The sequence below is a fragment of the Flagellimonas sp. 2504JD4-2 genome (assembly GCF_053642935.1).
On sequence record NZ_JBSIOV010000002.1, the window covers coordinates 1 to 57671 of the forward strand.

The following is a 57671-nucleotide window of genomic DNA, read 5'->3' on the forward strand; positions in this document are numbered from 1 at the left end:
AAAAATAAAACGTTTTACAACATTGGCTATAATCCAGCCCTTCCCTGCCACTAAAAAGAATAATCCCTAACTTTAATAAAATCAAGAACAATCCTTAAATGATTCCTGCACGTGGCTTGCTCCGCAGGCCAGAGGTAAAGGCCAACGCTTTTCGCTCCACTGCGCCACCAGTCGTGCCGAGATCATAGCCGAGACCGTTGGGCACAATTATGAAAATAGCAATTTACATTCTCAGTTTCTTATTGATAGTTATCACTTTAGAAAGTCCGTTCTGCAGTTGCAACCAGAATGAATCCTTGGAGTCCGAGATTCAAAAATCTGAGTTGGTTGCAATTGGAGAGGTCACAGAAAAAAAAATTATATCAAAGAATTTAGACAACAAGGAGGGAAACCTATTGTTCATGGGGTATAAAGTGCGTGTGATAAAATCATTTAAGGGAATAAAAAAAGATCGAACAATTTATGTGTACACCACATCCAATACTGCTTCGTGCGGGATACAACTGGAAACCAATAAAAAGTACATCCTATTCGGAGATAAAGGCACTTTTCTTCCCGAAAGATTCCATTCTGCATTAAGTGATATGGAAAGACTTTCTTACTGGATCAATCATTGCTCGAAAACCCAAATCTATAATCACAATCTGGAAAAGGAGATAGACAGTGTTATGACCTATTAAAAAACTGTGCACAACAATAGCTATAATTCATGGCATTCAGCTTGGCAATTTTTTCGTAGCTTCAAATCAACTAAAAATTGGCTGACACTTGCCAAGAAATCATAGTCCGGACCGTTATCGGCAATCAGGAAATAATAGCAAATTTAAATAAATGGCTAAAACTGATCAAGTTCAAAATGTTAAAGGCCCTATGCTAGCCTTTAAATTATTTATGCTTATTCCTCAGTTCCCAAGAATTATTAGAAATATTAAAAAAGCCAAAGGGATCAACGAGAATAGCAATGAATCGATAGGAAAGATAATTGAATCAAAGGCCATTAAACATGGAAATGTAGTTGCTCTCAGATATGAAGACCAGAGTTATACCTATCGAGAGTTTAACCAAGTCATAAACAGATATGCCAACTACCTCCTCTCAGAAGGCGTGAACAATGGTGAAACAGTCATCGCTTATATAGAAAATAGACCAGAGCTTTTATTTTTAATAGCGGCTTGCGCAAAAATTGGAGCCATTGTTTCATTGGTCAATCCAAATCAAAGAGAAAAAACCTTAATTCACTCTTTAGAACTTACTAAATCGAAGTTTTTTTTCATAGGAGAAGAGCTTCTTCCTTTTTTCGAAAATGTGCGCAACTCAATAACCAAAACCAAGGATGATAATTATTACTGGATTTCTGATAGGGGAATAGGTAATTGTCCAACCCATTTCAAAAACGTAAAGAAGGTTCTTGGAAAAGTGAGTTCAAATAACCCAACCACAACCCAAGGAATAATGGGGAAGCAAGTTTATGCTAACGTATTTACCTCAGGTACAACAGGCTTACCCAAAGCATCACGACAAACTAATAGAAAGTGGTTAGCAACCTATTTTTGGTTTGGAAAAGTCAATATGAATCTGAATAGTAATGATGTGATGTATGTTCCACTTCCGTTTTATCATACTAATGCACTGATTGTTGGCTGGCCCACTGCCCTAGCTGGTTCGTGTACCATGGTAATGAGAAGAAAGTTTTCGGTCTCAGAATTTTGGCAGGATGTTAATAAATATAACGTCTCTGCCTTTATATACATTGGTGAGTTGTGTCGCTACCTACTGAATGCACCACCTTCAGGTTTGGATAAAAAGCACCGAATTAAAAAGATAATGGGGAATGGTCTTAGACCAGATATTTGGCCTGAATTTAAAGAGCGATTCCAAATTAAGAACATTTTTGAATTTTATGGTGCTGCCGATGGCAATGTTGGTTTTACCAATACCTTTAATTTTGATTGTACGATTGGATGGTCGCCCCAAAACTTCAAAATTGTTAAGTACGATATTGAAAATGACACACCAGTTAAAGACTCAAATGGTTTTCTTGTTCCAGTGAGCAAAGGTGAGACAGGCCTATTGATTTCAGAGATCAGTAATGAATCTATTTTTGATGGTTATGTCGATAAGGCTCAAAATGAAAATAAAATTGTTCGCAATGCTTTTAAAACTGGGGATACTTGGTTCAATAGCGGTGATTTATTACAGGACATTGGATTCAAACATGCGCGTTTTATAGACCGTATTGGGGATACATTTCGGTGGAAAGGGGAAAATGTTGCCACCGCAGAAATAGAAGGAATTTTGAGTCAACTCGATTCTGTTGAAATGTGTGCAGTTTATGGCGTACAAATCCCAAATAATGATGGCAGAGCTGGAATGGCAACCATTGTAAAGCATAAAAAAGTAGATTTTGAAATTGATGAAATTGCCAGCCATCTTTTAGAACAACTTCCTAAATATGCGATTCCTGTTTTTATAAGATTGAAGGACAAGATTGATTTTACGCATACACATAAAATCAAAAAATTCAATTTGAAAAAGGAAGGCTTCAATTGTAATGATGAAGTTTTTGTAAAGCTTCCAAAAAGCAAAACTTATATCCAAATAAATAAAGACCTATTGAAAGAAATCAACGCAGGAGACCATATATTTTAAATAAAATGACGATAACAATTGCTGTAATTCATGACTAGATCTTTCAAAAAAGAAAATCCCTACCTTCTAAAACTCGAAAACAAAAAAGAATGATTCCATTCTGCACCATGGCTTGGTGTAAAACCATAACCAGACCATAGCCAGAACCGATTGCAGCAAACTTGCAACAGCTGAAATGAAATATGAATGCAGGATTAGAAATATCCAAAGTCCAAATTTTACAATTCAAATCCTTCTAACGATGTTTCAACTCAAAGTACTTTCATAAATTGGCTACGGGATTAATTTTTACGCCTGAGAGTAGTAATTGAGACGAATGACCACAAACAAAGAAGAGCGCATAAAATACCTGGGGTTCGATGACAAATGGTTCGTTATCGCAGGTATTCTACTATTGGGCCTATCGGCGATGTATGTCTTTAATGTCGAAGTGGAACATCTTACCACTGTTGAACTCATCATCACCTTTGTAGCTTCTTTCTTTTTTTCCACCTGTGATTGGTTGATCAATAGGTCCATCTTAATACGTTTAAGAAAAATATATCCCAGCTTGAAGGATAGTGTTAAGCGGATAACCCTTCTTTTTATCTGCACTTTAATTACGGTAATCTTAGTCGATTTTCTAGGGGTTAGCCTTGTTACACTGATCTCGGAGAATGTTAGCTATGATTTTCAAGAAAGAACCAGGTCATTGCTCGTCATTGTATTTCTCACTATCATGACAATGGCCATTTACGAAGCCATTTATTTCTTTGTGCGTCTCAAAAAATCGATCAGAGAGGAAGAACAAGCAAAGCAAGCGACCATGCAAGCAGAACTTGACACCCTTCGCAATCAGGCCCAACCCCATTTTTTCTTTAACACCTTGAATACATTGCGGGATATAATAGATCAAAGCCCCAAAGAGGATGCGAAGCAATTTGTTGATAAACTATCGGACATCTATCGCTTTTTGCTCGAATCAGGCGATACCAATCTGATTTCATTGAAGGCGGAGCTAAAGTTTGCGAAAGCCTATATTCATGTACAATCAGAACGCTTTGGTGAGAATCTAAAATTGAATTGGAACATTCCCAAAACGATGGAAGATAAGGCGATTGCACCGATGAGCCTCCAACTGCTCTTGGAAAATGCCATTAAACACAATATTATCTCCAGGACCAAACCACTGGAGATAAACGTTGACATTGCGGGTGATTTTGTGGTGGTAACCAATAAAATTCAAAAAAAGTCCACACAACTACCTTCCACAAAAATGGGGTTAAAAAATATTGAAAAACGGTATGCACTCATCTCGGACAAACCAGTTGATATAGTGAACGATGGCAATCAATTTTCCGTTGCCCTACCCTTGTTGAATTATAGTATGCTTAAAGAATGACTATGAAAATCTTAATCATCGAAGACGAAATTCGAGCCGTCAGCCAGTTGCAATTAATGTTGAAAGCTTGTGACTTTAAGTTCGAATTGCTGGAAATTATAGATACCGTAGAAGATGCCGTGTTGTGGTTTCAACAAAACGAGGCCCCAGATCTTGTATTCATGGACATTCAACTTGCCGATGGGCTGAGCTTTGAAATTTTTCAGAAAACAACGGTAAAGGCTCCAATTATCTTTACAACGGCCTTTGACCAATATGCCATTCAGGCCTTCAAGGTGAACAGTGTCGACTACTTACTAAAGCCCATACAAAAAGATGATCTAAACAGGGCACTTGATAAATTCCTGCAATCAAATAGGTCTTCCTCATTGGATACCGCCACTTTAAAGCAATTGCTCAGTGACTTGCAAGTACCTGCTGAAAGAGATGGCATATTGGTAAAATCAGGGGACGGATTTGTACAGCTTAAAATATCCGATTTACTCTTTTGTTATTCCGAAGACAGCATCACTTTTGGCGTTACACTTAACAAACGCTTTATTATTGAAGAGACCATGGATGAGCTGTTCGACACCTTGGATCATACAAAATTCTTCAAAATCAATCGAGGACAAATAGTGGCTAAATCTTCCATTTTGAAAATAGAGCCATATTTCAACCACAGGGTGAAACTTTCCGTGACCAATCCGAGAAATCAGGAATTCATCGTAAGCCGACCAAAAACCAGCGATTTCAAGAATTGGATGAACTGGTAACATGTCCCTATCACAATTCAACAGGCCATAACGATAGTCCAGCGTAAGCAGCTTTCTATGTGGGTAGATTAAATGGATATTGCCCCTATATCAATTTAAAAAATAGAAAGATGAACAAATTAACCGTAAAACAAATCGTACTTCCATTAGCCACCCTAGCCATAATCTGTTTCATGTATTTTGGCCCTCTAACCCGAACCATTTTTGAAAATATAATTATCCCTTTAGTGATTATAGCGGCCAATTATTTCGAATACAAGGGAAAGCCATTTTCAGCACTTGGGTTTTATCGTGAAAAATTCACTACTAAAAACTTATTGATCTTTGCTCCATTAACGGCATTTGGTCTTTTTGTTTTTTATGTTTTCGCCCTAGTACCAGGAATCGAGATGATAACGGGAGTTCCTATAGATTATTCAAGTATGTCCCGGTTGCAAGGAAATTTATCTACCACCATTATCTGGTTGTTCATCGTGTGGGTAACCGCAGCTTTTGGAGAAGAAATTATTTTTCGTGGTTATCTTATGAGGCAGTTTGTGAAATTCTTTGGAGAAAGCAAAATCAGCCTAGTGATCAATATTCTAATATTCTCCAGTTTCTTTGGCTACATGCATATGCAGCAAGGAATCACCGGACAGATTGTTGCTGGCTCAACCGGAGCGCTCTTATGCGTAATATTCTACTTGCGCAAATACGATTTGTGGTTTAATATCATGGTCCATGGTTTTTTTAACACCCTTGGTATACTCAGCTTTTACTTTGGATTGGCATAGCCCCTTTTCAAATATTTTCGCTATTGCTGTAACCTAATTTTTGAATTCGAGGTCTTAGAAGAAAATTATCGCGGAAACCGCATCCTTCGATAAGAAAATCAGTAAAATGATCATAGTTCAAGTATTTTTTGCAGCCCTAATGGTAGTGCCAATACTTTGGGGAGTGTTTAACTGGACCAAGTACAAAGGAATTTCAACTCCTAAAGGCATAACGACCATTAAGACCCTTATCAATTCTGCCGTGCTTTATGCTTTAGCATACAATTTGGTTTTTTTTCTGCAAGAAGTGTTTCTTGTTCTTGGGAAAAAGGCACTTGGCCTAAAGGCTTATTTATATCATAATAATCATACCTGGGAAGGAGAACATCCCATGATGAATTTGATGCAAGGTTCTGGAGCTTTGGCAATTTTCTTAATTGGATCAGTGTGTTTGGTAATTTATAGATTCATTAAAAACTCGCAAAGTATGTGGAAATTATTGGTCTTGTGGATAGCTTTTCATGGCCTTGTACAATCATTGCCGCAAGTAACTGTGTCATATCTTGATCCAGGGACCGACGTTGGTGAGGCGCTAGTGGGGTATTTAAATTTGAATCCGTCTCTCCTTATAATTCTAGCGCTAGTCTGCGTTTTCGCCACGGCCCTGGCTACTATTTTTTTTAGTCAACTTCTTTTAGAGTTCGCCCCGATGCATGTTGATTTAAATCACCCTAAAGTTAAATTTAGATACATTCGGTTTATAGCAGTGGGAGCAGCTCTTGTTGGCAGCTTGATGGTTGTTCCGTTCCGGGTTCCACCAATGCATCAGGCCATTACTCCATTTATTGTTTTCGTTTATTCAATTCCATGGATTTGGTCTTCAGCCAATATAAACAAGCATATTAAACAGACTCCAAATAGAATCAATGAAAAAATATATTGGTTTCCCATAGTACTCCTAGTTCTTCTATTAATTTTCTTTCAATTGGTTTTGGCACCTGGAGTGGAGTTTTAACATGAACCGAGAGCAACAAGGCCTATATAATTTATAGTTTAATCTACTTGAAACGGAATCTTTCATCCATAAGTTTGGGTCTTGGGACATAAATTATAACTGGTTCACTGATACTTTGTAAAAATCAATCATCAAAACAAATAGTTTATCTACAAGAGTCACAACGCATGACTACTAACCCAGCCTAAGGCTAAATTTCCTGAAATTTAAAACATTAACTGACCAAAGACCAGTTGCACGATGTGGTACTATGGACACTTGGCAATGGTTAAATCGAAATAAAATTATAATGAAAAAGTTTAAACATTTACGTTTTTGGTTGGCAATACCTTTCCTGATTACATTTTTCGGTTTTTATTTCCCATATAGGTCAGTCTTTTTAACTGTTCATTACTTTCTTCGCTCTAAGGGATTTCCGAAACGTCATATATTTTAATGGATTTATTAAACCCCTTGATTTTGGTTCGGATACTACCAATGGGCTTGATACGGTCCGATACCTTCTCGTAAAGCGCTTCCGAAATCAATATTTGATGGGGTATGGTCAATGCCTCTATTCTTGAGGCAATGTTTATGTTCTCCCCCACTACCCCGTATTTCATCCTTCTCTTAGAGCCAATATTACCCACAATGAGGTTGCCGCTATTGATTCCGATACCCATCTGCAAAGCAGGGAGTCCCCGTATGCGAAGTTTGGCATTCACATTTTTCATGCCTTTTTGCATTGCCCGTGCGCACTGAATTGCATTGAACGCCGAGTTGTTTATTTTGTTGGGTGCACCAAAAATTACAAGAATCCCGTCACCGAGAATTTCATTGATATATCCCTCATACCCGTGAATAATAGCTATCATTTCTTCAAAATAGATGTTCAGCACCTCGATTACCGTCTTTGCGTCATACTGCTCAGAAATCGGTGAAAATCCCCTAATATCGCTCACCAGGACAGTGACATCCCTTTCCTCACCTCCCAATTGGGTTTCCTTCTTATTTTTAACGACCTTATCCAAAAGGGATTCACTCATGTATTGTCCAAAAAGGTGTTTGTAAAACTGATTGGACTCCATTAACTCGCTATTCAATGCCTCCAAATGACGTTTGGACTCTTGTATTTGTTTTTGAAGATCAACTAGTTTGTTCATCCGAATTCTTTCGTTCAATAGCTTTCCCATCATTTTGAAAATTGACAAGTCGGAATCCGTCATTTTTCTAGGAACCCTATCTGCGATGCAAAGGGAGCCGATATTGTTGCCGGTGACACTGGACAAGGGATGTCCGGCATAAAAACGAATGTTTGGTTTGTTGACGACCATAGGGTTATCATGGAAACGTTCGTCTTTAAGGGTGTCCTCCACGATCAAAAGATCATCTTGTAAAATGGTATGTCCGCAAAAAGATGTTGCTCTTTCGGAAGTATCAAAGTTTAATCCGCATGACGAATGGATGTTCTGCTTTTCGCTCTCGATGGAAGAAATATAGGCAATCGGAACATCCAAGCACTTGGACAGAATCATTATTACCCCATTAAATTGCGCTTTTCTGTCCGTAGCACTCAAATTAAGAGATATCAAGTCTGCAAGTCGTTCCTCTTCATTTTCAGGAATTTGTGGAGTTATCATAAAGTATGCATTCTATTCAAAATATTGGTTTGTTGTCTTATCTTATTTGCTTTTCTACGGCTCCCCTATCACTTTCGTGCTCTAAATCTTTCTTACGGCTCGTTTTGCTCCTAATCGTTATAAACGCTCCCAACAGCACCGAATGTTGTGAAAGCTCACTTATGAGGTAGTCGTATTCAAGGAATACCATAAGATTTCCAACTTGGCGATGTATCCCTGTGCCAAGATTTATCCCCATTTCCGATTTCTTGTGCGTTTCTCCTGTGAGATCAATTTTTTCTTTTTCAAAACTTACATTGACACCTGTCAAAGGGTAAAAACCCCAACCTTCGGAAATCTCCATAATGTAATGCAGGTTGAGGTTGATTTCACTTAGCGCTTTTGTAGTAACCACACCATTATTGGATGCTGTCTTTTCGAAAAAGTTCGAATATTCCGGGCCAAAACAAACTTTATTGTTGGGCAGATTGTAGTATCCCCTAAAATGTATCCCGATGTTCTCTATAGCATCTCCATAAACCGCACCTCCTCCAATGCTCCAAGATTGGGCAACTATATCCTTTGTGGAAATGCAGCATAACAAAATCAATAGATGTTTTATTCCCATAGGCACAAGTGGTTTGTCTTTTGGATATCAGTATGCATCCAAAATTCAATTCTAAGCTACCCATAACCCCTTGGGAAAGCAACATCAAAAAAATCCATATATACTTCATACGACATTTTAAAGGAATCTAATTGAAATTGGGAAAATGCGCTTAGCAGGATTAAGTCAATAACTTCATCCCAAAATGTCGGATTGAGTAAGTTCTAAAAAAGTTTATGTGCCTCAAATGGTGAGGTATTGCCTATATTAGATTTTATAACCATCTGATCTATAGCTTGAGAACACTCACAAAATATTGGTTCCTCGAAGGTTTTAGTCTTTTTAGAAAACTTGGGATGCCCGCCATGATGAAGCTGTGTGAACTTTTGGAAATGGAACATGTTGACAAGGGCAGGGTCATAAATATTGGAAACCGCGATAAAAAGAGCATCTTTTTTCTAAAAAAAGGAGCGGTCAAAATTCTTAATTCGAGCAGCGATACCGCCAAATACATTGTAAAAAAAGGGAATATTTTCGGGGAACTTTCCCTCTATGACCAAGAAGCGGCCAATGAGGAGCAGGCAATGGCCCTCGAGGACTCTATCATTTGTTATATTGAATCCGACATGATGGAAAGCCTAATGGAAAAACACAAGTCCCTTAAAAATGGGATCTTTAAAATTTATGGACTTCGAATCAAGAAATTGGAACGCAGGTTGGAAGATCTTTTATATAAGGACAGTAAAACCAGGATCACAGATTTTGTTTATGCATATGTCGAAGAATTTGGAGAAGATAAATTAGACCGCGTAGAGGCCAAAAACCTGCTCTCACATAAAGACATTGCCAACCTTACCAATACCTCAAGACAAACGGTAAACAATGTCCTAAGTAACTTGCGAAAAGAAAATCGTATCGATTACAACACTCGCAAAATATCAATCCCTAAATAACCGCCTTGGCGTATTGCCGGGAACCAGCTCCTTTACAACCTAAAAGGTCAATATAGCCAAATCGTTTTCAGACCTCATCTGCCTGGAAAAGGGAATCCATAAAAAAAGCAGGGCTAAGCCCTGCTTTTTCATCCAACCAGCCGGAAGGTTTGTTGCGTTACCTTCCTTACCTTAATGTTATTCGGCATCAAGAACAAAGTCCAAGACAGATTTATTCGCTACTTCTATCTGCACATCTGTAGAATCTGAAGCGATAAATCCTTCTGCTTCTGCCAATATTTTATAGCTGCCCGCTGTTAACCCCATAATGGTATAGTTTCCACTACCATCGGTAAATGCAGTAGTATTTAGGGTATCCGCGGCAATCACAGAAATCTGTGCGCCTTCAATTGCTACGTCCATGTCATTTTCAAGAGTACTTACATTACCCATCAGTGTACCAGCGGTGGATAAATTGCTGGCCTTTATAACCGGCTTAAAGTTAAATCCTCTGATACCTGCGGGACTATTTATGTTTCCTTTGGCAATAAAGGAACGGCTTATGTCAAAATCAAGCAGTAGATCCGCCGAGATTCCACCTGCAACCGCGATCGCAGGGTCTATAAAAACCTTGATCCCTGTCTGTGCCCCACTGGGTACTTTCAGGTGATGGACACTACCATCGGTAAGTACTACATTTACTCCTTTAACGTAGACTCGGATCAAATCATAAGATCCAGCTGGAACTTCCAAATCTGCCAATTGTTGGGTAACACCATTGGTCAAGTCCAATAGGTTTACATCTATTTCCTCCTCCATTAAAGTGATAAAAGGGCTTCCCCCATTTTCATCTTCACTATTTTCATCTTCGTCATTTTCGTCCTCGTTTTCATCGCGGACCTCTCGAATTTCCACTTTAAACACAGTAACATTGGCCTCGGCCACAAGGTCATAGGGAAATGGTGCATCCGTAAGACTGACCTTCAATCTGCCCATGCCATCTTGACCAACGCTCTCTACATTATCCGAGCAACCGGTCAATGCTATAACCAGAGCCAAAAGAAGCATGTAAATCAATTTTGTTTTCATATTTTTTATACTTGAGTTTAACAGTAAGGGAATACCAAACCCCGTTTTTTTTTGATCTTATATACATGTAACAACCGAGGAAGAAAATTTCCTGATGGCAAACCGTATTTTTTTACTTTTTGATGAAACGCACTACCTCTGAAAAAGTTGGGTCACTGTAATTGTTGCGACACTAAAATTAAAATCATCTAAGCATCTGTTAGGCGCGTTGCAACAAAATATTGCACATACTTGTAAAACCTTTCTTTTTGAATTTTGAGGGCAATAGTTCATTTCCAATTGAAATGGTTACCAATACCATGAAGGTCATAACTTTTGGGTCAAAGAATGTTTCCATAATTAACTTGCTGTTCTTAGTCTTTCCGTATATACAGGGACAGCGTTTAATTTTTCTGTCCTCTGTTTTGCACTTCGATTTTTTAAAACTCGTTCTACCGTCCTTTCAAAGCGATCCTTTTTCATAGGTTTGGTTACAAAATCCTTCACGCGATCATATAGAAAAGCGTTGAAGGCGAATTGCGAGCGCGTTGAATTCAAGATCACCTGACAATCACATTTAAGGGATGCAAGAACTTCAAAACCATTCAATCCAGGCATTTCTACATCAAGAAACACTACATCAGGTTTAAATAGATTTACAGCTTGCAGTCCAATTTTAGGATTGTTAAAGGCTCCTCGTAATTTAAGATTTGGGTTATCTTTTATCAATTTACTGGTGGCGAGTCGTTGCATCAATGAGTCGTCGATTACAATAGCGGTTAAGGTCATGTCAGATTAATTTGGTTTGCACAAGTAAAACAAGCTTGCTTAAAGACTTCCTGAACGAAACCGACGAACGGGGATTATTTTCGATAAACGAAAAACCCCCTACCTAAAAGTTGAAAGTATCTTTTAGATAAGGGGCCACTGATTTAACCCAGTATGTTTAGAGTGGTTTATTGGTATTCAAGCAACGATTGGTTATTCTAGTTGCATTCATCTTTAAAACGCAACACATTTCCATCTCCCTGTATAAGTGTTATCATGGTTACTCCAGGGGTGTCCAAAATTCTATTGACGTTCCATTCCAAATTGAAATCGTTCAAATCTGTAATATCAAGCACCAAGAAAATATCATTTTCAGATCCGGAAGCTGACCAAGTTCCTGAAAAATTCTCAGTGTCTGAACTGGCCGATACGGTGCCGTCCGCCTGAAAGTTGAACGAAAGATGATCATATTGACTCTTGAGATTTTGTGCGTCAAGGCTGAATTTATTCACAACAAAGTCAGGACAGTCGGCAAAGGCTGCTTGCAACTGTTCCACTGTACAGTCGTTACAATTATCATCCATGAAATCATTGTCGTCATCTTCATCGCACGAGTCAATAGCCTCTTCCAGGGCACTTTCCAAGCCATCCAAATCAGAAACCTCCAATTCGGTATCATCAGACAGTACCAAAACAATTGGAAATTCTATGTTCACTATGTCGTCTGCATCCAATCCATCAATAAAATCATGGAGTTTCTTATCATTTTGCAGGGTAATGGTGTCAAACAGTTCCGTAGTGGGGTTAAAAATGGAAACATTTATAGGATAAACGATGTCCACACACTCGATATCTTCGTCATCTTCGTTTTCACCTGGACATGCTTCCGCTAAATCATCCAATTCCTCGGCACTGGTAACCTCAGCTTCCGTATAATCGGAATATACTATGGTAACAGGGAAAATAATCTCCAAAGTGTCGGTATCCTCATCACTTTCTTCAAAAATAACCTCGATTTCATCAAGATCTTCTTCGTTTTCTATCGTCAGTTCCGTCCCATTCGCGATTACGTTCACCGGAAACGCAATGGAAAAACAGCTGGCTTGGTCCAAAATATTGTCCGTGGAACCGTCTTTCATAGCTGTCCTGACCAAAAGGTTGGCCACTGTGGTGTTTGCTTGGATACTTTGTTCTGGAACATCGCCAATAGATTCGAACTCCTCGCTCCGACAGGAGATGTTCAACATGCCCAATCCTAGGAGCACAAGACCTAATACTTTAATACTATTTTTCATGTTCGTGAGGTTTCTTGTATATTAACTGTTTGCTTATTGAACAACCAAACGGTAAAAACTCCTGAAAAATTTTCATAAAAAAAGTTTTTTTACATTTAAGTGACCAAAAAGCCAACTAACTTGAAGATGAATCTGCACGAGGACATCTGTGATGAAACCTTATTTTCCACCATTTATAACAAACATGCCCAAAACCTACACGATTTCCTGTATTACAAATACGGAGATAGGCTAAATCCTTCGGACAAAGCACAGGATGCTTTTGCTAAGCTTTGGGAAAACTGTAAAAAAGTCACTTTGGACAAGGCCAAATCTTTTTTGTATACAGTGGCCAACAATTTGATGCTCAACGAGGCCAAACACCAAAAGGTGGTTCTAAAGTACCAAAATGAATCTCCCAAAGAATATACCAACGAAAATCCAGAGTTTTTGCTGGAAAAGGAACAGTATTACAAAAAATACCAGCAAGCACTTTCCAAATTATCCGAAGAACAGCGTATCGCCTTCATGCTCAACAAGGTCGAGGGCAAAAAACATGAGGAAATCGCTCAAATATTGGGCGTAACCAGAAAGGTCGTGGAATACCGTATTTACTCGGCTTTTGACCGATTGAAAAAAGAACTGGAAAATTTTAAGGTAAAATAATCAGGAAAAAAGAGGACAAGGTTGTTATATATGCAAAGAGCCTAAAAAATGGATAAGGACAACTTGATACAAAAATGGTTGATGGGCACACTTTCTGAAGAGGAAAGCAAAGCCTTTAATGCTTTGGAGGATGCACCATTCTATAAGGACATAATTGATGATGCAGCGCTTTTCAAGGCATCGAAGTTTTCCAATATGGATGACTTTGAAACCTTTAAAGCACATGTCATTTCACGTGATACCAAGGTAAGGAAACTCCATTGGACGAAGCCCCTACTCCGTATTGCAAGTATCGTGGTTGTAGCTTTTGGGCTTTACTACTTCTTTATTTTCAATAATCTGACCGAGGTCGAGACTTTGGTCGCTGAAAAGACCACAATAGCGTTGCCAGATGCATCGACTGTAGTTCTAAATGCACTTTCGGAGGTGAGCTATAGCGAAAGCGACTGGGATAGCAAGAGGGAAATCAAGCTCGAAGGAGAAGCTTTTTTTGATGTGGCCAAAGGCGCCAAGTTTGATGTGGTCACTACCAATGGTACCGTGAGTGTTCTAGGAACCGAGTTCAACGTAAAACAACGGGGTGGTTATTTTGAAGTTGCCTGTTTTGAAGGTACTGTGCGCGTTGTCACCGATGCACACACAGAAATACTTCAAGCTGGGGACAACTTTAAGGTATTTGATGGCGAAATGGCCACTGGAAAGAACAACTACGATGAGCCACAATGGACCAAGAATAGAAGTTACTTTCAACGCATTCCGCTTGCTGAAGTGTTTTCTGAATTGGAGAGACAATACAATATCACCCTTGTTTTAGATGATATTGATGTTGACGAACTCTTTACAGGAGGTTTTATCCATACCAATTTAGATGCAGCTCTAATGGCTGTCAGCGAGCCTCTTAACCTGAATTATCAAATACTAAATGCTGATACCGTGCGTTTAAGTAAACGTGAATAAGAGACTACTTGTTCTAGTTTATTTAGTCCTATCACTTCATAGCATAAATAGTATTGCCCAAGGGCAGACCAATCAACCTCTAACCACTATTTTGGAGACGTTGCAACAACGTTTTGAGGTACAGTTCAATTATGCCTCGAAGTTGGTGGATGGCATATACATAGCCCCTCCAGATGCTTCGTTGAATCTTAAAGAAGCCGTAGAGAATATTAGCCGACAAAGTAATCTCAGCTTTGTTTTTGTCTCTGACGGCATCATTTCCATCAAAGAAAAAAAATTACGTCTTTGTGCTTATCTCAAGGATAAGGACACAGGTGAAGCTCTCCCCTACGTTTCGGTACAGCAAGGTTCCAAAGGTGCCATTGCCGATGACGAAGGTTATTTTGAGCTGGATGGACTTAACCAGACGGATATTATCCAAATCAGTCATATAGGCTACAAACCCTTAAAAAGGGAAGTACGCTATTTTAATACTTCCACCTGTAGTCCGGTGTACTTGATACCCTTTCAAGAAAAACTTTCAGAAGTTACCGTTTATGATTTTTTGGTGCGGGGTATTGACAAACTTGACAATGGTTCTGTTGAATTGGACTTTGACAGGTTCAGCATACTTCCAGGGCTTGTAGAAGACGATGTTTTGTTATCCGTACAAGCGCTACCCGGTATTCAGAGTATCGACGAAACAGTCTCCAACATCAACATAAGAGGAGGAAGTCATGACCAAAATCTAATAACCTGGGACGGCATAAAAATGTATCAATCCGGTCACTTTTTTGGTTTGATATCGATGTACAATCCCCAAATAACCCAAAAGGTAGAACTTCGAAAAAATGGAAGTAGTGCTTCGGAAACTGACGGTGTTTCGGGTACCATTGCCATGAAGACCAATGAATATCTGAATTCCGGTTTCAAGGGTAGTATCGGGGTCAATCTGATAGACATCAATGGTTCCATTGATACTCCCATTGGAGAAAAAGCTTCCTTACAAGTAGCAGCACGTAAATCGCTGAGTGATTTTGTAGAAACCCCAACATATTCCCAATACTTTGACCGCATTGCCCAAGACACCGAAATTGAGCAAAATACGGCATTGGTAACGAACTCAGATATTGCTTTCGATTTTTACGATGCTTCATTTCGCTTACTCTTTCACCCTTCGGAAAATGACCGTTTACGCTTCAATTTTATCCATACGGCCAACGACGTAGCCTTTAATGAGGTTGCACAATTGCAGAATGGGGAGCAAGTAAGGGAAAGTAATTTAGATCAAACAACCATTGCAGGTGGGTTTCAATATCAACGGAACTGGAGTGAAGAATTCAAAACGGAAATTGATATTTATAATACCGATTACATGCTTAGGGCTGTCAATGCCAATATCCTTCAAGACCAACGTTTTCTTCAGGAAAACAAAGTATCGGAAACCGGAATTAGGATAAAGGCAATGAACATGTTGACTCCAAGAATAAAATGGATCAATGGATATCATATCGTGGAGACCAAGGTCACTAACCTTGATGATATTGATGACCCCGTCTTTGTTCGTTTGGAAGGAGAAGTACTGCGCACCCATGCACTTTTCACCGAAATGGGTTTTTCTTCCAAGAATTCGGCAACCCAACTTAATTTAGGTGTACGATTCAACTATCTGGACGATTTCAACAAGCAAATTTGGGAACCTCGACTCAGTTTCAACCATGGTTTTTGGGAAAATTTCACCCTAGAGCTACTGGGGGAATTCAAACATCAAAGTACTTCTCAAGTAATTAGTTTTCAAAACGACTTTTTAGGTGTTGAAAAACGACGGTGGCAACTTTCCAACAATGCATCCATTCCGGTCATTACCAGCAAGCAATATTCGATTGGTCTTAATTTCAACAATAATGGTTGGTTGCTCAATGCGGTTTCTTTTTACAAAAATGTTGAAGGAATAACCACCCAAAGCCAAGGATTTCAAGATCAGTATGAATTTGTACGGACATCAGGGTCTTATAAAGCCCATGGTCTAGATCTATTGCTTCGGAAACAATTTGACAAGAACAGCATATGGCTCAGCTATTCTTATCTTGACAATCAATATGCTTTTGAGCAACTGCCCGAGAATAGATTTCCCAGCAATTTTGATATCACGCACGCGATGACATTAGGTCTCAACTATACCATTGGCGAAATTCTTTTGGCTTCTGGGTTGAACTGGCGTACCGGAAAACCAATTACAAGACCAATTTCCAACAACCCCATTGTTGATGGAGAAATCAATTATGATGTCGCCAACGGTGACCGTCTGGATGACTATCTGCGATTGGATATTTCAGGGAAATATGAGTTCGATTGGGGAGAGAAAAAAAGTGTTCAGCTAGGTCTGGCCATATGGAATCTACTTGATCGCGACAATACCATAAACAGCTTTTATCGACCAAGTGTCTTAGGTGTGGCGCAACAATTTCAACAAAGTTCGCTTGGAATTACTCCAAATGCTTCGGTAAGGGTTATTTTTTGATGTTTCCTATTCAAATGATAGCACACCAAAGAATGAATTGAACTACGATAAAAACCACAATAGCGCCGATTTCCTTATCGTATACATCGAACATTGCTTGGATTCTTTTATTTTCTTCGAGTCTTGAACTTTCTGTAGATAGGTACTTTTTCATCACTTATCCAGTTAGGTTACATCTATATAACAACTGATTCGTGAAAATTCCTGAAAAGTAACACTCTTTTAAGATGATTAACAACCTCGAAGGACGGGCTGAGCTTATCTTAAAAAGTGCTTTAACATCAATTAGAAAAAAGAAACCCTGTAACCGAAGATTACAGGGTTTCTTTTTTGTCTTATGGATTTATCAGTCTATCCAAAAATACACTCCTAAGGTAACCATGTCCCAAGAACCACCATCCACTGAAACGCTCCTGTAAGCGAGTATGGCATCAATGGCATCTGAAAAACTAAAACCTGCTTGTGGACTCCAATAAAATCCCCCATCATTGCCATCACTGATTCCAACAGCATAACCCAATTCGGCTCTTGCCAAAAATTGGTCTGTAATGTCAAATTGAGCACGTCCACCTATGGGAAGGAACTGGACATCCTCAACTGAAACATTAAATCCGCCTATTGAGACATCATCTCCAAAGGAATGCGAATATCCTATCCTAGGACCTGCGCTGATGTTATCGTCAATTTCCAAAATGTATGCAAGATCCAAAGCAATTGCAAAGGTGGCAAGGTCACCGGCATCCCCAACGGGAATTCCGATATTGCCTCCGGCTTGAAAACGCCCTTGGGCGTGTGTTGTAAAAATTCCAAAAGAGAGTGCTAATGTAAATAAAATAAGTTTTCTCATGAGGTTGTATTTTTTGATTATATCATAAAATTAACGCAAAAAATTATTGAATCATCAAAATAAGGTGACATTTTTCTTAATAAATTATACATTTTGTATTCATGGTGTTTTTCCAACCAGATAAGATTTGAATTGTTATCCAAAAACATAATCCATAACTTGAGACTTCAAAATATAACCGCGGATATATGGAGAAGCTAGTAGAACAGTGGTTCGCCAAATGGCGAGAAGGTGATTTTCTCAACTTACCCATTACAAACAACTTCAAACATACCAGCCCTTTTGGTACCATTAACGGAAAAGAGGCCTACATCAACTTGGTTCAAGAAAACAAGGATAAGTTCTTGGGTTATGTTTTCGAAATCCATGACGCACTTTACGAATCTGATAAGGCATGCGTACGATATACAGCCAAACAGGGACAGGATTTTAGTTTGGATGTTAGCGAATGGTACTACGTAAAAGATGGTCTTATAGAAGAAATTATTGCCTATTACCACATTGGCGACATCAAAGCGGAGCGTGAAATTGAAGATTACGGGAATTAAAATGGTTTTTGCTCACCTATTGTCCAAACACATTAGAAAAGAAACCATTGTATTGGGATGTATTGCTGTGGCTCTCCAATGGGTTATCAGTTGCGAAAAACCAGCTCCGACACAAAAACCAAATATTTTATTGATCTGTGTGGATGACCTGCGTCCAGATCTAAAAAGTTTTGGTGCCCATCATATGATCACACCCAATATGGACCAGTTGGCAACCAACGGAGTCTCCTTTCTGCAGCATTATGTAAATGCACCAAGTTGTGGTCCTTCTAGATACACCCTATTGACAGGACTTTATGGTCCTGCTCACAACAACGCACTTTTTCAAAGGGCAGAAACCGCGGCAAACGATTCCATTTTAGTTCATCCAAGCATGCCGGAGTGGTTTCGGACCCATGGATATACAACAGTATCCGTGGGCAAGGTGTCACACCATCCGGGCGGAAGGGGTGGTGCCGATTGGAACGACAGCGCTATTGTTGAGATGCCCAAAGCTTGGGACAAACATCTTATGCCGGTTGCGGAATGGGAACATCCTCGAGGTGCCATGCACGGACTGGCACATGGTGAAATCAGGAAAAATGCAGGTGATATGGATGTGTTTCAAACTAAGGTAGGAGAAGATAATATTTACCCAGATGGCATCATTACCGATGAGGCCTTGCGACAATTGAAGTCACTTTCAGGAGCAAACGAAAAACCATTTTTTATGGCAGTTGGGTTAATCAAACCTCATCTCCCTTTTGGGGCTCCTAAATCCTATTTGGATCAATATGAAGGGGGATCCTTCCCTCCTATCAACCATGCACAAAAACCAGAGGGCAAAACCACCTGGCATGGTTCCAACGAGTTTATGAAATACAACCGATGGGGTAAAAATCCAATCCAAGATCCTGAATTTGCAGACGAGGTACGCTTGCATTACGCCGCTTCCATAAGTTATGCTGATGCACAAGTTGGAAAAATATTGAATGAACTCAAGCGAACAGGCGCCGATAAAAATACCATCGTTGTGCTTTGGGGGGATCATGGATGGCATCTTGGCGAACACGCTATTTGGGGAAAGCACAGCTTGTTTGAAGAGTCATTACGTGCACCTCTGATTATTCAGTATCCGGGCATGAAAAAGAAAGGACACAAAACCAAGAGCATTGTTGAAACACTGGATATCTTTCCGACTTTGTGTGAGCTAACGGGAATTAAAACACCAGACTTTGTCCAGGGAACGTCTTTAGGTCATATTCTTGAAAATGAAAACGCTCCTGGTCATCCTGCGTTGGCTTACACCGGCAATGCAAAAACCATTCGTACCGAAACATATCGATTGATTCTACATGAAGATGAAAATGTAGAACTGTACGATCACACAAGTTCCAAGAAAGAAACCGAAAATATTGCCGATGCCAATCCTACGCTGGTCAATGAGTTAAAGCAAGCCCTGATTGCCAAATTGCAATAGGATTACCGTATCTTGTCGGGGCAACAACAATATCATGAGACTGGTTTTTTCCTTTACATTTTTTCTCTTTTTTATTTTGATGGGCTGCCGCAATCATGGTAAAACCAATACAGAGGAAAAGCCCAATAGCCATTCTGAAACACAGAATTCTTGGTACATCGACTCAACGGCCGAAATTGCAAAAAACGAAGGTCTATTGAATGTGGAAAGCATTGTCTACGACAAGTCGAATAAAGTTTTATATGCTAGCAATGGCAAAGACTACAAACCCGGAGTTGAGGGGTTTATCTCCAAAATTTCCTTGGATGGAACAGTAGCGAATCTAAAATGGGTTCCAAACCTTAATCGACCAACAGGAATGGCACTAAAAGATTCCATTCTATATGTGGCCGATGTCGATGCACTAATTGCCATAAACACTGGTTCAGGTGAGATTGTTGCTAAATATGACCAGCCAGTTAAAAATTCCGGTTTAAACGATGTTGCCATAAACGCCAATGGAGAAGTTTTTGTTTCAGCCTCTTTTGTGCATTCAATTTTTAGATTGCGAAATAATGTATTGGAATCATGGGTAACGGATTCCAAAGCACTCCAATGGGCCAATGGGTTATCCGCAGATAATGAAAGCGTGATGGTAGGTGGGTTGAGTTTGACTACGATTTCTGTGGATTCAGTAAAGATTCAATCAGTAAAGACAAATCCCATCATTAAAGATTTTGATGGTATCCAGCCCGATGGCCAAGGAGGCTATTTTTTGACAACTGTGGAGCATAGTGGTCTGTATCACCTAAACTCAGAAGGTGTTTCCACAAAACTTATGGATGGTGAGGCCTATTTTGGCGATTTGGAATTCATTCCAGATGAGAACAGAATATACATTCCCAGGGGTAACCATAAGACAAATGACTATTTCATTGCTATAGTGACATTGGGAAAAAAGTAGTTCCATGACCTTTCAACATTACTACCCCTGCAACTGAGCCTCAACTATTTCGTATATTAGTGGACAAGCATGTCAGCTTACTTAAGTTGATCATTCTTTATTCAATCAATCAAAAAAGCGAAAATCGGTTATGTTACATGAAGTCTTCTTTTTTAGCAAAAGGATTCAAATTCTTGGGTATTTGAAAGTCATTTTATTGTTGGCCCCTTTTATATTTGGTTTTTCACTTCATGCCCAAAACGGGAATGACCCAAATTCCACTTCAGACCTTTCTTTTTTAATCGGTGACTGGGAGGTGACAAGAACCAACAGGCCGATGAGCGATTCACCAAGAATTCTTAAAGGAACTCTTTCCTGCAAGCAAGTCATGGATAGCACATTCATTGTCTGCACATATGATTTTGAGCGCCCAGGTAAAATAAGGGCTTTAGACAAGGTGTACTTTAATTATAATGCTATTTACAAGACCTATGAGAGTTTATGGCTAAGCTCTACGTGGCCCATAAAGGTATTGTTGCAGGGACAGTTCGACATGTCCAAAGAGAATCCAATACTGACCACTTCAGCGCAATTTCCCATTCAAGATAGCATAACTGAGTTTGTACAAGATGTGTTGACCCTGGAAACCCAGCATGAAAACACTTCCTTTTATCGCAAAACACTCATTAGGACAAATAAAGACCCTGAAGGAAAGTGGACGCACCATATGGATGAACATGCTGTGAAAATAAAATAAGAAAGCACACAAAATTGAATTGCCTATGTCGACCAAAACCAAACTTCTGGAAATATCACCAGTAATGCCAAGCCAAGATATTGACAGGGATGTAACCTGGTACAAAAAATATATGGGGTTCCGGCTTTTGCATAAGGATGATATGTACGCTGTTATGAGACGAGAGAATTTCTGCATCCATTTACAATGGCACGCCGATACCGAAGACGACCCCCTGCTTGGCGGCTCTGTCATAAAACTTTTTGTACAGAACATTGATCCTATTTTCCAGGAATTTGTGGAAAGAGGCACCGTCAAACCAGGTAAAATGCGTAAGAACACTCCTTGGCGCACCCATGAATTTGGGTTTTACGACTTAAATAACAATGCCATATTTATCGTGGAAGATGTTTGATGCAATTTTGTAATTTGAAGGTGTAAAGACCTAAAACCAAACAAAAGACCAAACAATGAAAAAACTGATACTTACACAGTTGATTCCCTTAGTGCTAATAGCCTGTAATATTGAGCAAAAAGAGCAATCCGAAAAAACAGAGGAGCATTTGGATTTTGTATCGTTGGAAGAAAATACCATTATCAACCTTTATGATGCCTTTGGAGATGAGAACCCTGCACTTCAAAAAGATTTTGGATTCTCCTGCTTAATTCGATACAAAGGACAAACCATACTTTTTGATGCAGGTTCCAATGCAGAAATATTCAAGAAAAATACCATAGCCTTAGGGATTGACCTAACACAAGTTGACATCGCAATCGCTTCCCATGCGCATTTTGATCATATCAATGGGTTTGATTACCTGCTTAAGGTCAATCCAGATGTAAAAATTTACTTCCCATATGATCTTTTCTGGGGTTCAAATCCTTCATTTGACATTTCTGGACAAGATTCAACTGCTGTCGAATCACTTGAGCAAAAAATGCAATACTTCGAAGGGGATTTTGAATCCTATAAATTCAATCAAACCGGACGCTTTTGGGGAGCTAACATTGAATTTGTAAAAGAAAGTCTGGAAATTGCTCCCGGAATTAAGTTGGTGTCCACCACCTCTCCTTATATGGGTTATTTCAGCAAATATCCTAAAGTTGGGTTGGAAGATATGGAAGATGACGAATCCAATACGGCCAAGTTGATGGGGTTAAATGAGATTTCCCTATCGCTTGATTCAGATAATGGTGAAGTGGTTATCGTCGGTTGCTCCCATAGTACCGTGGAAAAAATAGTTGCAGAAACCAAATCTTATACCGAAAACAACATTTCCTTAGTGTATGGCGGCTATCATTTACTTCCATATGACAAGGAAACATTGGTCGATTTTTCGAATCGGCTGAAAAACGAATTTGGCGTAGCCAAAGTAGCCCCCACGCATTGCACCGGTCACCTTGCATTCAAAACCTTGAAGGACACCTATAAAAATGCATATGTTTTTGCTGGTCTAGGTGAACAAATAAGGTTTTAATTAGGCTATTAATAGAATCAGCCCACAAGGAACAATCTAGGGCAAAACAGGCTCGCACTAAAGATGACAGTCCAAACTTCGCTCAATATAGTATAATAAGCTTCAAAATCGCTGTTCGAGATTGCTCGATCACTCAACCGCCCATTTAAAGCAATTGCGAGTAATAACAGGTACACTAATGCCAATCTTTTCATTTTACCTAGCCAATTTTAGTTTAAGAGTTGGTCAGCATAGTGCTTCATGGCCGCTTTTAAGAACAAGGCATATTCTGGTTGGGTTTGTCCGTCGACCATGGTATAGCGATCATCCTCCACATATAGCTCACCCAATTGCGCATAGAGCTTTGCCTGGGAGTCGGAGGATCCTGCAGTGCCCCAAAACGTTCGAATTAGTTGGTAATGTTGTGCTATATGTTCTTGTACTTTCCCATCCGTTGGAGAAGTTTTGTGTAGTTCGAACAATGCTTTGTTTACACCATCAAAACTTTCCTTCAGGGATTTAAAACCAAGCTCTCCAAGTTTTAACAACGCACTTTCAGCATGTTCCACCGTTTCTTTTCCATACTTTTCCATGGCTTCTTTGCGGTAAACGGTTCCCATTTCCTTCGATAAGCCTCTATATAGCATCTCAGGGTTTAAACGCTCCTTTCCAGTTGTCAAATGATCAATGGTCTGATCTATGGTTTTTAAAAGTGTCCCTATTTGGGTTCTGCGTTTTTTAAGTGCTTTTTTATGGTTTTTCAAAGCTGTTACCAAATCAAAATTGGGGTCATCCAATAAATCATTGATTTTTTCCAGAGAGAAATCCAATTCTTTGTAAAAAAGGATTTGTTGCAATCGTAAAAGCTCCTTAATTCCATAGTATCGATATCCCGCCTCAGTTCGCTCACTTGGTTTTAGCAGCCCAATTTTGTCATAATAATGAAGGGTTCTGACAGTGGTACCGGACAATTTTGATAATTCTTTTACACTATATTTTTTCATCTGTCCATTATTTAATTGATTGATGGGACAAAGCTAGGCTATGACGTAAGGTAAGAGTCAAGCAAATTTGGGTATTTTTTACTAAAAAATTTATAACGTATTAACAATCAATCTATTAAAATCTCAAAATCTCCCAAAATTTTCATAAAACCGTGCTTAAAAAGCATCCTTTTCGGTAAAAAAACATCTAATTAATAGAACACCCGCCAACCTCTTGTAGGTTGTGATGCAATGTTCATGTGGTTTAGTTGGTTATTATGTTGGCGGGTGTTTTCTTCTCTTTTTTGTCTTAAATCAATTAAATTTAAGTCAAATCATTACCCGCATTTATGAAAAAGCCACTGCTATTTCTCGTCTTCGCATTCCTACTATTATTCACTTCAAAAAGTGCAATGGCTGAATATCGAATACCTCCAGAAAAGGTCTTTTGCCATACCTTGTTCTATCAATTTTCAGATTCCGTCAAAGCATCTGAACAGCAACAGTTTTTAGATCTTTTCCGCCAATTGCCAGAAAAAATCGAAGGATTGCATACCGTGGTTATATCCAACATCTTGACTTCCTCCGCCAAATTCGACATTATGGTGACGCTAAAATTCAGTAACAAGGAAGGATTACAACTTTATCAGGAACATGAAGATCATGATAGCATTAATGCCTTGGGAGAGGAGCTTATAGCCGACTACGCGTATTTTCGCTATTGGGAATAGTCCAGCGTTTGCTCACGAAACTCAGCGGGTGTGATTCCAGTGCTTTTTTTGAAATTTTTATAGAATGTGGATAGGCTGTTGAACCCGCTTTCATAGGCTATGGCCTCAATACTCATAGCTCTTGTTTTATCTTCCAGCAGAATATTTTTGGAATGGTCTATCCTAATTTCGTTCAGAAGCTCAGGAAAGCTTCGCTTGAGTGCGTTGTTGAGTGCGTTGGAAAGTTCATGCCTGCTTGTCCCCACCTTCTTGGCCAAAATATCCAAAGTGAGATTGCTGTTCAGGTATAGTTTTTCCTCATCAAGAATCCCATTCGCCAAATGAGCCAGTTCCAAAAGCGAATTGTCTGATTGCCCATTGCTCTCAAAACGTTTGGAAACTTCGCCCATATTTGTCATTGCCAAATAGCTGATTGTGAAAAACACAACGACTTCCATCAAGGTAATCGCCACATACCAGGAAACATTGTAAACAAACGCTTGCAAGAAAAAGCCAACCCAAATTATGAATAGAGAAGTAAGGATTTGAAAGGTCCAGTTATGTCTTATATCCCTAAATAAAACAGTTTTGGGAACATTCTTCATGACAATGCGCAATCCAGCGATTAAATAGACAAGCATATGAATCAAACTGATAACGTAAGCTATATAAACCAAGTTCTCGTCAAACATCAAAAGAAAAAACGGTGCTAAAAAACCAAGCAACAGGTGTATCCAATTTATTTTCGTCTGCCCTGCCCTGCCCTGGGTATATTGGAAAAACAAGGGGCCGACAAAGAGCATTCCAACAATCCCAATTTTTGTCAGCTCGGAAGAATACTCTGGAAATGCAATGTAGACCAAGGATTTAGAGATTCGTAAGCCAAATGCCAAAAGCAAAAATCCCAAGGTCCTATGTAAAAACTGTTGCTTTTTACCGGCGGACTTCCTTGAAAGCAGATAGAACGCAAAAAAGAAGCTGTTCCCGATCAGCAGGGAACAAAGAATAACCATTACAAGTGTGTAATCCATTCCGACTGGTTTTAGTGCTTCTAAACTACTTCTAATTTAAAAAAAAGCACTTCGGATTTATAAATTAGGACTCACTTCCGCTTTCAATATTCCATATTTAGGATAAATCAAATTCATCATTTACAAATAACAATAAGCTATGAATCCTTTTAAACTCCCGCTTATTTTGGCCTTTGTCCTATGTTCTTTTGGATTGAAGGGACAAGAAATAACCGATTCCGACATTCGTAAACAGAAAATAGATAGTTTGCTACACTTTCTTGGCGGTGAAGACATCTGGGCAAAGGCCCGGGGGTTTAGAATGTTGGAAATAGCGACCTACTCCGCTTTGGAACATCACATGGTCCGTGAATTTTGGGTAGATTTTGAACAGCCACGAATCAAAATGCAAACCAAGAGCATAGAAAGACGCGAAACCGTGGCGCTGAACAATGACAAAGGTTGGACAAAGGATCGTGACCAGCAAGTTACCCCTTGGAAAGAAAACAGGGTTAATGGTTGGAGGTCTTTCTGGCCCGGAATACCCACAAGAATATTCAGCTTGCTGGCAAGGAAAGATGCTTCTGTTACCTATAAGGTATATGAAGATCGAATTGATTTCTATGTGGATGGAAAATTTGCCGTGTGGATAGCTACTAGTCAAAATGGTTGCCCCGTGGCCTATGGAAGGGAAAAAGAGCATACAGAAACCCATTTTCTGGGTAAAATAGTTCCATATGGTCCGGTCAATCTATGGAAAGACGCCTATGAGCCCGGAGGACAATGGAGATTTACAATGGTCGATTATGAGCTTTTAAGCAATTTCAATAAGATTTCTTTTGAAAAGCCAAGTGAAGATTAAATACTTCCGTAATTCTTTAAAAGGATTTGGTCCGTCTCGTCTTTGTCCTTAAAAACCTCAAAGGTTCTACCTTGGGTCCGAAGCGCTCCAAGCGCATTGGCATATTTTGCAGCTCGTATATAGTTGTCGGGATTTCCCAATAAGCCAAATCCCAGCCCCCCGGCAAAGGAATCCCCGCAACCGGTCGTGTCGATCACATGGTCTACTTTGACAGATTTTACCATTTCATGGTGCATTTGACCTTCCTTCCCGTAGAAAACGGAACTTCCGCTGGAGTCCAGTGTTACAATAAGGGATTTTAATCCTTTATTGATGCAATGTTCTCCGAACGGTTCAAGATGGGAAGTGTCCTCCTCATCAAAATGACCTAGGTCTTGAAGTTCATATTCTTTTTGAAACCAACTGCATTTGGATTCTTCAAGGTTCATTTTTAAAATATCGATATAGGGAAGCCATTGATCACGGTCAATCCAAAAACGAATCTTTCTATCTCCAGAAATGGTAATGGTGTTGGTCGGCCCATGGGCATCAAAAATGATAAGGCCTTTGCTATTTTCTTTGATAAACTTCAATGTTTCCAAGGGAACTTCATAATCAGTAATGGGAACGCAGACAAACACGTCGCAATGCAAAAGGTTTTGCAGGTCTTCGGGAACAATGGGGTTCATGAAACCTGTTTGTTTCTCGAGACGATTGTTCTGATCCACAAATTTTAAGCTGATTACATCTCCTTGGTCCGCATCTGAAGTAATATGTGACATGTTGATATTGGGATATTCCGCAAGTATTTCCTTAATGGGTCCCTCGTCCTTTATTCTTACATGAGACACCAAATGCACCGTTCCTTCATCTCCCAACAAATTCGCCAACCCAATAGCAGTATGTGTTGCACATCCATATTTTTCAATTTCCTCTCCACGGTGAGTGGTGATGTGATCCCTCGGAATCGGACCCAGAACAGCTACATTGTATTTTGACATGTTAGGTTTTTAGTAACAACAAAAGTTATAACATTCTTCTTAAAACATAAAATCCATAGATGAGATTTTGATCATTCCAGTTTCATATAGACTCTCGATCCCATCAAAATTGTTAAATTAGTGTATATCCATAACGCTTTAGTAACCCATGATATCCAAACAAAAGCAATCCAAGTTAAGAAGCAGGTTGTTCCGGCATTTAGACGGTATCGTGGTTGGTCCTGCGGCATTTGTGCTGAAGGAAAACAAAGCCACCGATTATTTGCTGTCCCATGAGTCCATTGACGTCGACAAAATGGCTGCCGTCCTCAATGCCAATAACGGGTATTTGAACGTGGCCCTAAGAAGCCTATGCTCCCAGGGTTGGCTAACACAGCATGTGGATAATGCATCAAACCGTGTTGTATTCGAAACCAACGATATATCAGAAGTGGCCTTCAATCATTTTGGAATGTACCAAGAAGCCATGGAACTGCTTCTCATGTCCGAGAATTATCATCCCAGGAAATTTGAAATGGAGCCATTCCTAAAATTGGAGCAGACATTCCAAAACTATAAAAGCCGTTTTGGCATTGTTCCTTCTGTTGACGGATATGTTAAAAGCATTCAAGAACAGATTCTAGCCCACATTGAAGGCATTATGATAGGTCCTACCCTGGTTCGGCTTGGAATGTCGGGTATGTTCCACAAATATTTTATGGAAACAAGGTTCAAGGCCGAGGAGTTCCATAAAGACCCTAGTGGATTTGAGAGACTGCTGAATATTCTAATGCAGCTTGGCTGGTTTGAAAAGGAAGGTGATTTTTACCGGTTTACGGAAGAAGGACTGTTCTTCGCTAAAAGAGCAAGTGCCTATGGAGTGACGGTTTCCTACATTCCAACCCTTAGAAAACTGGACAAACTCATATTTGGGAATCCATTGTTCCTAAAAAACACAAGCCCTGAAGAGGAAGAAAAACATGTTGACCGCGAAATGAATGTTTGGGGAAGCGGTGGAGCCCATGCATCTTATTTTAAAGTGATCGATGATATCATCATTGACATCTTCAATAAACCCATCATTGAGCAACCCAAAGGCATACTGGATATGGGGTGCGGTAATGGTGCTTTCTTGAAGCATGTGTACACTGTAATCGAAAACAGGACCCATCGAGGTACAGTTTTGGACGAGCATCCATTAATGCTGATTGGTGCGGACTACAACGAAGCAGCTTTAAAAGCATCCAAGGAAAATTTGGTTCAGGCAGAAATCTGGGCGAAAATCATTTGGGGAGATATAGGCAACCCAGACCTGTTGGCTTTAAATCTGCAGGAAAAGTATAATATCCAATTAGAGGATTTACTCAACGTACGGACCTTTTTAGATCACAACCGGATATGGGAAGAACCAGCAGCGCCAAACAAGCAAAAAATGAGCTCTTCCACGGGAGCATATGCTTTTGAAGGAATTCGATTAAACAACAATCTGGTATCCGAATCGCTTAAACAGCATTTTAAAAAATGGTTGCCCTATGTAAAGAAGTTTGGCTTATTGTTGATTGAGCTTCATACGGTCGACCCAAAACTTGTAGCCCAAAATATTGGAAAAACGGCGGCTACAGCATATGATGCCACACATGGTTATTCCGATCAGTACATTATTGAGATCGCTGAGTTTTTGGAGATAATGAAAGAGGTAGGTTTAACTCCGGATACCGATAAATTCAAAAAATACCCCAATTCTAATCTGGCCACAGTTTCCATCAATTTATTCAAGGCCCCTTAGGTTTTGGAGTTACTAGAATAATTGTACGACCTTCGCAACCAGAAAGTAGTTTTAATTTCTTTTAATGAAAGAAACAAGAATCAATAAATATCTCAGTGAGGTTGGTTATTGTTCCAGGCGAGCCGCTGATAAACTTATTGACCAAGGGAGGGTTACCATTAATGGCAAGGTACCTGAAATGGGAACCAAAGTCACATCGAATGATGAAATCAGGGTTGATGGGGAGCTAATTTCAAAGCCAAAAAGTAAATCCGTGTATTTGGCATTCAACAAACCCGTAGGTATCGTATGTACCACGGATACACGGGTTGAAAAGGATAACATCATTGATTTTATCAACTATCCAAAACGTATTTTTCCTGTTGGACGATTGGATAAACCCAGTGAGGGGCTGATTTTTATGACGAATGATGGCGATATTGTCAATAAAATTCTTCGGGCAAGAAACAACCACGAAAAAGAGTATATCGTTACGGTGAACAAACCTATTACCCCAGATTTTCTTAAAAAAATGCGCAATGGGGTCCCAATTTTGGATACGGTTACCCGTAAATGCGAGGTAGAGCAATTGGGTGCAAATCAATTCAAAATCATATTGACCCAGGGATTGAACCGCCAAATACGTAGAATGTGTGAATATTTGGACTACAGGGTAAAGAAGTTGAAGCGTGTTCGAATCATGAATGTGAACCTGGATGTTCCAGTTGGTAAATGGCGCCACCTGACGGATGAAGAACTTATGGAAATCAATAGGTTGGTGTCCCATTCTTCAAAAACACATGATTGACCGAGGTCCCATGTCGGTTAAAATGCACAAAAACATCGTTTATTGACACATTTCGCTTTCTATAAGTGTTAACAGAATAAAAAATATTCGATGAAATGCAGTTTTTAATCGATATAATTCAAAAACTATGAGAAATTAATAGGTATTTCTCAAAAAACTTTCTTCAAATTTGTGATGTATTAACCCCCAAATCTATACATCATGACACGTTCGCTAACTTATATTTTGACGCTCACAATCGGTTTGTTTTATATAGCTCAGGCTATGGCCCAGAACCCAATGAAATTTGAAAACACCAATGAAGGTATTCAGGACGCCAACACAAATGGGCATTTATCCACACTTGAGGGTTATGTTCCTTCCATGTCGGTAACACAAGATGGTAAAACCGCATATTTCAGTAAGACCATCGAACAAAAACCATTATACGGAATGTTTTCAAAAAAGGAACTTATCCATGAAATTTATCGTGCTGAAAAGATAAACGGTAAATGGGGTAATATCACCAAAATAAAAGTGTGTCCAAAGTACGCCTCAGCCAAACACCCTACAGTTTCAGAAGATGGCAAACGTTTATTCTTTGCATCCAATATGCGCGGAAGCTATGGGAAATACGATATCTATGTAGCCGACATCAAAGCCGATGGAAGTATGGGTATCTCCAAAAATCTTGGCCCTAAAGTAAATACCAAGGAAGACGAGCTTTATCCGAACATCTATAACAGTACACTTTTGTTCTTTGCTTCTGCAGGACGCAATGGCTTCGGAGGTTTAGATCTCTATGCCACACAGGTATCATACAATAAACTGACTCCAGCTGTGAATTTGGGAAGCCACATCAATAGCAGCAGGGATGATTATGCCATTCAGTTGGATATTGAAAAAGGAGAAAGCTATGTGGTATCCAACAGAGGTCAGAACCATACTATTGAACAGGTTACCATCTCCTATAGAAGAAAATCCATGGAAGGTACTGCGATAGCTTATAACGATAATAATCTTAATGCTGCATTGAATGCTGGACCCTCACATAAATACACCAGTACTTCTTTTGAAGATTAAGAATGGGAATAAATTGGTCCACTACCTGGGAATTATCTGATTTTGTCAAAAACTGAACATTATTGAACTATGATAAATTAAACAGGGGGAACCGAAAAATTATCATAGAAGCGGGTTGTGTTATTTCATCCGGACTAATTTATCAAGAATAGGATGCTCGAAAAGGGCATCCTATTTTGTTATGTTTTATAGGTTTCATGGGATATAGTGCGGTTTTTTTCAAAAAACAGCAAAGTGCATTTGAACGAAAAAAACTACAAATTGCACTTCTAAAGTGAAAAAAAACTTAATTTAAATCTTGAAATAACACAAAACCCAAATCTTATACTCATGAAAAAAGCTACAACTTTTAGTGCAAGGGCAAATCCCCCAGACCAAACAAAGGTCTTTTTCTAGCACTTCAAATACCTTTTCTAAACCGCTATTGATTTAATCCTTTTTTGGGATTGTTATCAGCATGTCTGCTTGGGACATTGGTGAAACTTAGCTAGGCTCCGAATTCATGGTTCGTGACCCATAAGTTTTTCCTTTTAAGTCACTATGCAGACATGGCAGACAGGATACCTTTTGGCCAAAATTAAGCTGAAAGGATGGCGAACATGACAAAATCAGATAATACAAATCTAGTAACCATGAAAACTGACCCATTAAAAATCGTAATCATTGATAATGACGAAAAACTACACCCTCTTTATACATTTTATTTCAGCGGAGAGCAATCCTATGAATTAGTGGAGATATATACCTCGGTGCATACATTTTTATCCAATTCCAGAAGAATCAATCCGGACATTATAGTATCAGAAGTTAATCTGACGGGGATCTCCGGCATCGATGGTATCCAATATTACCATAAACAAAATAGTGATTCCAAAGTCTTGATGACAAGCGGGAAATGTGATTTCGAAATCATAAAAGAAGCATTCAAAAAAGGTGCGGGTGGCTTTTTGACCAAGCCGTTGACCAAAGATCGTTTCTTTAATGCGATTAAGGAATTACACCTACACGGAGTGATCTTGGAACACGATGTGGCTCGAAAAATTATCCATTCCTTTCAAGTCAAAACTTTCGAAAGGTTTTCAAAAAAGGAAAATCAAATTATTGAGCTACTCACCCATGGATACACCTACAAAATGATTGCAGACAGGCTCTGTGTTACCGCAAGCGCGGTAAATTTCCATATTCAAAACATTTACGTAAAGCTCAATGTTAACTCAAAAGCCGAAGCTTTAAAAAAGCTTCAAGAAATGGAAATACGCCAATTGAATGCCGCGTAAAGCACTCCATTTTAAATAAAAAAGCCCGCAATGTTGCGGGCTTTTTTTATAGTGAACACTTAAACTTATTTCACTTCTTCGAAGTCTATCCTTCGACACTGCTCAGGGCAGGCTACTTGACTTCTTCGAAGTCTACGTCTTCGACATTATCACCTTCAGCGGAATCATTTCCTCCTCCAGCGGCTCCTTCAGCTCCAGCCGAGGCATCTGCCCCATTGGCCTGTGCTTCCGCCTGCGCCTTGTACATTTCCTCAGAGGCTACTTTCCAAGCTTCGTTGATTTTTTCCAAAGCAGGCTCAATAACAACCACATCTTTAGTTTCGTAAGCTTTCTTCAATTCTTCCAAAGCTTCCTCGATTGGCTTTTTCTTATCATCGGATAATTTATCACCAAACTCCTTCAATTGCTTCTCCGTTTGGAAGATCATCGCATCAGCTTCGTTCAACTTATCGGCAGTTTCCTTAGCTTTTTTGTCAGACTCAGCATTTGCTTCAGCTTCAGCTTTCATTTTTTGGATTTCTTCCTCTGTCAATCCTGATGAAGCCTCAATTCGGATATCCTGTGTCTTGTTTGTAGCCTTATCGGTAGCAGATACCTTGATAATACCATTTGCATCGATATCGAAGGTCACTTCAATTTGAGGTGTGCCTCTTGGTGCAGGTGGAATACCATCTAAATGGAATCTACCAATGGTTTTGTTATCAGCGGCCATCGGACGTTCTCCTTGCAATACATGGATTTCAACGGAAGGTTGATTATCCGCAGCTGTGGAGAATACCTGAGACTTTTTTGTTGGGATTGTAGTGTTCGCTTCAATCAATTTGGTGAACACGCTACCCATGGTTTCAATACCCAATGAAAGTGGAGTTACATCCAAAAGCAATACATCTTTCACATCACCGGTCAAAACACCACCTTGGATTGCAGCTCCAACGGCCACAACCTCATCAGGGTTAACTCCTTTGGAAGGTTTTTTTCCGAAGAACTTCTCTACCGCTTCCTGCACCGCGGGAATACGAGTAGAACCACCTACCAATATAATTTCGTCAATATCACTTTTTGAAAGACCTGCACCTTTCAAAGCAGTCTCACAAGGCTCTATGGTTCTTTTTACCAAGTCATCGATCAATTGTTCAAACTTGGCACGGGTCAAAGTTCTGACCAAGTGCTTAGGACCAGAGGCCGTCGCAGTAACATATGGTAAATTGATTTCTGTTTGGGCAGAAGCCGACAGTTCAATTTTTGCCTTTTCAGCAGCTTCACGCAAACGCTGCAATGCCATGGCGTCTTCCCTTAGGTCAAGACCTTCATCAGTTTTGAACTCCTCAGCCAACCAATCAATAATTTTTTGATCTACATCGTCACCTCCCAAGTGGGTGTCTCCATCAGTTGCCAATACTTCAAAAACTCCATCACCTAATTCCAAGATGGAAACGTCATGCGTACCTCCACCAAAATCAAAAACCACTATTTTTTGATCAGTATCTTTCTTGTCAAGTCCATATGCCAAAGAAGCCGCAGTAGGCTCGTTGATAATTCTCTCAACGGTCAAACCTGCAATCTCACCTGCTTCCTTCGTAGCTTGACGCTGTGAATCGTTAAAGTATGCCGGAACAGTAATTACCGCTCTAGAAACATCTTGTCCCAAGTAGTCCTCAGCAGTCTTCTTCATTTTTTGAAGAATCATGGCAGAAAGTTCTTGTGGTGTGTACAAACGACCATCGATATCAACCCTTGGGGTGTCATTATCACCTTTTTGAACTTTGTAAGGAACACGGTCTGCCTCCTTTTTGGATTCAGAGAATTTATTTCCCATGAATCTTTTGATGGAATAAATGGTTTTATGTGGATTGGTGACCGCCTGTCGTTTAGCAGGGTCTCCTACCTTGATTTCTCCTCCTTCCACAAATGCAATTACAGAGGGAGTAGTGCGCTTACCCTCGGCATTTGGGATTACTACGGGCTCATTACCCTCCATTACGGAGACGCAGGAGTTGGTCGTACCCAAGTCTATTCCTATTATTTTGCTCATTGTATCTAAAGTTATTCTGTTGAAAATTCAATTATTAGTGTCGCTCTACCAATGTCAATGATTATGCCATGCCAAAGAATATGACAAGGTGTCAGACATGTTAGCATAAAAAAGATAGTTCCAGTTTAGACATATTTTCCTGACCTACATTGTCAATTTTATCTATTTTGGCTTTCCAAATTGAAATCGCAAATCTGATCAATGGAGTGCATTAGTGTTTTTGACATGCTCAAGATTGGTGTTGGGCCTTCAAGTTCACATACTTTAGGGCCATGGAGGGCCGCTGAAAGATGGATATCCGAACTTACCGAACAAGAACTATTTCTGGAAGTGACCAAGGTCCATGTAGACCTCTATGGTTCACTTTCTTTGACAGGAAAGGGACATGCCACTGACATTGCCGTTGTCATGGGGTTGTTGGGCACCGACCCTGAGACCGTGCCTACGGAAAACATCGATAACATCATTGCGGATATTAAGGAATCGGGGCGTCTGAATTTTGGCGGACAGCGCGGGATATTGTTTGATTTCGAAAAGGACATCATCTTCAAGCGAGAATTTCTCCCTTTCCATTCCAATGGGATGCAGTTTACTGCCCACCTTTCCAATGGGGAAACAAAAACGGAAACGTATTATTCGATTGGGGGCGGATTTGTAGTCAAGGAAGGACTGACACATGCTAAAGAAAACAAAGCCACCTTCAAGACTTTTCCTTTCCCAATTAAGACTGGGGAAGAGCTTCTTTTCTATTGCAATCAACAGGGCAAGTCCATTTCAGAAGTAGTCCTGGAAAATGAACGGTCCCTTCGTTCCGATGAACAAATAGACAGTGATCTTCAACGTATCTGGAACACTATGCTGGAATGCATGCATACCGGATGTCACACACAGGGAATATTACCGGGCGGTTTGAATGTAAAGCGGCGCGCCTTTGACATGCATGAAAAATTAAAGGGCTCGCACCCATACTCCACACCACAGGAGTGGCTTGAGAGCATCAGGGAAACCGAGGTGAAGTTTCGTCAAATTATAAAATGGGTAAGCTGTTTCGCTTTGTCTGTTAACGAGGTTAATGCTGCATTGGGCCGGGTAGTTACCGCCCCTACAAATGGAAGTGCTGGTGTAATCCCGGCCGTGCTTATGTATTATTTGGTCATCGAAAACCATGATGGCGATTTTGAGGATATTAAGCAGTTCTTGCTGGTGGCAGGTGAAATAGGAAGCATCTTTAAAAAAGGAGCGACAATTTCTGCAGCTATGGGCGGATGTCAAGCAGAAATAGGTGTCTCATCTGCAATGGCGGCTGGTGCACTGACCGAATTGATGGGAGGAACTCCAGAACAAGTTTTGATGGCCGCCGAAATCGCTATGGAACATCACTTAGGGCTCACATGTGACCCTATCGGCGGACTTGTGCAGGTGCCCTGTATTGAAAGAAACGCTATGGGCGCCATTAAAGCCATCAACGCAGCAGAGCTAGCCATGGATACAGACCCTAAGGAAGCCAAAGTCCCTCTGGACAAAGTGGTCAATACTATGTGGGAAACTGCCAAGGACATGAATAGCAAGTATAAGGAAACTTCGGAAGGAGGCTTGGCTGTGGGCGTCTTTTTAAGTGATTGCTAGCATAAATCTCTGGGTGGCATATAAATTCTCCCAAGCTTGATGTAAGAATAGTTAGTATTTCTTAATCTTTTAATTTTCATTACTTTAGTGATTGACATATAGCAATCACTTTCCATATTAAATGTGATGGGTCAAAGTGATTGATTATTCTCCCCCTACTAGACGGTAATTGCCGTGCACAGAACACTGAATATTTACTTACAATCGAGTATCATGAAAACAAAACTAAGCTTGGCCGTATTGGTTATAGCATTACTTACGGTCGTTCATTTTTTGACAAAACCTTCTGCTTGGGAAATCTCTGGTCATCAGCAAAAAGCATCATTCAGCTTTATTAAATGCACCCCAACAACCTATTTGCTGGAAGTTGTGGACACCATGCAACAAATCGCTCCACTCTTTGAAAATTTAGGTGATTTGAGTTACAAGATCACTACGAAAAATGAAAAAGCACAAACTTTCTTTGACCAAGGCTTGAGACTTACCTACGCCTTTAATCATGCAGAAGCCCACAGATCATTCATGGAAGCTTCGCGTCTCGACCCCACCTCAGCAATGACTTTTTGGGGTCAAGCTTATGCCTTGGGTCCCAACATCAATGACCCATTACCCCCGGAGGAACGAAAGGTAAAAACAAACGAAGCCTTGGCAAAGGCCAAAAAGCTAAGTGCGAATGCAACAGCAAAAGAAAAAGCGCTGATCAATGCTCTTACAGCTAGGTACAGCGAAGATCTTACCAAAGATGTTGCCGAACTTAATATAGCTTATATGAACGCCATGGTTAAGGTTTTGGAAGACTATCCGGAAGATGCAGAGGTGCAGGTTCTTTATGCTGCTTCGGTCATGAACACTGTTCCATGGAATTACTGGGATGAAGATGGAAATCCTTCCCCAAACATTCCAGCGGCTAAAAAGGCCTTGGAAAAGGCCATGGAACTTAATCCAAACAATCCTGGCGCCCATCATTACTATATCCATATGGTGGAACTTCCGAAACCGGACTTAGGTGTGGCCAGCGCAGATAAGTTGGGCAAACTGATGCCCGCTGCAGGACATATAGTGCACATGCCAAGCCATATTTACATCAGGGTAGGACGCTATTTGGACGCTGTCACGGCAAATCAAAATGCGATTTTGGCTGATGAGGATTACATCTCCCAATGTTACTCTCAAGGCCTTTATCCTTTAGGATACTATCCGCACAACATTCATTTTCTGTGGTCCGCCGCTAGCTTACTGGGCAATAGTGATATTGCAATTGACGCAGCCAAGAAAACTGCTGAGAAAGTTCCAACAGGAGAGTTGATTACCATGCCATTTTTGCAAGATTTTGCCTCAACACCGATGCTGGCCTATACACGCTTTGGCAAATGGAACGAGATTTTGACCATTCCCGCGCCAAACAAGGATATCAAACACCTGAACCTCATACGCCATTACGCTAGGGGGATGGCCTTTATCCGAAAGGGAAACAGCAAGGAGGCCCAGGAAGAATTGGATGCTATCAAGGCCTTGAAAGAGGATCCAGAGTTGGAAAACTTGGTTGCAACCGCGCACAATCCTTCCATTAATTCAGCAAACATCGCCTATGAAGTGATTGCCGGGGAATTGGCAGCACTGAATGGTGATACGTCCAAAGCCATTGAGCACCTTAAAAAAGCGGTGGAATTTGAGGATGGACTTACGTATACGGAGCCGGCGGCTTGGCATATTCCAACAAGGCAAAATTTGGGAGCTATGCTGATGAATGCCAAAAAATATGAAGCAGCTGAAAAAGTCTATCGTGAAGATTTGGAGGTACTCCGACAAAACGGTTGGTCGCTAATGGGCCTTCACAATAGTTTGAAAGCCCAAGGCAAAACAACTGAAGCAGAAAAAATAAAAGCAGAGTTTGATAAAGCATGGGAACATGCCGACCTCTCAATTACGACCTCAGTACTGTAACAATAGATGTCAATTAGAAAGTATAAGCAATCCAAAAGGCTGATGGTATTTTTGACCATCGGTCTTTTAGTAGCTTTTTATTTGACAGCTAGAACTAGTTCTAAACTACCCGTCTTAGGTCCGGAGGATTTTAATGCTGCTTTAGTGGATGAGAGTGTAGAACAAGGCACCAAAACACATCGTGTCTTAGATTTCAGTTTGGTCAATCAACATGGGAAAGTTGTAACACAATTGGATTATGAGGATAAGATATATGTTGCGGATTTCTTTTTTACCCGCTGCCCAAGTATCTGTCCGATAATGGCCAATAACATGGGGAAACTTCAGGAAAGTTTTTTAGATGATGATGATATCATGCTTTTATCCATATCCGTGACACCTGAAATGGACAATGTCCCTATTTTGAAGGAATATGCGGAACGAAATGGCGTTATCGACTCCAAGTGGAACATCACAACAGGTGACAAACAGCATATTTACAACCTAGCGCGCAAAAGCTATTTTGCCGCAGTTGATGAAGGCGATGGGGGTTTGCAAGATTTTATTCACACCCCAAATTTTGTGTTGGTCGATAAAAAGAAACAAATAAGAGGTGTCTACGATGGAACCCAAGACGAACACATTCAACAGTTAATTGATGACATCAAGAAATTATCCAGATAACACCTCGTTCGAAAACACCATTACTCTTCCAAACAACCTGCCCTACCCCTGGTATCTATTAAATAGATAATCTTCCATTCTCCATCAAAATTGATAAGCTGGAACGAATTGATTCCGCAGTGACTGAAATTGCCATTCAACCAAAACTCATAACCCACCCAGGCATTCGCCATGGTTCTATCCACCTGAATCGAAAATGAGGTCAATTTCTCTTGAAAACTTATGCTATCGGGAATACTGGTGATTGAAGTAATTAGGTTGGCAAACTCCTCTGTCCTAAACATGGTTTTGCCCTCCTTATTTCTTCCTGTGGTCTGGAGCACCACATGGTCGGCAACCGTGCTCTTCATAATGGCGGAATCCTGTTTATGAAAACCGTCAAAAAATGTTTCGATAACCTGTTTTACGGCTTGTTGATCATCAAGCTCTGGAGGGTTCGGTCCCTGGGCTTTGCAAATAACCAATGAAAATAATGCAAGGAGAAAAGAAATGGATGTTTTCATGCTGTCTTGTTTTTTGATTGCAGTTCAATTTAAACAAATCTGCTTACTTTTAGCAGGTAAAACCGAACAGAATGTCAGTTGCAAAAAAAGAATATAAGCGGGTCACGGTAAAATCATTGATCGAGATGAAGCAAAACGGTGAAAAAATCTCCATGCTCACATCCTACGATTATTCCATGGCCAAAATTGTAGATGCTGCGAATGTGGATGTTATTTTGGTTGGGGATTCGGCCAGTAATGTCATTGCAGGTCATGAAACCACCCTCCCCATCACGCTGGATCAAATGATCTATCATGCCAGTTCGGTAGTCCGGGCTGCCAAAAGAGCTTTGGTTGTGGTTGATATTCCTTTCGGAAGCTATCAAAGTGACTCAAAAGAGGCATTGCGTTCTGCTATCCGAATAATGAAAGAAAGTGGCGCCCATGCCGTAAAAGTTGAAGGAGGCTCGGAAATAAAGCAGTCCGTTTCCCGTATTCTTGAAGCAGGAATTCCGGTAATGGGACACTTGGGACTTACACCACAATCAATCTACAAATTTGGCACCTACACTGTAAGAGCCAAAGAGGAAGAAGAGGCGCAAAAATTGAAGGAAGATGCCAAGACCTTGGAAGAATTGGGTTGTTTTGGGATCGTGCTGGAAAAAATACCGGCCAAATTGGCCAAAGAAGTGGCTGAAAGTGTATCCGTCCCTATTATTGGCATTGGCGCTGGAAACGGAGTGGATGGCCAAGTTTTGGTTGTGCACGACCTTTTAGGGATGACGCATGAGTTCAATCCCCGTTTCCTCAGAAGATATATGAATCTTTACGAAGATATGGGCAATGCCATCTCGCAATACGTAGATGATGTGAAGAGCAGGGACTTTCCGAACGACAACGAGCAATACTAATTATCAATTTTCCATTATCAATTTTCCATTATCCAATAAATCCACATCTTCCAACCTAGATGTTGTCTACGAGGACAACCACCTTATTGTAGTCAACAAGCGCTCGGGTGATATTGTCCAAGGTGATAAAACTGGGGATTCTCCATTGAGTGAGGTGGTAAAACAGTATCTGAAAAAGAAGTATGATAAGCCAGGAAATGTCTACCTGGGGGTGGTCCATAGGTTGGACAGACCTACTTCGGGGATTGTACTATTCGCCAAAACGTCCAAGGCCCTCCCCAGGTTAAACAAATTGTTTGCGGAAGGCAAGACCAAAAAAATCTATTGGGCGGTGGTTAAAAATCCACCTTTCAATGAAAATGAAACCCTGGAACACTGGCTGGTGCGCAATCCCAAACAAAATAAATCCTACGCCCATAACAAGGAAGTTCCGAATAGCAAGAAAGCGGTTTTGAGCTATGCGGTCCTTAAAAAATTGGATTCCTACACCTTACTGGAAATTCATTTAAAAACGGGCAGGCACCACCAAATTAGAGCCCAATTGGCCGCAATAGGATGTCATATAAAAGGGGATTTGAAATATGGCGCGGCTAGAAGTAATAAGGATGGTGGCATTCATTTGCATGCCAGAAGTCTGGAGTTGGAACATCCCGTTAAAAAGGAGCTTGCAACCTTTGTCGCCAAACCTCCCGACGATCCTGTTTGGAACGATTGCTAGCGGGTAATTGCCAACGCCTTCTCGCGAATGATCTGCCCCACCGGCTTGTTGTGCAGGTGGCTCTCCAACCAGGAAAGGATATCCAGATATAAGAACGCCCTTTTTTCATAAGGATGATGCTCATATTTCTTGAGCTCGCTATAAAGTTTTTGAAACTCGTTCTTGAGCTCACTCGGATAAATATCACCCAAACTTCTCAGGAACTTGATCATCTCTTTTTGCACCGCGTGCAGATCGTTCATTTTCAACAAAAACTTATAGGTACTCTTTAGCTGTACTTCCAAATGATAATCCATGCCCGCTTCATAGTGCGCAACCAAGCTTAAAACCCTTGCAAAGCACATCAGATCTTCCCGCATTTTCAGATTCTTGTTGGAAATGATTCTTTTTAAATAAACAATGCAATTTTTATGGTCCCCATTTCCAAAATACAAGCAGGCTATTTTATAGTACAACAACATGATGTGGTGCTCATCAATTCTGTCCCTATGTTTTTTGATTCCGTATTCAATAATGTTGACGAGATAGAGTCCTCTATCAAAAGTTCCCTCCAAAAAATGAAGGTTAAGTTTGTTCGAGTTGATGTACAAGAAAGCCAGGGAGGAAATATTATCGTTTTGGGGAAAATTAGAACTATTTACTTGCTCCTCCAGTTTTTCAAGTGTTTCTTTAAATTGCGAACTGTATTTCACAAAAAATAAGGATTCTAGCAAATAATGATTTCCTTTTAAGAAAAATACAGGATTCAGATTTATCATCTCTTCATTATCATAGAAAAGATCTACCCATTTACTTGCATACTTATAGGACGATAAGAAATCCTGAATCAATAAACTGTACCACAAGTGCGCCTTGTAGAGCCATAGTTTTTCCCTAAAGCCAAGGTCTTCCAAATTGTAATCCGGTAAGTGGGTTTCAAAATAGTTTTTTACCCCTTGTAAATCTTCATCATTTCGCACATATCCAACCTTAAGCATCATTCCATATAACTGAAGCGATAGATTGGACAGTTTGCTGGTCATTACGTTATGCTCAGAGAGTTCTTTGGCTTGCAAAGCAAGCTCATCGGCCCTATCCGGAATACTCCGGGTTATGTACTGGGTCTCTATGATTTTTTCCAGCTCAACGATTTCATAGGCCACATTCTTCTCCTCGTTTTCAATGGCGAAATTCTTGGCCTTGTCCAAAATTTTCAAACTTTGTTTGTACAATCCTTTTTGATACAGAATTGTGGCAAAATCGAGCTGTTCCCGAATTTGCACCCGGATGTTCTGATTTACGGGATTAAGCCTTAAACTGACCAATATTTGCTTATAAAGGTGTGCCTTTAGATTGGACAACTGTGCTTTCTTTACGATTCCGCTCTCTAATATCTGACGCTCATCATACTTCTTCATCTTATCCAATAAGTTGAAAAGTGCCAAGAATTTAGCGTCCGTATTCACCCCAAGTCTTCCCACATAAAGCTTAAACTGCCTCTTTTCCGATTTGGAAAGTGATTTGATCAATACAAACAAAGTGTCCTTGTGAGCATTTGTCATCGTAAAAAATATAAATTAACTATTTGTATTTCAATACATTAACCTTATTGAAATACAATTTAACGTTGTAATGGATTTAGGGGCCATCTGGTTCATGCAAACTGCTACTTTATCTTCGTATAGCTTAGACAAAACAGACTAAAATAATGGCTAAAGATAAGGTACAAATTTTTGATACAACACTAAGGGATGGAGAACAAGTCCCAGGGTGTAAATTGGATACTGAGCAAAAGTTGATTATTGCCGAACGTTTGGATGAACTGGGGGTTGATATCATAGAAGCTGGTTTCCCCATCTCTAGTCCAGGAGATTTTAAGTCCGTGCATGAAATAGCCAAACTGGTAAAAAATGCTACAGTTTGCGGATTGACCAGGGCAGTGAAGAAAGATATCGAAGTGGCCGCAGATGCGATTAAAATTGCAAAAAGGCCGCGTATCCATACAGGGATTGGTACTTCCGATTCCCATATCAAGTACAAATTCAATTCAACTCGGGATAAAATCATAGAGCGTGCCGTTGACGCCGTGGCTTATGCCAAAACATTTGTTGAAGATGTTGAATTTTATGCAGAGGATGCTGGGCGCACCGACAATGAGTATTTGGCTCAGGTCTGTGAAGCAGTCATCAAAGCTGGAGCAACTGTTTTAAACATTCCGGACACCACAGGTTATTGTTTGCCTGAGGAATATGGAGCCAAGATGAAATACCTCAAGGAAAATGTCAATGGAATTGACAAGGCTATCTTGTCTTGTCATTGCCATAACGACCTTGGCTTAGCAACTGCCAATTCCATTTCCGGGGTTATCAACGGGGCCAGGCAAATTGAATGTACCATCAATGGTATTGGCGAGCGTGCTGGTAATACTTCATTGGAAGAAGTGGTTATGATTTTGAGGCAGCATCCCTACCTAAACCTTGATACAGGTATCAACAGTCAGTTGTTGTTGGACACTAGTCAAATGGTCTCCCAGAAAATGGGCATGCCGGTGCAACCCAACAAGGCCATTGTAGGTTCTAATGCTTTCGCGCATAGCTCAGGTATCCATCAAGACGGTGTTATCAAACAGCGTGAGACGTACGAGATTATCGACCCTAAAGATGTTGGGGTGAGTGAATCATCCATAGTGCTTACCGCAAGAAGTGGCCGTGCGGCTTTGGCGTATAGAGCCAAGAATGTGGGTTACGAATTGACCAAATTGCAGTTGGATGTGGTTTATGACAACTTCCTAAGATATGCTGACCGTAAGAAGGAAATCATGGATGAGGATATTCATGAGATCATTGAAACAAGTGATGTATCCATCCAAAGTTTGGCATAACCAAAGCTTGAAACAAAATCCCTATAGATGAATCTTAACATTGCTTTGCTGCCAGGAGATGGTATAGGACCAGAGGTCTTGGCCCAGGCAGTGAAGTGTTTGGAAGCAGTAGAAGAAACCTTCAATCACAATTTTACTTATAAAGAAGCTTTGGTTGGTGCCATTGCCATTGATAGGAAAGGTAGTCCCCTCCCTCCCAACACCCTGGCACTTTGCAAAGAAGCTGACGCCGTACTTTTTGGAGCAATTGGGGATCCAAAATATGACAACAATCCAGAAGCCGAGGTGCGACCTGAGCAGGGATTGTTGAAGCTTAGAAAAGAATTGGGGCTCTATACCAATATCAGGCCCGTAAAAGTATTTCCCTCGCTTATCCACAATTCTCCTTTGAAAAAAGAGATAATCTCGGGCACTGATTTTACCATCTACCGTGAGTTGACCGGTGGAATCTATTTTGGTAAAAAGCATTTGAACGAAGAAGGCACCGTTGCCTCAGATCTTTGTGAATATTCAGAAAAAGAGATTTCGCGAATAGCCCACTTGGCTTTTAAAGCGGCCAAAAATCGAAGGAAAAAGCTAACCCTTGTCGATAAGGCCAATGTGCTGGAATCATCGAGGTTATGGCGTAAAGTTGTGGCCAGAATCGGGGAAAGTTATCCTGATGTAAACTTGGAATATTTGTTTGTTGACAATGCGGCAATGCAAATCATTCTAAATCCAAGCCAATTTGATGTTATTCTGACCGAGAATATGTTCGGTGATATCATTTCGGATGAAGGAAGTGTTATTGGTGGATCCATTGGTCTTTTGGCCTCTGCCTCTGTCGGTGATGAAAATGCGATGTTCGAACCTATACATGGGTCCTACCCTCAAGCGAAAGGAAAGGACATTGCCAATCCCATAGCCTCAATATTATCGGCTGCCATGTTATTGGAGCACTTTGGGTTATTTGAAGAAGCCATGGCTGTTCGTGAGGCCGTTGACAAATCATTACAAAAAGGAGTAGTCACTCCCGACCTTGACGCGAATAGTCAGTACGGGACCAATCAAGTCGGCGATTTTATAGCAGAAAATATTGTGGACAGTGATGATGACTTCAATATGAACGATGAGAACATCGATTTAGGAAAGTCCACTATTATTTAAAAGTTTCTTCTTCCGTAGCCGTCAATTCCCGAATGGTTTGGTCAAATTCTTTTGTGAAATTGGTATAACGCTCACCCGTAGCTGGACCGTTAAACCCGGTATGTATTTTTTTCACTTCCCCTGTTTTATCAATATAAATTGTAGTAGGATAGGATAATACATGGTTTAACATTGGTAGTTTTTCATTGGCCTTTTTCTTGTTCGATGTTTCGTACTGGGCCAGCAGCACAGGATAGTTCAATCCCTCCCGCTTCACCAATCTATTTATGCCTTCCAATGCTTTCTCCTCTGTTTTGGCATATTCAAAGGCCAGGGCAACCAATTCTACGTCCAAATCCGGGTTTTTCTTGAAATAATCCACATAGAAGCGGGTTTCATCAAGACAATTGGGGCACCAAGTACCCATAATCTGCACCAAAACAGGTTTATCCTTAAAGCGGTCATCAGACATACTTATCACATTCCCATTTGTATCTGGAAAAGAAAAATCAAATCGATCATACCCTTCTTTCAAATAGGTTAGTTCGTTGGGATCAGGCAGTTCGAAGGCTTCGTTACGCTTGGCAACGAATTTCTCAACCGAATGATTACCTGAGTAGAAAACGCCCTCTAAAATCGTATCGGTAATCTTAGCCGTGAACAAAAACACATGCGTTCCATCAAAAGTTGACAGCTTTAAACTATCCCCATTAACAACCCCATCCAGATATCTGTAATCTCCAGTCAATGTTCTGAAGGTGCCTTTTATCTTGTTTCCATTCTGCATAAATATCCCCATGGCAGGGTATTCCTCATCCGTTCCAATATCAAAATGGGTTTCCCAAATTCCTGAGATATCCATTTTGGGCTCGGAACCAATTTCAAAACGATCGCGTTTACCATGAACGGCATAAAATGGAACCGTTCGGTCCAAACTTTCTTTGATAAAACTCCCTTGAATTGCTTTTTCTGAAAAAGTACCTGTGACAAATCCTTCAAAAACAGGCATTTGAATATGTATGGAATCTCCGGTTATCAGTATTTCATCAACCTCAATGACTTCCTCGGCGTTATAAATTTCCATCTTGTAGTTCCCTTCGGGACCTTTGGACAAGCTAAAAGTAAAGGGTAAAGCATCGTTCGCAGAAACATCCATTTTCGCCCACCAATCACCCAAAGCAAGTGTTTTTTCCTCCTTCTGTTCGCACGAAGTGAAAAACAAAGACACAGTCATCAGTACTAACCAGATTCTTTTCATAATTCCAAGAGATTGTATCTGAAGGTCTAAAATACAACCTAAAACTTACATCATTCCCATTCCCATCCATTATTTACATTGAATCTCTTTCGCTATTGTTATATATTTGTCCACTTTAAATTTGGGGTATGAAGATTTCTTACAACTGGCTAAAGCAATTTTTGCAGATTGATTGGGATTCGCAGAAAACCGGGGAATTGTTGACAGATCTTGGTTTGGAGGTTGAAGGTATTTACAGTTTTGAATCAGTTAAAGGAGGATTGCAAGGTGTGGTTGTAGGACATGTGCTTACCTGTGATAAGCATCCCAATGCTGACCGATTGAAATTGACCACTGTGGATGTTGGAGACAAAACTCCCCTACAGATTGTGTGTGGTGCACCCAATGTTGAAGCAGGCCAAAAAGTACCCGTAGCGACCATTGGTACTACCCTATACACCAAAGAAGGTGAATCTTGGCAGATAAAAAAAGGCAAGATCAGAGGAGAGGAAAGCCATGGGATGATCTGTGCTGAAGATGAGTTGGGCATTGGTGAAAGCCATGATGGGATTATGGTGCTCAGTGAAACTCTTAAGCCAGGAACACCATGTTCCGAAGTGTTTGAAATTGAAAATGACGAGGTCTTCGAAATTGGGCTAACACCCAATCGTGCCGATGCCATGAGCCATTTCGGCGTTGCCAGGGATTTGAAAGCCGGGCTTGAGCAATTGGAAATACAAAGAGGTTTGGTCACCCCATCTACCAGTAATTTTTCCATTGATAACCGATCCTTAAAAATTGATGTCGAAGTTGAGGACAGTCAGTTGGCTCCAAGATATTGCGGAGTGACGATTAGTAACATTATTGTCCAGGAATCTCCTGATTGGTTAAAAAATAGATTGAAAGCCATTGGTTTGTCCCCCATTAATAATATTGTGGATGTCACCAATTATGTGCTGCATGAACTCGGACAGCCGCTACACGCCTTCGATGCCAATAAAATTAAGGGTAACAAGATTGAGGTAAAGACTTTGCCCGCAGGCACCAAATTCATCACTTTGGATGATGTGGAGCGCGAGTTGCACGAGGATGATTTAATGATATGTGATACCGAAAAGCCCATGTGTATTGCAGGAGTTTTTGGCGGGAGCTATTCAGGGGTCACTGAAAATACCACCTCCATTTTCTTGGAGAGTGCCTATTTTGACCCAATTTCCATCCGAAAATCAGCCAAAAGACACGGCCTAAATACGGATGCTTCGTTCCGTTTTGAAAGAGGTATCGACATTAACATGACGGAATATGCCCTTAAAAGGGCCGCAGCATTGATCCGAGAAATAGCCGGTGGTGATATCAGCTCTGAAGTAGTTGACCTCTATCCTAAAAAAGTTGATGAGCGTCACGTATTCCTCACCTTTGATAAAATCAACTCCTTGATTGGACAAGAAATTCCAAGAGATACCATCAAGCGGATCTTAGCTTCACTGGAAATTAAAGTGAACAACGTGACCGAGTCAGGCTTAGGGCTAACCATACCCAGTTACCGAGTGGATGTGGAACGTGAGGTTGATGTAATCGAAGAAATCCTACGTGTTTTTGGGTACAACAACATCGACCACAAAGAGAAGTTAACCGCCTCGATTGCCCAGTCGTCGCGATTTGAAAACCATAGAATCCAGGATGTTGTTGCAGATATCATGGTATCTCAAGGATTTTACGAGATCATGACCAATAGTTTGGTCGCTGCCGGGACCCAAAATATTTTGGAATCAGAGAAGAAAATGGTGGGCATGCTCAATCCGTTGAGTTCTGACCTGTCAGTTTTGAGAACATCAATGTTGTTTTCTGGACTACAATCTGTGAGTCACAACCATAACCGTCAGAAAACAGATTTAAAACTGTTTGAATTCGGAAAAACATATCATAAAAAGGGCTCAAAAAACATTGAAAAGCAACACCTGTCCATCTACATCACTGGAAACCGTGCAGGGCAAGCTTGGACCGCAAACCCAACTGCAACGGACTTCTTCTACTTAAAAGGAATCGTGGGCTATGTGCTTCAGCGATTGGGACTACAAGATGTGATTACCGAACCTTATGAAGGTGATGTGTTTTTGGAAGGCTTGAGTCTTAGTTACAACAAAAAAGTATTGGTCACATTCGGATTGGTAAACAAATCCCTGCTAAAGGAATTTGACATTAAACAAGATGTGTTTTACGCTGATTTTGATTGGGATGCCATTCTGAAAAACATCCAAACCCAGAACATAACCTTTAAGGATATTGCAAAATTCCCAGAAGTGACCCGTGACCTCGCTTTATTGCTTGATGAGGGAGTTGCTTTTAAGCAGGTTTATGACTTGGCCTGGGGTACTGAAAAGAACCTCTTGAAGAAGGTAAACTTGTTTGATGTCTATACCGGGAAAAATCTCCCCAAAGGGAAAAAATCCTATGCGGTCAGCTTCACCTTATTGGATGACAAGAAAACCTTGACCGATAAGCAAATAGACAAAATAATGGCCAAGCTAACGACCAGATTTCAAAAGGAGCTTGGAGCAGAGCTTCGTTGATTACATTTGCGAAGGCTGGATCACGCTGTCGATTTCGTGAATGATGCCATTTTTCTGATTTACATCAGCAACAGTGATTCGGGCAGTATTCCCAACTGGATCGGTAAGTACAATGTTGAGTCCGTCCATATGTGCCCTTAACTTTTTTCCTTGAATGGTAGTAAAACTTGCTTTCCCGTTACCTTGGCACATAGCTCGTAACATTTTGGAAGCGGTCAAATGGCCTGCAACAATATGATAGCCCAACAGGGATTTTAATTCACTCTTATCTTTGGAATTGATAAGTTCTTGCATTTTGTCATTGGAAAACCGCTCAAAGGCAGCATCCGACGGAGCAAAAATTGTGAAAGGCCCCGATTTGTCCAAAATGTCCTCCAGTTCACTTGCCTTAACCGCTGCAAAAAGCATTTTATAACGTTCAGATTCAAGCGCATCCTGCGAAGTTGATTCCGTGGGAATTAACTCGGTGGATTCTTGTGCTGAAATCGTTAAGGTTAGGGCAAAACAGAGGCAGAGTAATATACTTTTGAATGGGGCTTTCATGGTGTTCTGAGATTTGGGACTTTTGTTGGTTAAGGTCTCGTTATTTTGTTTTATACGTTCAAATGCAAAAAACTTCGTTAAGGTACACTTTTTTTATTCATATGCAGCTTTTTCTTCGTATCCATTTTTAAGTTTTTAACGTTTTATTAACATTTCTTTTTTTCATCCGTCAATTAAAACAGCACTTCCATAAATTGTTGTAAGATTAATCATCGATTATGGTCAATTTTGGCTTCGTCTAACCCAAAAAAATGACCTATGAAACTCAAGCACTTTAGTGTCTTTCTATTGACCTTTTTGCTTATCGGAATTTATTCTTGCAGTAATGATGATAATTCGACACCCGATACTATAGCGAACCCAGATCCAGACCCTGATCCAGAACCAGAACCAGATCCGGTTAATAACGCACCTGAGATTACTGCCCAAGGGTTTGTTGCCTACGAGAACGTTGCCGACACTGATGTTATAGGAATCATAGAAGTGACTGATGCCGACGGTGATGCGCTTACCTTTAGCATTACTGATAATGACAATGACCTTTTTGAGATAAGCGATGCAGGGGTCCTAAGTTTGGCTACAGGTCAAAATCTGGACTTCGAGACGATAACTGAACATACCATAAGTGTTACGATAAGCGATGGAGTGGATGAAGCCTCCGCGGAGATTACCATTACCGTGGAAAACGTGATTGAGAGCTTGTTCGAAGACCCGGGGTCTTTTATCACCAAATGGAGCATCCCTTCGGATGGTTTTGAGCTTGAGATAGGTCTGGGGGAAGTTGGTGATCATGATTTTGATTTTACCATAGATTGGGGTGATGGCACGGTGGAAGAATTCGTCGTAACTGATCCTGACCCGGAAAACAATGATCACATCCTTCATGCGTATGCAACTGCAGGCGAGTATTTGGTGGCCATTAAAGGAGATTTTCCAGCAATTAAAATGTCTGTGGTGGCTACTGTATCCCAAGAAGCTTTAATAGGTATTGAACAATGGGGTAGCATTGCATGGAAATCTTTTATAGGAGCATTCCGTAAGGCTACTAATTTATCTGAATATAACGCTACGGATATCCCGGATTTAAGTAATGTTCAGTCATTGGAACATACGTTTGCGTATTGCGAAAACTTTAATGGTGACATTGGGGATTGGGATGTTTCAAACATTACGAATATGGGCCTTATGTTTTATAAAGCAACTTCCTTTAACCAGGATATTAGTAGTTGGGACACTTCAAATGTTGAAGATATGCGGTCCATGTTCGTTAATGCATATGCCTTTAACCAAGATATCAGTGGTTGGGATACTTCCAAGGTAACAAACATGACCACCATGTTCTATTATGCAACTGCCTTTAACCAAGACATAAGCCAATGGGATGTATCCAAAGTAACGAGCTTCAAACAAATGCTCGAGGGAACAGAAAATTTTGATCAAAACCTAGGAGCTTGGGTCATGGCTACCGACGCTGACATGACCCGTATGTTATATCATTCGGGGCTTTCCATTGAAAACTACTCCAGCACCTTGGTTGCTTGGGCTGAAAGGGCAGAAACACCATCCAATATTACGTTGGGAGCTGAAGGTCTTATTCTCAACTGTGAAGGACAAGTTGCCAAAACCGTTCTTGAGGGTAAAGGTTGGATTATTACCGATGACGGTACCAACTGTCCATAAGCCAAGGTTTAAATTAACGCTAACTCAATACATGTACACCGTAGGAGCCATGCCTGCGGTGTTTTTTTATTACCAATCGTACTCCAGATTTGGTGTACAATTGATTAAATTTGAGAGAATTATCAAGGAAAAGGGATGTCATGTTTTGGGATAAGACCGATATAGCGGAGAAATTGCAACAACTGAAATTCAGACAGCAGAAGGAGCAGGAGCTTTTAGAGCAGGTTAGAGTTGTTCTTGAGAAAGATGCAGCGCACCAATCCAATATATTGAATGCACTTGAAGAAACATCCTCTGCAGCTCTCAATGATTTTGATTTTGACCTCCTCGAGACACGAAGAATTTTCCATCTCAATGAGATAAAGCAAATCTGTATCGATTATCGTTTGCGTTTTTTGGACAGTCGCTATTTCAAGGCGGAAATTCCGCAGTCGGCCATTTCAGAAATCAAGAGATTGGAAAAATTGCACGATACCCAACTCAAGGGATTCAAAATTATGGCACCCTCCAAACTCTTTAAGCTGGAAGACAAGGACGACCCCCTACTCTTTGCCCCCATTGGAAACAATTATTTCTATCTTGTGCATAAATGGGGAAATGACCTTCACCCTATGAGAAAACTATTGGTCTGGCCTTTTAAGAGTATTGTCAACCTCACCCTGTTTGTCCTATTGATAAGCTATCTGGTAACCTTGATGGTGCCCGATGGACTTTTTTCGAAAAATGATTCTTCCGCGGAATTCTGGATCATCTTTTTCTTTATGTTCAAATGCATCGCATCCGTAGTTATCTTTTACGGATTTGCCCTCGGTAAAAACTTCAACCCAGTTATCTGGAACAGTAAATACAACAAAACCTGATTACACGACCGTAACGGCGTACATCTTCTCCCGCTGCTCCTTAATGGCCTTGTCAGACATATAGTCATCAAAGGTTAAATAGCGATCTATACAACCTTTAGGGGTAATTTCGATGATTCTAGTGGCCACCGTATGCACAAACTCGTGGTCATGCGTTGTAAGCAATACAGTTCCTTTAAAATTCTTCAGGGAATTGTTAAAAGCGGTAATACTTTCCAAATCCAAATGGTTTGTGGGCTCATCCAACTGTAAAACGTTGGCGCGAAGCATCATCATGCGGCTCAACATGCAACGCACTTTTTCACCTCCTGAAAGCACAGTACATTTCTTTAGGGCCTCCTCTCCACTGAACAACATTTTCCCCAAGAAACCACGGATGTAAACTTCCTCTCTCTCTTCTTCCGTTTTGGCCCACTGGCGCAACCAATCCACAAGGTTTATATTCTCCTGGAAATAGGAAGCGTTATCTGCCGGCAAGTACGATTGGGTAGTGGTCACGCCCCATTGGTAAGATCCTGAGTCTGCCTTAATTTTTCCGTTGATAATGTCATAAAATGCGGTAGTGGCCCTTGAATCCTTGGAAATAATGGCAACCTTATCCCCTTTGGCCAAGTTGATGTTGACATCTTGGAACAGCAAATCACCATCCTCTGAGGTTGCAGCAAGTTTTTCCACATTCAAAATTTGGTCTCCGGCCTCACGTTCGCGATCAAAAATAATCGCTGGATATCTTCGACTTGAAGGCTTTATATCCTCAACCTTCAATTTTTCCAACATCTTTTTACGCGATGTTGCCTGCTTGCTCTTTGCAACGTTGGCGCTAAATCGCTGAATAAATTCTTGAAGTTCCTTCGCTTTGTCCTCAGCCTTCTTGTTTTGCTGTGCACGCTGACGCGCCGCCAACTGACTACTCTGGTACCAGAAGGTATAGTTTCCTGAGAATAGATTGATCTTTCCAAAATCGATATCCGCGATACTGGTACAAACCGCATCCAAGAAGTGACGGTCGTGGGAAACCACGATTACCGTATTATCATAATTGGCCAAAAAGTTCTCCAACCAATTGATGGTTTCATAATCCAAGTCGTTGGTAGGCTCATCCATGATCAAAACATCAGGATTTCCAAAAAGCGCTTGGGCCAAAAGTACCCTTACCTTCAATTTGGAATCCATATCGCCCATATTGGTGTAGTGCAATTCTTCCGTAATTCCCAAATTGGACAACATGGCGGCCGCATCACTATCGGCGTTCCATCCGTTCATTTCTTCAAACTGTACCTGGAGCTCGCCTATCTTCTCCGCATTTTCATCGGTATAATCGGCATATAGGGCATCTATTTCTTTCTTTATTTTGAACAAGGGCTTGTTTCCCATGACCACGGTCTCCAAAACTGGAAATTCGTCATATGCATTGTGGTTCTGTTCCAAAATGGACATCCTTTTTCCGGGTTCAAGACTCACCACACCCGATGTAGCCTCAATTTGTCCGGAAAGAATCTTTAAAAAGGTGGATTTTCCAGCTCCGTTGGCCCCAATAATCCCATAACAATTGCCTTGTGTAAAGGTTACGTTTACCTCATCGAACAAGACTCTTTTTCCAAATTGGACCGATAAATTTGATACTGATAACATGAAGCTTCGAATTTTTGCGCAAAAATAGCTAAAACCAACCCTTATTACCAATTTAAATCCACTTTATTAAACCACACAATAACAAGCTTTTGCAACTTTTAACTCAGCATTAACAAGGAAGGTTTTTAGGTATGCTTAATTTTGTTGGTCGAACAAGAAGGTATCCCTTTATATGACAAGACTTTTACTCAGCCTCTCCCTTCTTTCAGTTTTGGCATGCTCCACGAAGTCTCGGGAGTGTCCAACGGTATTTTTTGGAGGGGAGATTGTAAATCCCACGAGTGATTATGTCGTACTTTATAAGAATGATAATTATATCGATTCTGTAAGGCTGGACAAGGGTAATCGCTTTGCTTTCAATTTACAAGGCATCGAAGAAGGGCTTTATCATTTTGACCACAGTCCAGAACTCCAATATCTCTATTTACAAGAAGGTGACAGTATCCTCATCCGGTTGAATACAAAAGAGTTTGATGAGTCTTTGGTCTTTTCCGGTCGCGGAAGTGAAATCAACAATTTTTTGATTGAGATGTTCCTTACCCATGAGGAGGAGGAACCTCAGATCTATGAGTATTACGCGTTAGACCCTGAGGCATTTGCCCAAAAGGTAGATTCCCTTCGTGCCGAAAAAATTGCCCATCTCAAAGAATTGGAAGAGCATTATCCGCTGACTGAAAAGGTATCCTCCATGGCGATGGCCACCATAGATTATCATAATTTTTCATTTAAAGAGAAGTATCCCTTCAAACATAAATGGAAAAAAAGAGCTGAGACCATCCCAGAATTACCGGTTAACTTTTATGCCTTCAGGAAGCAAGTTGATCTTAATAATGGTGAGCTCACCTATTTTAGACCCTATTTAGATTATCTTAAATATCACTTTGGCAATGTCGCTTATGTAAGCTGTATGAAGGGTTGCGGTGTCCAAGAGAAACCATCATACGATTATCTCCACTTTAACAAGCACACCATAAAATTGGTAGATAGCCTTGTGCAACATGATGATCTTAGAAATGTGCTTTTTAGAAATATCGCAATGGCCTATTTGCTGAACGAACATAGTCCAAGTAAAGAATGTCAATCGTTTATAGACAAGTACAAATCCCTCTCCACGAATGAAAAACATCAGGAAGAAATAGAGGAGCTTTATGTAGGAATACAAAGGTTACAGCCCAACAGCAACCTTCCTGATCTTTCTGTTACGGACATGGACAACAACCAGGTTTCGTTGAAGGAAATAAGTAAGGAAAAGAATACGGTCTTCTATTTTTGGTCCGCATCACAGAAAGGGCATTTTAAAAATGTTCACAAGCGGGTAGCCAAATTGAAGAAGAAACATCCTGATTACAATTTTGTGGGCATCAATCTGAAAACAGGTTACGCTCAATGGCATGGAATGGTTGAAGAGCACCAATTGGATAAATCCAATCAATACCATGGCGGGAATTTTGAGGAAATCCAGATGGCCATGATCATCGACAACTTAAACAAATGTGTTATCTCCAAGGATACCGTTGTGGTCGATGCCTTTGCCAATCTTTACACTTCCCTATAAAAAAGCCCCGAAATTAATTTCAGGGCTTATCAAATTGAAAATCTTCAATGTACTAGGCATTTCCTTTGCGGTAGTCCGCCAAGAACTTTTCTAGACCTATATCGGTAAGTGGATGTTTCAATAATCCGGTGATGGACGAAAGTGGTCCTGTCATCACATCAGCTCCAATTTTAGCACAATCGATCACGTGCATGGTGTGACGGATCGAGGCTGCCAATATTTGGGTCTCAAAAGCATAGTTATCATAAATCTGACGGATTTCTGCAATTAGGTTTAATCCATCGGTCGAAATATCATCGAGTCTTCCCAAGAAGGGAGAAACATAGGTAGCTCCCGCTTTAGCGGCCAAAAGAGCTTGTCCCGCTGAAAACACCAAGGTACAATTGGTACGGATTCCGTTGTCAGAAAAATATTTAAGGGCCTTTACGCCATCTTTGATCATAGGCACCTTCACCACAATTTGCTCGTGCAATTTTGCCAACTCCTCCCCTTCTTTCACCATGGCATCAAATTCTGTGGCAACCACTTCTGCAGAAACATCACCTTCAACAATGTTACAGATATCAACGTAGTGCTTTAGAATGTTCTCTTTGCCCGTGATGCCCTCTTTGGCCATCAAAGATGGGTTCGTGGTAACACCATCCAAGACACCTAGTTGTTGTGCCTCTGCAATTTGGTCAAGATTGGCCGTATCAATAAAAAATTTCATGCTTCTTATGCTGTTTTAAGTTGTAATACAATTCGTTGCGAATTTACAACATAAAGAAGCCTATACCGCTATTATTGGGTAAAATATATGTTACGCCTCAATCTATGACCTGAATCGTGAAATCCCTTATCGTGGATTCTGAACATGTGGGACTACGATCTATACCATCATAATCATAGGCTTCCACAAACAATTCCACCTGAAATCTGTAAGTCCCAGTTTCCTCGGGAATACCGAAAAACTCGATCGATCTTCTATTGACGTCATAGAAAATTCCCGGGGGAAGTTGACCTATGACATCAAAAAAATAGTCATAATCGTTATCGTTGACCTCATTGCTTATTTCTGCAGTAATAAAGTCCTCGTATCGTTCATCTACCACGCCCACAAGCAATTGCTTCTGATGGATCTCTGGGTTGATATTAAAAACACACTCGTAAATTTCGTCGCAACTGTAGAAAATGAATGCGAACGAAGCTGCTATGCAAATCCTAAATATTCTTTTACTTTTCTCCATGTTTTTGAATGAATCAAAAAACATGCCATCACGTTACAGCTTGTAATGGTTGAGCAGTAATTTCTCGTAAATCTTACCGGGTAAGATTCGTTTCAAAAGTAGCGAAAGCCTTTGCGTAAATTCACCTACAGGCTGATGGATCTTAGGGCTTTTGCTTTGAATTATGGCATGCACTTTTTTCGCCACTTCCATCGGATCTCCTCCATCATCAACATGTTCGTTCATAAGGTTCAGGCTTTTTTGATACACCTCTTCATAGGCAGAACCTTTTACTACTGGGGCATGGTAGCGACCAGCCGCAATATTGGTGGCAAAATCCCCCGGGGCCAGATTGGTAATGGAAATTCCAAAACTCTTGGTTTCCATGCGCAACGCTTCCGTGATCAATCCCAAAGCACCCTTGGTGGCCGAATAATAGCCTCGGAATGGCAATCCCATATAACCGGCGATGGAAGTTACATTGATGATCAGTCCGCCCCCCTGCTTTCGCATCTGCGGAAGTACAGCTTTCATCATATGCACAGGGCCGTTAAAGTTGATGTCGAAAACATTCAATATTTCCTCATGCGGTGTCTCTTCAATGGGTCCGGTTATACCCACTCCGGCATTATTGATGAGCACATCCAATCTGTCTTCTTTTGAAATGACATGGGCCACTGCATTTTGGACACTCTCCGGTTGTTTTACATCCAACTGAACCAGTTCAAAAGCATCAAAATCAGGATAGTTGTTTGGATTTCTCGCGGTTCCATATACTTTAAAATCCTTGGAGGTCAAATACGTACCAATAGCTTTCCCAATGCCCGATGAACCACCAGTAATCAAAACAACTTTTTTATCCATTATCGCAGTTTACTTTTGAATGGGAAAGATACATGATTATCAGAATTTAGGGCACAAAAAAAGGCAAGCTACCTACATCGCACCGCTACGACCGCATACCCTTGCTGCGTTCCCACCCTGGGGGATTTTGCAGGAGCTGGTCGTGTAGGACTTGCCAAATGCAAATATACGACCTTTTAAATTTGCTGCAATCCCATTTCATTCTTAATTTCGATGCAATGCGATAAATGATGAAACACGAACTTAGAACTATGGTCAAGTTACTTTCAATTTTTGGCTTTTTGCTCTTTTTTTTGGGATGCGGTGGCGAAACAGATCCCGCTAAACTTTTTTCCATCCAACTGGAAGGAAAGAAGAGCAAATTCCAACAAAATGAGGAGGTTGGCGTTGCCATTAAGAACAAGAAAAATATTGACCTTTCCGATGTAAGCTATTCCATGGACGGCAAACAACTTCCGTTGTCCAACGGAAAAATAAAATTGGACCTTCCAACCTTGGGAAACAAAAAATTGGTGGCTAAAATTAGTTTTGGGGAGGAATCCGTGGAGATTTCAAAAAAAATAAGGCTTTTGGCTGCAAACGCCCCTGAAATATACACTTATGAGATCATCAATACCTATCCACACGATACCAAGGCATATACACAAGGATTGGAATTCAGCAACGGAATGCTTTATGAAAGCACGGGTAAAAAGGGAGCATCGACCGTCAGGAAAGTGAATTTTGAAACTGGTGAGATCCTTGAAAAAGTTGACTTGGACAATACCGTTTTTGGTGAGGGGCTTACCCTATTGAACAATCAATTGTACCAACTGACCTGGCAAAGTGGCTTCGGTT

Annotated in this window: 53 protein-coding genes and 1 other RNA gene (1 of these 54 running past the window's edge); 34 read left to right on the forward strand and 20 right to left on the reverse strand. The window is 40.4% G+C overall.

Annotated features, from left to right (window positions below; all coding sequences use genetic code 11):
- Nucleotides 1-209 precede the first annotated feature (209 nt).
- From ACULLH_RS06660 to ACULLH_RS06685, 6 genes are all read left to right on the forward strand, one after another.
- Complete coding sequence (locus tag ACULLH_RS06660; protein WP_454087962.1) at nt 210-680, forward strand: hypothetical protein; 471 nt, start codon at nt 210-212, stop codon at nt 678-680.
- 151 nt (nt 681-831) lie between these two features.
- Nucleotides 832-2649: a long-chain-acyl-CoA synthetase gene (locus tag ACULLH_RS06665; RefSeq protein WP_454087963.1), complete on the forward strand. Its 1818-nt coding sequence runs from the start codon at nt 832-834 to the stop codon at nt 2647-2649.
- 316 nt (nt 2650-2965) lie between these two features.
- Nucleotides 2966-4030: a sensor histidine kinase gene (locus ACULLH_RS06670; protein WP_454087964.1), complete on the forward strand. Its 1065-nt coding sequence runs from the start codon at nt 2966-2968 to the stop codon at nt 4028-4030.
- Between the two features lie 2 nt (nt 4031-4032).
- On the forward strand, nt 4033-4785 hold the full coding sequence (locus ACULLH_RS06675) for a LytR/AlgR family response regulator transcription factor (RefSeq protein WP_454087965.1): 753 nt from the start codon (nt 4033-4035) through the stop codon (nt 4783-4785).
- A gap of 110 nt (nt 4786-4895) precedes the next feature.
- Nucleotides 4896-5558, forward strand: a complete 663-nt coding sequence (locus ACULLH_RS06680; RefSeq protein WP_454087966.1) for a CPBP family intramembrane glutamic endopeptidase — start codon at nt 4896-4898, stop codon at nt 5556-5558.
- A gap of 106 nt (nt 5559-5664) precedes the next feature.
- Nucleotides 5665-6552 carry a hypothetical protein gene (locus ACULLH_RS06685; protein ID WP_454087967.1) on the forward strand — a complete coding sequence of 296 codons (888 nt, stop codon included), beginning with the start codon at nt 5665-5667 and terminating at the stop codon, nt 6550-6552.
- 404 nt (nt 6553-6956) lie between these two features.
- Here the strand turns inward: ACULLH_RS06685 and ACULLH_RS06690 are convergent, their stop codons facing one another.
- Together ACULLH_RS06690 and ACULLH_RS06695 are read right to left on the reverse strand one after the other, a co-directional pair.
- Nucleotides 6957-8171, reverse strand: coding sequence for an adenylate/guanylate cyclase domain-containing protein (locus ACULLH_RS06690; protein ID WP_454087968.1), 1215 nt, complete (start codon nt 8169-8171; stop codon nt 6957-6959).
- A 37-nt stretch (nt 8172-8208) separates the two neighbouring features.
- Nucleotides 8209-8778: a hypothetical protein gene (locus tag ACULLH_RS06695; protein WP_454087969.1), complete on the reverse strand. Its 570-nt coding sequence runs from the start codon at nt 8776-8778 to the stop codon at nt 8209-8211.
- A 275-nt stretch (nt 8779-9053) separates the two neighbouring features.
- Between ACULLH_RS06695 and ACULLH_RS06700 the strand changes: the two genes are divergently transcribed.
- Entirely contained in the window at nt 9054-9710 is a 657-nt protein-coding gene (locus tag ACULLH_RS06700) for a Crp/Fnr family transcriptional regulator (protein ID WP_454087970.1), read from the forward strand.
- A gap of 177 nt (nt 9711-9887) precedes the next feature.
- On the opposite strand, the gene ACULLH_RS06705 is transcribed toward ACULLH_RS06700, so the two are convergent.
- The 3 genes from ACULLH_RS06705 to ACULLH_RS06715 form a co-directional block, all read right to left on the reverse strand.
- The gene (locus tag ACULLH_RS06705; protein WP_454087971.1) at nt 9888-10778 is read right to left on the reverse strand and encodes a DUF4382 domain-containing protein; all 891 of its coding nucleotides are present in this window, start codon (nt 10776-10778) and stop codon (nt 9888-9890) included.
- A 339-nt stretch (nt 10779-11117) separates the two neighbouring features.
- A complete protein-coding gene (locus tag ACULLH_RS06710; protein WP_454087972.1) occupies nt 11118-11546 on the reverse strand; it encodes a LytR/AlgR family response regulator transcription factor in 429 nt (142 codons plus the stop codon).
- Nucleotides 11547-11743: 197 nt separating this feature from the next.
- Nucleotides 11744-12820: a hypothetical protein gene (locus ACULLH_RS06715; protein WP_454087973.1), complete on the reverse strand. Its 1077-nt coding sequence runs from the start codon at nt 12818-12820 to the stop codon at nt 11744-11746.
- Between the two features lie 120 nt (nt 12821-12940).
- On the opposite strand from ACULLH_RS06715, the gene ACULLH_RS06720 reads away from it, so the two are divergent.
- Genes ACULLH_RS06720 through ACULLH_RS06730 form a run of 3 tightly spaced genes read left to right on the forward strand, consistent with a single transcriptional unit; the run spans nt 12941 to nt 16922 of the window.
- Nucleotides 12941-13465 (forward strand): RNA polymerase sigma factor, encoded by a 525-nt coding sequence (locus ACULLH_RS06720; protein WP_454087974.1) that lies wholly within the window; start codon nt 12941-12943, stop codon nt 13463-13465.
- Between the two features lie 48 nt (nt 13466-13513).
- On the forward strand, nt 13514-14422 hold the full coding sequence (locus ACULLH_RS06725; RefSeq protein ID WP_454087975.1) for a FecR family protein: 909 nt from the start codon (nt 13514-13516) through the stop codon (nt 14420-14422).
- Nucleotides 14415-16922, forward strand: a complete 2508-nt coding sequence (locus ACULLH_RS06730; RefSeq protein ID WP_454087976.1) for a TonB-dependent receptor — start codon at nt 14415-14417, stop codon at nt 16920-16922. The genes ACULLH_RS06725 and ACULLH_RS06730 overlap by 8 nt, the downstream gene beginning before the upstream one ends.
- 10 nt (nt 16923-16932) lie before the next feature.
- Here the strand turns inward: ACULLH_RS06730 and ACULLH_RS06735 are convergent, their stop codons facing one another.
- Both ACULLH_RS06735 and ACULLH_RS06740 read right to left on the reverse strand, forming a co-directional pair.
- The gene (locus tag ACULLH_RS06735; protein WP_454087977.1) at nt 16933-17076 is read right to left on the reverse strand and encodes a hypothetical protein; all 144 of its coding nucleotides are present in this window, start codon (nt 17074-17076) and stop codon (nt 16933-16935) included.
- A 192-nt stretch (nt 17077-17268) separates the two neighbouring features.
- Nucleotides 17269-17769 (reverse strand): hypothetical protein, encoded by a 501-nt coding sequence (locus tag ACULLH_RS06740; RefSeq protein ID WP_454087978.1) that lies wholly within the window; start codon nt 17767-17769, stop codon nt 17269-17271.
- A gap of 188 nt (nt 17770-17957) precedes the next feature.
- Here ACULLH_RS06740 and ACULLH_RS06745 point away from each other — a divergent pair, with 188 nt between their 5' ends.
- From ACULLH_RS06745 to ACULLH_RS06770, 6 genes are all read left to right on the forward strand, one after another.
- Complete coding sequence (locus ACULLH_RS06745; RefSeq protein ID WP_454087979.1) at nt 17958-18317, forward strand: nuclear transport factor 2 family protein; 360 nt, start codon at nt 17958-17960, stop codon at nt 18315-18317.
- Nucleotides 18292-19776: a sulfatase gene (locus tag ACULLH_RS06750; protein ID WP_454087980.1), complete on the forward strand. Its 1485-nt coding sequence runs from the start codon at nt 18292-18294 to the stop codon at nt 19774-19776. The genes ACULLH_RS06745 and ACULLH_RS06750 overlap by 26 nt, the downstream gene beginning before the upstream one ends.
- Before the next feature lie 34 nt (nt 19777-19810).
- Nucleotides 19811-20719: a hypothetical protein gene (locus ACULLH_RS06755; RefSeq protein ID WP_454087981.1), complete on the forward strand. Its 909-nt coding sequence runs from the start codon at nt 19811-19813 to the stop codon at nt 20717-20719.
- A 181-nt stretch (nt 20720-20900) separates the two neighbouring features.
- The gene (locus ACULLH_RS06760; protein WP_454087982.1) at nt 20901-21455 is read left to right on the forward strand and encodes a DUF1579 family protein; all 555 of its coding nucleotides are present in this window, start codon (nt 20901-20903) and stop codon (nt 21453-21455) included.
- A gap of 25 nt (nt 21456-21480) precedes the next feature.
- The gene (locus tag ACULLH_RS06765; RefSeq protein WP_454087983.1) at nt 21481-21849 is read left to right on the forward strand and encodes a VOC family protein; all 369 of its coding nucleotides are present in this window, start codon (nt 21481-21483) and stop codon (nt 21847-21849) included.
- A 55-nt stretch (nt 21850-21904) separates the two neighbouring features.
- On the forward strand, nt 21905-22912 hold the full coding sequence (locus tag ACULLH_RS06770; RefSeq protein ID WP_454087984.1) for an MBL fold metallo-hydrolase: 1008 nt from the start codon (nt 21905-21907) through the stop codon (nt 22910-22912).
- Nucleotides 22913-23121: 209 nt separating this feature from the next.
- Here the strand turns inward: ACULLH_RS06770 and ACULLH_RS06775 are convergent, their stop codons facing one another.
- Nucleotides 23122-23895: a MerR family transcriptional regulator gene (locus ACULLH_RS06775; RefSeq protein ID WP_454087985.1), complete on the reverse strand. Its 774-nt coding sequence runs from the start codon at nt 23893-23895 to the stop codon at nt 23122-23124.
- Nucleotides 23896-24224: 329 nt separating this feature from the next.
- Here ACULLH_RS06775 and ACULLH_RS06780 point away from each other — a divergent pair, with 329 nt between their 5' ends.
- The gene (locus tag ACULLH_RS06780; protein ID WP_454087986.1) at nt 24225-24605 is read left to right on the forward strand and encodes a Dabb family protein; all 381 of its coding nucleotides are present in this window, start codon (nt 24225-24227) and stop codon (nt 24603-24605) included.
- Here the strand turns inward: ACULLH_RS06780 and ACULLH_RS06785 are convergent.
- Nucleotides 24593-25615 (reverse strand): helix-turn-helix domain-containing protein, encoded by a 1023-nt coding sequence (locus ACULLH_RS06785; protein ID WP_454087987.1) that lies wholly within the window; start codon nt 25613-25615, stop codon nt 24593-24595. The two genes, ACULLH_RS06780 and ACULLH_RS06785, sit on opposite strands and share 13 nt — an antisense overlap.
- Nucleotides 25616-25754: 139 nt before the next feature.
- Here ACULLH_RS06785 and ACULLH_RS06790 point away from each other — a divergent pair, with 139 nt between their 5' ends.
- Nucleotides 25755-26456: a hypothetical protein gene (locus ACULLH_RS06790; protein WP_454087988.1), complete on the forward strand. Its 702-nt coding sequence runs from the start codon at nt 25755-25757 to the stop codon at nt 26454-26456.
- Here ACULLH_RS06790 and ACULLH_RS06795 read toward each other — a convergent pair.
- Nucleotides 26453-27436, reverse strand: a complete 984-nt coding sequence (locus ACULLH_RS06795; protein WP_454087989.1) for a carbohydrate kinase family protein — start codon at nt 27434-27436, stop codon at nt 26453-26455. The genes ACULLH_RS06790 and ACULLH_RS06795 overlap by 4 nt on opposite strands.
- 148 nt (nt 27437-27584) lie before the next feature.
- Here ACULLH_RS06795 and ACULLH_RS06800 point away from each other — a divergent pair, with 148 nt between their 5' ends.
- The 4 genes from ACULLH_RS06800 (at nt 27585) to ACULLH_RS06815 (ending at nt 32327) form a co-directional block, all read left to right on the forward strand.
- Nucleotides 27585-29201, forward strand: coding sequence for a class I SAM-dependent methyltransferase (locus ACULLH_RS06800; protein ID WP_454087990.1), 1617 nt, complete (start codon nt 27585-27587; stop codon nt 29199-29201).
- 64 nt (nt 29202-29265) lie between these two features.
- Complete coding sequence (gene rluF, locus ACULLH_RS06805) at nt 29266-29988, forward strand: 23S rRNA pseudouridine(2604) synthase RluF (protein WP_454087991.1); 723 nt, start codon at nt 29266-29268, stop codon at nt 29986-29988.
- Nucleotides 29989-30189: 201 nt separating this feature from the next.
- Nucleotides 30190-31050, forward strand: coding sequence for a hypothetical protein (locus tag ACULLH_RS06810; RefSeq protein ID WP_454087992.1), 861 nt, complete (start codon nt 30190-30192; stop codon nt 31048-31050).
- A 632-nt stretch (nt 31051-31682) separates the two neighbouring features.
- Nucleotides 31683-32327, forward strand: coding sequence for a response regulator (locus ACULLH_RS06815; RefSeq protein WP_454087993.1), 645 nt, complete (start codon nt 31683-31685; stop codon nt 32325-32327).
- Between the two features lie 112 nt (nt 32328-32439).
- Here ACULLH_RS06815 and dnaK read toward each other — a convergent pair whose 3' ends face one another.
- A complete protein-coding gene (gene dnaK / locus ACULLH_RS06820) occupies nt 32440-34359 on the reverse strand; it encodes a molecular chaperone DnaK (protein WP_454087994.1) in 1920 nt (639 codons plus the stop codon).
- Nucleotides 34360-34560: 201 nt separating this feature from the next.
- Here dnaK and ACULLH_RS06825 point away from each other — a divergent pair, with 201 nt between their 5' ends.
- The 3 genes from ACULLH_RS06825 (at nt 34561) to ACULLH_RS06835 (ending at nt 38592) form a co-directional block, all read left to right on the forward strand.
- The gene (locus ACULLH_RS06825; RefSeq protein WP_454087995.1) at nt 34561-35985 is read left to right on the forward strand and encodes an L-serine ammonia-lyase; all 1425 of its coding nucleotides are present in this window, start codon (nt 34561-34563) and stop codon (nt 35983-35985) included.
- A gap of 213 nt (nt 35986-36198) precedes the next feature.
- Nucleotides 36199-37929 carry a hypothetical protein gene (locus ACULLH_RS06830; RefSeq protein WP_454087996.1) on the forward strand — a complete coding sequence of 577 codons (1731 nt, stop codon included), beginning with the start codon at nt 36199-36201 and terminating at the stop codon, nt 37927-37929.
- A 6-nt stretch (nt 37930-37935) separates the two neighbouring features.
- Nucleotides 37936-38592: an SCO family protein gene (locus ACULLH_RS06835; RefSeq protein ID WP_454087997.1), complete on the forward strand. Its 657-nt coding sequence runs from the start codon at nt 37936-37938 to the stop codon at nt 38590-38592.
- A gap of 20 nt (nt 38593-38612) precedes the next feature.
- Here ACULLH_RS06835 and ACULLH_RS06840 read toward each other — a convergent pair whose 3' ends face one another.
- On the reverse strand, nt 38613-39095 hold the full coding sequence (locus ACULLH_RS06840) for a nuclear transport factor 2 family protein (protein WP_454087998.1): 483 nt from the start codon (nt 39093-39095) through the stop codon (nt 38613-38615).
- A gap of 71 nt (nt 39096-39166) precedes the next feature.
- Here ACULLH_RS06840 and panB point away from each other — a divergent pair, with 71 nt between their 5' ends.
- Nucleotides 39167-39985 (forward strand): 3-methyl-2-oxobutanoate hydroxymethyltransferase, encoded by an 819-nt coding sequence (panB, locus tag ACULLH_RS06845; protein WP_454087999.1) that lies wholly within the window; start codon nt 39167-39169, stop codon nt 39983-39985.
- Nucleotides 39986-40001: 16 nt separating this feature from the next.
- Entirely contained in the window at nt 40002-40703 is a 702-nt protein-coding gene (locus ACULLH_RS06850) for an RluA family pseudouridine synthase (protein WP_454088824.1), read from the forward strand.
- Here the strand turns inward: ACULLH_RS06850 and ACULLH_RS06855 are convergent.
- Nucleotides 40700-42244, reverse strand: a complete 1545-nt coding sequence (locus ACULLH_RS06855) for a hypothetical protein (RefSeq protein ID WP_454088000.1) — start codon at nt 42242-42244, stop codon at nt 40700-40702. The genes ACULLH_RS06850 and ACULLH_RS06855 overlap by 4 nt on opposite strands.
- Nucleotides 42245-42390: 146 nt before the next feature.
- On the opposite strand from ACULLH_RS06855, the gene ACULLH_RS06860 reads away from it, so the two are divergent.
- Both ACULLH_RS06860 and leuB read left to right on the forward strand, forming a co-directional pair.
- Entirely contained in the window at nt 42391-43563 is a 1173-nt protein-coding gene (locus ACULLH_RS06860; protein WP_454088001.1) for a 2-isopropylmalate synthase, read from the forward strand.
- 27 nt (nt 43564-43590) lie between these two features.
- Nucleotides 43591-44709 carry a 3-isopropylmalate dehydrogenase gene (gene leuB / locus ACULLH_RS06865; RefSeq protein WP_454088002.1) on the forward strand — a complete coding sequence of 373 codons (1119 nt, stop codon included), beginning with the start codon at nt 43591-43593 and terminating at the stop codon, nt 44707-44709.
- On the opposite strand, the gene ACULLH_RS06870 is transcribed toward leuB, so the two are convergent.
- On the reverse strand, nt 44702-45946 hold the full coding sequence (locus ACULLH_RS06870; RefSeq protein WP_454088003.1) for a peroxiredoxin family protein: 1245 nt from the start codon (nt 45944-45946) through the stop codon (nt 44702-44704). The genes leuB and ACULLH_RS06870 overlap by 8 nt on opposite strands.
- Nucleotides 45947-46074: 128 nt before the next feature.
- Here ACULLH_RS06870 and pheT point away from each other — a divergent pair, with 128 nt between their 5' ends.
- Nucleotides 46075-48495 (forward strand): phenylalanine--tRNA ligase subunit beta, encoded by a 2421-nt coding sequence (pheT, locus tag ACULLH_RS06875; protein ID WP_454088004.1) that lies wholly within the window; start codon nt 46075-46077, stop codon nt 48493-48495.
- On the opposite strand, the gene ACULLH_RS06880 is transcribed toward pheT, so the two are convergent.
- The gene (locus tag ACULLH_RS06880; RefSeq protein ID WP_454088005.1) at nt 48496-49038 is read right to left on the reverse strand and encodes a fasciclin domain-containing protein; all 543 of its coding nucleotides are present in this window, start codon (nt 49036-49038) and stop codon (nt 48496-48498) included.
- 258 nt (nt 49039-49296) lie between these two features.
- On the opposite strand from ACULLH_RS06880, the gene ACULLH_RS06885 reads away from it, so the two are divergent.
- Nucleotides 49297-50718: a BspA family leucine-rich repeat surface protein gene (locus ACULLH_RS06885; protein WP_454088006.1), complete on the forward strand. Its 1422-nt coding sequence runs from the start codon at nt 49297-49299 to the stop codon at nt 50716-50718.
- A 110-nt stretch (nt 50719-50828) separates the two neighbouring features.
- Nucleotides 50829-51578: a hypothetical protein gene (locus ACULLH_RS06890; RefSeq protein ID WP_454088007.1), complete on the forward strand. Its 750-nt coding sequence runs from the start codon at nt 50829-50831 to the stop codon at nt 51576-51578.
- On the opposite strand, the gene ACULLH_RS06895 is transcribed toward ACULLH_RS06890, so the two are convergent.
- Complete coding sequence (locus tag ACULLH_RS06895; RefSeq protein WP_454088008.1) at nt 51579-53210, reverse strand: ABC-F family ATP-binding cassette domain-containing protein; 1632 nt, start codon at nt 53208-53210, stop codon at nt 51579-51581.
- 172 nt (nt 53211-53382) lie between these two features.
- On the opposite strand from ACULLH_RS06895, the gene ACULLH_RS06900 reads away from it, so the two are divergent.
- A complete protein-coding gene (locus ACULLH_RS06900) occupies nt 53383-54765 on the forward strand; it encodes a TlpA family protein disulfide reductase (protein WP_454088009.1) in 1383 nt (460 codons plus the stop codon).
- A 52-nt stretch (nt 54766-54817) separates the two neighbouring features.
- Here ACULLH_RS06900 and fsa read toward each other — a convergent pair whose 3' ends face one another.
- From fsa to ffs, 4 genes are all read right to left on the reverse strand, one after another.
- On the reverse strand, nt 54818-55474 hold the full coding sequence (gene fsa, locus ACULLH_RS06905) for a fructose-6-phosphate aldolase (protein WP_454088010.1): 657 nt from the start codon (nt 55472-55474) through the stop codon (nt 54818-54820).
- Nucleotides 55475-55571: 97 nt separating this feature from the next.
- Nucleotides 55572-55991 (reverse strand): hypothetical protein, encoded by a 420-nt coding sequence (locus ACULLH_RS06910; RefSeq protein ID WP_454088011.1) that lies wholly within the window; start codon nt 55989-55991, stop codon nt 55572-55574.
- Between the two features lie 33 nt (nt 55992-56024).
- Complete coding sequence (locus ACULLH_RS06915; RefSeq protein WP_454088012.1) at nt 56025-56834, reverse strand: SDR family oxidoreductase; 810 nt, start codon at nt 56832-56834, stop codon at nt 56025-56027.
- 58 nt (nt 56835-56892) lie between these two features.
- An RNA gene (ffs, locus tag ACULLH_RS06920) (signal recognition particle sRNA small type) lies at nt 56893-56991 on the reverse strand.
- 94 nt (nt 56992-57085) lie between these two features.
- Here ffs and ACULLH_RS06925 point away from each other — a divergent pair.
- Nucleotides 57086-57671, forward strand: partial view of a glutaminyl-peptide cyclotransferase gene (locus ACULLH_RS06925; protein ID WP_454088013.1) — the 5' portion only. 464 nt of this gene lie beyond the right edge of the window; only the first 586 of its 1050 coding nucleotides appear in the window; the start codon lies at nt 57086-57088; its stop codon lies beyond the right edge, outside the window.

What these genes read in the sequence shown, in the direction of transcription:
- ACULLH_RS06660 (WP_454087962.1), top strand. Translation starts at nt 210, where the DNA reads ATGAAAATAGCAATTTACATTCTCAGTTTCTTATTGATAGTTATCACT.
- ACULLH_RS06665 (WP_454087963.1), top strand. Translation starts at nt 832, where the DNA reads ATGGCTAAAACTGATCAAGTTCAAAATGTTAAAGGCCCTATGCTAGCC.
- ACULLH_RS06670 (WP_454087964.1), top strand. Translation starts at nt 2,966, where the DNA reads ATGACCACAAACAAAGAAGAGCGCATAAAATACCTGGGGTTCGATGAC.
- ACULLH_RS06675 (WP_454087965.1), top strand. Translation starts at nt 4,033, where the DNA reads ATGAAAATCTTAATCATCGAAGACGAAATTCGAGCCGTCAGCCAGTTG.
- ACULLH_RS06680 (WP_454087966.1), top strand. Translation starts at nt 4,896, where the DNA reads ATGAACAAATTAACCGTAAAACAAATCGTACTTCCATTAGCCACCCTA.
- ACULLH_RS06685 (WP_454087967.1), top strand. Translation starts at nt 5,665, where the DNA reads ATGATCATAGTTCAAGTATTTTTTGCAGCCCTAATGGTAGTGCCAATA.
- ACULLH_RS06690 (WP_454087968.1), bottom strand. Translation starts at nt 8,171, where the DNA reads ATGATAACTCCACAAATTCCTGAAAATGAAGAGGAACGACTTGCAGAC.
- ACULLH_RS06695 (WP_454087969.1), bottom strand. Translation starts at nt 8,778, where the DNA reads ATGGGAATAAAACATCTATTGATTTTGTTATGCTGCATTTCCACAAAG.
- ACULLH_RS06705 (WP_454087971.1), bottom strand. Translation starts at nt 10,778, where the DNA reads ATGAAAACAAAATTGATTTACATGCTTCTTTTGGCTCTGGTTATAGCA.
- ACULLH_RS06710 (WP_454087972.1), bottom strand. Translation starts at nt 11,546, where the DNA reads ATGACCTTAACCGCTATTGTAATCGACGACTCATTGATGCAACGACTC.
- ACULLH_RS06715 (WP_454087973.1), bottom strand. Translation starts at nt 12,820, where the DNA reads ATGAAAAATAGTATTAAAGTATTAGGTCTTGTGCTCCTAGGATTGGGC.
- ACULLH_RS06725 (WP_454087975.1), top strand. Translation starts at nt 13,514, where the DNA reads ATGGATAAGGACAACTTGATACAAAAATGGTTGATGGGCACACTTTCT.
- ACULLH_RS06735 (WP_454087977.1), bottom strand. Translation starts at nt 17,076, where the DNA reads ATGAAAAAGTACCTATCTACAGAAAGTTCAAGACTCGAAGAAAATAAA.
- ACULLH_RS06740 (WP_454087978.1), bottom strand. Translation starts at nt 17,769, where the DNA reads ATGAGAAAACTTATTTTATTTACATTAGCACTCTCTTTTGGAATTTTT.
- ACULLH_RS06745 (WP_454087979.1), top strand. Translation starts at nt 17,958, where the DNA reads ATGGAGAAGCTAGTAGAACAGTGGTTCGCCAAATGGCGAGAAGGTGAT.
- ACULLH_RS06755 (WP_454087981.1), top strand. Translation starts at nt 19,811, where the DNA reads ATGAGACTGGTTTTTTCCTTTACATTTTTTCTCTTTTTTATTTTGATG.
- ACULLH_RS06765 (WP_454087983.1), top strand. Translation starts at nt 21,481, where the DNA reads ATGTCGACCAAAACCAAACTTCTGGAAATATCACCAGTAATGCCAAGC.
- ACULLH_RS06770 (WP_454087984.1), top strand. Translation starts at nt 21,905, where the DNA reads ATGAAAAAACTGATACTTACACAGTTGATTCCCTTAGTGCTAATAGCC.
- ACULLH_RS06775 (WP_454087985.1), bottom strand. Translation starts at nt 23,895, where the DNA reads ATGAAAAAATATAGTGTAAAAGAATTATCAAAATTGTCCGGTACCACT.
- ACULLH_RS06780 (WP_454087986.1), top strand. Translation starts at nt 24,225, where the DNA reads ATGAAAAAGCCACTGCTATTTCTCGTCTTCGCATTCCTACTATTATTC.
- ACULLH_RS06785 (WP_454087987.1), bottom strand. Translation starts at nt 25,615, where the DNA reads ATGGATTACACACTTGTAATGGTTATTCTTTGTTCCCTGCTGATCGGG.
- ACULLH_RS06790 (WP_454087988.1), top strand. Translation starts at nt 25,755, where the DNA reads ATGAATCCTTTTAAACTCCCGCTTATTTTGGCCTTTGTCCTATGTTCT.
- ACULLH_RS06795 (WP_454087989.1), bottom strand. Translation starts at nt 27,436, where the DNA reads ATGTCAAAATACAATGTAGCTGTTCTGGGTCCGATTCCGAGGGATCAC.
- ACULLH_RS06800 (WP_454087990.1), top strand. Translation starts at nt 27,585, where the DNA reads ATGATATCCAAACAAAAGCAATCCAAGTTAAGAAGCAGGTTGTTCCGG.
- rluF (WP_454087991.1), top strand. Translation starts at nt 29,266, where the DNA reads ATGAAAGAAACAAGAATCAATAAATATCTCAGTGAGGTTGGTTATTGT.
- ACULLH_RS06810 (WP_454087992.1), top strand. Translation starts at nt 30,190, where the DNA reads ATGACACGTTCGCTAACTTATATTTTGACGCTCACAATCGGTTTGTTT.
- ACULLH_RS06815 (WP_454087993.1), top strand. Translation starts at nt 31,683, where the DNA reads ATGAAAACTGACCCATTAAAAATCGTAATCATTGATAATGACGAAAAA.
- dnaK (WP_454087994.1), bottom strand. Translation starts at nt 34,359, where the DNA reads ATGAGCAAAATAATAGGAATAGACTTGGGTACGACCAACTCCTGCGTC.
- ACULLH_RS06825 (WP_454087995.1), top strand. Translation starts at nt 34,561, where the DNA reads ATGGAGTGCATTAGTGTTTTTGACATGCTCAAGATTGGTGTTGGGCCT.
- ACULLH_RS06830 (WP_454087996.1), top strand. Translation starts at nt 36,199, where the DNA reads ATGAAAACAAAACTAAGCTTGGCCGTATTGGTTATAGCATTACTTACG.
- ACULLH_RS06835 (WP_454087997.1), top strand. Translation starts at nt 37,936, where the DNA reads ATGTCAATTAGAAAGTATAAGCAATCCAAAAGGCTGATGGTATTTTTG.
- ACULLH_RS06840 (WP_454087998.1), bottom strand. Translation starts at nt 39,095, where the DNA reads ATGAAAACATCCATTTCTTTTCTCCTTGCATTATTTTCATTGGTTATT.
- panB (WP_454087999.1), top strand. Translation starts at nt 39,167, where the DNA reads ATGTCAGTTGCAAAAAAAGAATATAAGCGGGTCACGGTAAAATCATTG.
- ACULLH_RS06855 (WP_454088000.1), bottom strand. Translation starts at nt 42,244, where the DNA reads ATGACAAATGCTCACAAGGACACTTTGTTTGTATTGATCAAATCACTT.
- ACULLH_RS06860 (WP_454088001.1), top strand. Translation starts at nt 42,391, where the DNA reads ATGGCTAAAGATAAGGTACAAATTTTTGATACAACACTAAGGGATGGA.
- leuB (WP_454088002.1), top strand. Translation starts at nt 43,591, where the DNA reads ATGAATCTTAACATTGCTTTGCTGCCAGGAGATGGTATAGGACCAGAG.
- ACULLH_RS06870 (WP_454088003.1), bottom strand. Translation starts at nt 45,946, where the DNA reads ATGAAAAGAATCTGGTTAGTACTGATGACTGTGTCTTTGTTTTTCACT.
- pheT (WP_454088004.1), top strand. Translation starts at nt 46,075, where the DNA reads ATGAAGATTTCTTACAACTGGCTAAAGCAATTTTTGCAGATTGATTGG.
- ACULLH_RS06880 (WP_454088005.1), bottom strand. Translation starts at nt 49,038, where the DNA reads ATGAAAGCCCCATTCAAAAGTATATTACTCTGCCTCTGTTTTGCCCTA.
- ACULLH_RS06885 (WP_454088006.1), top strand. Translation starts at nt 49,297, where the DNA reads ATGAAACTCAAGCACTTTAGTGTCTTTCTATTGACCTTTTTGCTTATC.
- ACULLH_RS06895 (WP_454088008.1), bottom strand. Translation starts at nt 53,210, where the DNA reads ATGTTATCAGTATCAAATTTATCGGTCCAATTTGGAAAAAGAGTCTTG.
- ACULLH_RS06900 (WP_454088009.1), top strand. Translation starts at nt 53,383, where the DNA reads ATGACAAGACTTTTACTCAGCCTCTCCCTTCTTTCAGTTTTGGCATGC.
- fsa (WP_454088010.1), bottom strand. Translation starts at nt 55,474, where the DNA reads ATGAAATTTTTTATTGATACGGCCAATCTTGACCAAATTGCAGAGGCA.
- ACULLH_RS06910 (WP_454088011.1), bottom strand. Translation starts at nt 55,991, where the DNA reads ATGGAGAAAAGTAAAAGAATATTTAGGATTTGCATAGCAGCTTCGTTC.
- ACULLH_RS06915 (WP_454088012.1), bottom strand. Translation starts at nt 56,834, where the DNA reads ATGGATAAAAAAGTTGTTTTGATTACTGGTGGTTCATCGGGCATTGGG.